Source organism: Synechococcus sp. BS55D (assembly GCF_004332415.1).
Taxonomy (GTDB): Bacteria; Cyanobacteriota; Cyanobacteriia; order PCC-6307; family Cyanobiaceae; genus Synechococcus_C.
Genome location: NZ_PHQT01000001.1, coordinates 450760 through 507323 on the forward strand (window position 1 = coordinate 450760; position 56564 = coordinate 507323).

Annotated in this window: 52 protein-coding genes (2 of these 52 only partly in view); 29 read left to right on the plus strand and 23 right to left on the minus strand. The window is 61.3% G+C overall.

Annotated elements, in window-relative coordinates:
- Both CWE16_RS02180 and CWE16_RS02185 read left to right on the plus strand, forming a co-directional pair.
- On the plus strand, window positions 1-200 hold the final stretch of the coding sequence (locus CWE16_RS02180; RefSeq protein ID WP_131592574.1) for a peptidase domain-containing ABC transporter. It extends 2791 nt beyond the left edge of the window; 200 of the gene's 2991 nt are visible here — the last part of the coding sequence; the start codon falls outside the window, past its left edge; the stop codon is at window positions 198-200.
- Window positions 193-1449, plus strand: coding sequence for an HlyD family secretion protein (locus CWE16_RS02185; protein WP_236629512.1), 1257 nt, complete (start codon window positions 193-195; stop codon window positions 1447-1449). The genes CWE16_RS02180 and CWE16_RS02185 overlap by 8 nt, the downstream gene beginning before the upstream one ends.
- 25 nt (window positions 1450-1474) lie before the next feature.
- Here CWE16_RS02185 and CWE16_RS02190 read toward each other — a convergent pair whose 3' ends face one another.
- Window positions 1475-2242 (minus strand): glycosyltransferase family 25 protein, encoded by a 768-nt coding sequence (locus tag CWE16_RS02190; protein ID WP_161567563.1) that lies wholly within the window; start codon window positions 2240-2242, stop codon window positions 1475-1477.
- 13 nt (window positions 2243-2255) lie between these two features.
- Window positions 2256-3209, minus strand: a complete 954-nt coding sequence (locus tag CWE16_RS02195; RefSeq protein WP_236629513.1) for a glycosyltransferase — start codon at window positions 3207-3209, stop codon at window positions 2256-2258.
- 6 nt (window positions 3210-3215) lie between these two features.
- On the opposite strand from CWE16_RS02195, the gene CWE16_RS12225 reads away from it, so the two are divergent.
- Together CWE16_RS12225 and CWE16_RS02200 are read left to right on the plus strand one after the other, a co-directional pair.
- A complete protein-coding gene (locus CWE16_RS12225; RefSeq protein WP_236629514.1) occupies window positions 3216-3455 on the plus strand; it encodes a hypothetical protein in 240 nt (79 codons plus the stop codon).
- An 18-nt stretch (window positions 3456-3473) separates the two neighbouring features.
- Window positions 3474-5057 (plus strand): tetratricopeptide repeat-containing glycosyltransferase family protein, encoded by a 1584-nt coding sequence (locus CWE16_RS02200; protein WP_131592579.1) that lies wholly within the window; start codon window positions 3474-3476, stop codon window positions 5055-5057.
- Here CWE16_RS02200 and CWE16_RS02205 read toward each other — a convergent pair.
- Window positions 5034-6098, minus strand: a complete 1065-nt coding sequence (locus tag CWE16_RS02205) for a hypothetical protein (protein WP_131592581.1) — start codon at window positions 6096-6098, stop codon at window positions 5034-5036. The genes CWE16_RS02200 and CWE16_RS02205 overlap by 24 nt on opposite strands.
- 23 nt (window positions 6099-6121) lie before the next feature.
- Here CWE16_RS02205 and CWE16_RS02210 point away from each other — a divergent pair, with 23 nt between their 5' ends.
- On the plus strand, window positions 6122-7252 hold the full coding sequence (locus CWE16_RS02210) for a glycosyltransferase family 9 protein (RefSeq protein WP_236629515.1): 1131 nt from the start codon (window positions 6122-6124) through the stop codon (window positions 7250-7252).
- On the opposite strand, the gene CWE16_RS02215 is transcribed toward CWE16_RS02210, so the two are convergent.
- Genes CWE16_RS02215 through CWE16_RS02225 form a run of 3 tightly spaced genes read right to left on the minus strand, consistent with a single transcriptional unit; the run spans window position 7240 to window position 9804 of the window.
- Window positions 7240-8166 (minus strand): DUF5672 family protein, encoded by a 927-nt coding sequence (locus CWE16_RS02215; protein WP_131592583.1) that lies wholly within the window; start codon window positions 8164-8166, stop codon window positions 7240-7242. The genes CWE16_RS02210 and CWE16_RS02215 overlap by 13 nt on opposite strands.
- On the minus strand, window positions 8163-9047 hold the full coding sequence (locus CWE16_RS02220; RefSeq protein ID WP_131592585.1) for a hypothetical protein: 885 nt from the start codon (window positions 9045-9047) through the stop codon (window positions 8163-8165). Before CWE16_RS02220 ends, CWE16_RS02215 begins: the two co-directional genes overlap by 4 nt.
- A 4-nt stretch (window positions 9048-9051) precedes the next feature.
- Window positions 9052-9804, minus strand: coding sequence for a sulfotransferase domain-containing protein (locus tag CWE16_RS02225; protein ID WP_131592587.1), 753 nt, complete (start codon window positions 9802-9804; stop codon window positions 9052-9054).
- Between the two features lie 83 nt (window positions 9805-9887).
- On the opposite strand from CWE16_RS02225, the gene CWE16_RS02230 reads away from it, so the two are divergent.
- Genes CWE16_RS02230 through CWE16_RS02250 form a run of 5 tightly spaced genes read left to right on the plus strand, consistent with a single transcriptional unit; the run spans window position 9888 to window position 15072 of the window.
- Window positions 9888-10982: a hypothetical protein gene (locus CWE16_RS02230; protein WP_131592589.1), complete on the plus strand. Its 1095-nt coding sequence runs from the start codon at window positions 9888-9890 to the stop codon at window positions 10980-10982.
- Window positions 10979-12079, plus strand: coding sequence for a glycosyltransferase family 4 protein (locus tag CWE16_RS02235; RefSeq protein WP_131592591.1), 1101 nt, complete (start codon window positions 10979-10981; stop codon window positions 12077-12079). Before CWE16_RS02230 ends, CWE16_RS02235 begins: the two co-directional genes overlap by 4 nt.
- On the plus strand, window positions 12072-13424 hold the full coding sequence (locus tag CWE16_RS02240) for a glycosyltransferase (protein WP_131592593.1): 1353 nt from the start codon (window positions 12072-12074) through the stop codon (window positions 13422-13424). Before CWE16_RS02235 ends, CWE16_RS02240 begins: the two co-directional genes overlap by 8 nt.
- Window positions 13424-14260 carry an ABC transporter ATP-binding protein gene (locus CWE16_RS02245; protein ID WP_131592595.1) on the plus strand — a complete coding sequence of 279 codons (837 nt, stop codon included), beginning with the start codon at window positions 13424-13426 and terminating at the stop codon, window positions 14258-14260. The genes CWE16_RS02240 and CWE16_RS02245 overlap by 1 nt, the downstream gene beginning before the upstream one ends.
- Entirely contained in the window at window positions 14260-15072 is an 813-nt protein-coding gene (locus CWE16_RS02250; protein ID WP_131592597.1) for an ABC transporter permease, read from the plus strand. The genes CWE16_RS02245 and CWE16_RS02250 overlap by 1 nt, the downstream gene beginning before the upstream one ends.
- A 1-nt stretch (window position 15073) precedes the next feature.
- Here CWE16_RS02250 and CWE16_RS02255 read toward each other — a convergent pair whose 3' ends face one another.
- A complete protein-coding gene (locus CWE16_RS02255; RefSeq protein ID WP_131592599.1) occupies window positions 15074-16576 on the minus strand; it encodes a glycosyltransferase in 1503 nt (500 codons plus the stop codon).
- Window positions 16577-16581: 5 nt separating this feature from the next.
- Complete coding sequence (locus CWE16_RS02260) at window positions 16582-17613, minus strand: glycosyltransferase (protein WP_131592601.1); 1032 nt, start codon at window positions 17611-17613, stop codon at window positions 16582-16584.
- A gap of 77 nt (window positions 17614-17690) precedes the next feature.
- Here CWE16_RS02260 and secA point away from each other — a divergent pair, with 77 nt between their 5' ends.
- From secA to CWE16_RS02275, 3 genes are all read left to right on the plus strand, one after another.
- Complete coding sequence (gene secA / locus CWE16_RS02265) at window positions 17691-20552, plus strand: preprotein translocase subunit SecA (RefSeq protein WP_131592603.1); 2862 nt, start codon at window positions 17691-17693, stop codon at window positions 20550-20552.
- A 22-nt stretch (window positions 20553-20574) separates the two neighbouring features.
- Window positions 20575-21306: a hypothetical protein gene (locus tag CWE16_RS02270; RefSeq protein ID WP_131592605.1), complete on the plus strand. Its 732-nt coding sequence runs from the start codon at window positions 20575-20577 to the stop codon at window positions 21304-21306.
- Window positions 21307-21393: 87 nt separating this feature from the next.
- Window positions 21394-22785 carry a hypothetical protein gene (locus tag CWE16_RS02275; protein ID WP_131592607.1) on the plus strand — a complete coding sequence of 464 codons (1392 nt, stop codon included), beginning with the start codon at window positions 21394-21396 and terminating at the stop codon, window positions 22783-22785.
- A 103-nt stretch (window positions 22786-22888) separates the two neighbouring features.
- On the opposite strand, the gene cysE is transcribed toward CWE16_RS02275, so the two are convergent.
- Together cysE and CWE16_RS02285 are read right to left on the minus strand one after the other, a co-directional pair.
- Window positions 22889-23629 carry a serine O-acetyltransferase gene (gene cysE / locus CWE16_RS02280; RefSeq protein ID WP_131592609.1) on the minus strand — a complete coding sequence of 247 codons (741 nt, stop codon included), beginning with the start codon at window positions 23627-23629 and terminating at the stop codon, window positions 22889-22891.
- A 3-nt stretch (window positions 23630-23632) separates the two neighbouring features.
- The gene (locus CWE16_RS02285) at window positions 23633-24592 is read right to left on the minus strand and encodes a GntR family transcriptional regulator (protein ID WP_236629539.1); all 960 of its coding nucleotides are present in this window, start codon (window positions 24590-24592) and stop codon (window positions 23633-23635) included.
- Between CWE16_RS02285 and CWE16_RS12230 the strand changes: the two genes are divergently transcribed.
- Both CWE16_RS12230 and CWE16_RS02290 read left to right on the plus strand, forming a co-directional pair.
- Window positions 24476-24817 carry a hypothetical protein gene (locus CWE16_RS12230; RefSeq protein WP_236629549.1) on the plus strand — a complete coding sequence of 114 codons (342 nt, stop codon included), beginning with the start codon at window positions 24476-24478 and terminating at the stop codon, window positions 24815-24817. The genes CWE16_RS02285 and CWE16_RS12230 overlap by 117 nt on opposite strands.
- Window positions 24702-25493 (plus strand): dienelactone hydrolase family protein, encoded by a 792-nt coding sequence (locus tag CWE16_RS02290; RefSeq protein WP_131592611.1) that lies wholly within the window; start codon window positions 24702-24704, stop codon window positions 25491-25493. Before CWE16_RS12230 ends, CWE16_RS02290 begins: the two co-directional genes overlap by 116 nt.
- Before the next feature lie 30 nt (window positions 25494-25523).
- On the opposite strand, the gene infC is transcribed toward CWE16_RS02290, so the two are convergent.
- Complete coding sequence (infC, locus tag CWE16_RS02295) at window positions 25524-26192, minus strand: translation initiation factor IF-3 (RefSeq protein WP_131592613.1); 669 nt, start codon at window positions 26190-26192, stop codon at window positions 25524-25526.
- Between the two features lie 66 nt (window positions 26193-26258).
- Window positions 26259-27176 (minus strand): tRNA (adenosine(37)-N6)-dimethylallyltransferase MiaA, encoded by a 918-nt coding sequence (gene miaA / locus CWE16_RS02300; protein WP_131593009.1) that lies wholly within the window; start codon window positions 27174-27176, stop codon window positions 26259-26261.
- 146 nt (window positions 27177-27322) lie between these two features.
- Between miaA and gyrB the strand changes: the two genes are divergently transcribed.
- Genes gyrB through CWE16_RS02320 form a run of 4 tightly spaced genes read left to right on the plus strand, consistent with a single transcriptional unit; the run spans window position 27323 to window position 30438 of the window.
- Window positions 27323-29290, plus strand: coding sequence for a DNA topoisomerase (ATP-hydrolyzing) subunit B (gyrB, locus tag CWE16_RS02305; protein ID WP_131592615.1), 1968 nt, complete (start codon window positions 27323-27325; stop codon window positions 29288-29290).
- Window positions 29290-29625, plus strand: a complete 336-nt coding sequence (locus CWE16_RS02310; RefSeq protein WP_131592617.1) for an SH3 domain-containing protein — start codon at window positions 29290-29292, stop codon at window positions 29623-29625. The genes gyrB and CWE16_RS02310 overlap by 1 nt, the downstream gene beginning before the upstream one ends.
- A complete protein-coding gene (locus CWE16_RS02315; protein ID WP_131592619.1) occupies window positions 29618-30034 on the plus strand; it encodes a FluC/FEX family fluoride channel in 417 nt (138 codons plus the stop codon). The genes CWE16_RS02310 and CWE16_RS02315 overlap by 8 nt, the downstream gene beginning before the upstream one ends.
- The gene (locus CWE16_RS02320) at window positions 30034-30438 is read left to right on the plus strand and encodes a FluC/FEX family fluoride channel (protein WP_131592621.1); all 405 of its coding nucleotides are present in this window, start codon (window positions 30034-30036) and stop codon (window positions 30436-30438) included. Before CWE16_RS02315 ends, CWE16_RS02320 begins: the two co-directional genes overlap by 1 nt.
- A gap of 20 nt (window positions 30439-30458) precedes the next feature.
- Here the strand turns inward: CWE16_RS02320 and CWE16_RS02325 are convergent, their stop codons facing one another.
- Window positions 30459-30938 (minus strand): glutathione peroxidase, encoded by a 480-nt coding sequence (locus CWE16_RS02325; protein WP_131455182.1) that lies wholly within the window; start codon window positions 30936-30938, stop codon window positions 30459-30461.
- 53 nt (window positions 30939-30991) lie between these two features.
- Here CWE16_RS02325 and mgtE point away from each other — a divergent pair, with 53 nt between their 5' ends.
- Together mgtE and CWE16_RS02335 are read left to right on the plus strand one after the other, a co-directional pair.
- Complete coding sequence (gene mgtE, locus CWE16_RS02330) at window positions 30992-32389, plus strand: magnesium transporter (RefSeq protein WP_201737957.1); 1398 nt, start codon at window positions 30992-30994, stop codon at window positions 32387-32389.
- Window positions 32390-32513: 124 nt separating this feature from the next.
- Complete coding sequence (locus CWE16_RS02335; RefSeq protein ID WP_131592625.1) at window positions 32514-33515, plus strand: RpoD/SigA family RNA polymerase sigma factor; 1002 nt, start codon at window positions 32514-32516, stop codon at window positions 33513-33515.
- Here CWE16_RS02335 and CWE16_RS02340 read toward each other — a convergent pair.
- From CWE16_RS02340 to CWE16_RS02360, 5 genes are all read right to left on the minus strand, one after another.
- Window positions 33481-34491, minus strand: a complete 1011-nt coding sequence (locus CWE16_RS02340; RefSeq protein ID WP_131592627.1) for an alpha/beta fold hydrolase — start codon at window positions 34489-34491, stop codon at window positions 33481-33483. The two genes, CWE16_RS02335 and CWE16_RS02340, sit on opposite strands and share 35 nt — an antisense overlap.
- Window positions 34481-37771, minus strand: coding sequence for an efflux RND transporter permease subunit (locus tag CWE16_RS02345; RefSeq protein WP_131592629.1), 3291 nt, complete (start codon window positions 37769-37771; stop codon window positions 34481-34483). Before CWE16_RS02345 ends, CWE16_RS02340 begins: the two co-directional genes overlap by 11 nt.
- A gap of 5 nt (window positions 37772-37776) precedes the next feature.
- Window positions 37777-38922: an efflux RND transporter periplasmic adaptor subunit gene (locus tag CWE16_RS02350; RefSeq protein WP_131592631.1), complete on the minus strand. Its 1146-nt coding sequence runs from the start codon at window positions 38920-38922 to the stop codon at window positions 37777-37779.
- A 63-nt stretch (window positions 38923-38985) separates the two neighbouring features.
- The gene (gene bioA / locus CWE16_RS02355; protein WP_131592633.1) at window positions 38986-40287 is read right to left on the minus strand and encodes an adenosylmethionine--8-amino-7-oxononanoate transaminase; all 1302 of its coding nucleotides are present in this window, start codon (window positions 40285-40287) and stop codon (window positions 38986-38988) included.
- Between the two features lie 10 nt (window positions 40288-40297).
- A complete protein-coding gene (locus CWE16_RS02360) occupies window positions 40298-41437 on the minus strand; it encodes a glycosyltransferase family 4 protein (RefSeq protein ID WP_236629516.1) in 1140 nt (379 codons plus the stop codon).
- A gap of 102 nt (window positions 41438-41539) precedes the next feature.
- Here CWE16_RS02360 and CWE16_RS02365 point away from each other — a divergent pair, with 102 nt between their 5' ends.
- Together CWE16_RS02365 and CWE16_RS02370 are read left to right on the plus strand one after the other, a co-directional pair.
- Window positions 41540-41734 carry a hypothetical protein gene (locus CWE16_RS02365; protein ID WP_131592635.1) on the plus strand — a complete coding sequence of 65 codons (195 nt, stop codon included), beginning with the start codon at window positions 41540-41542 and terminating at the stop codon, window positions 41732-41734.
- Window positions 41735-41768: 34 nt separating this feature from the next.
- Entirely contained in the window at window positions 41769-43628 is a 1860-nt protein-coding gene (locus CWE16_RS02370) for a recombinase family protein (protein WP_006853923.1), read from the plus strand.
- 155 nt (window positions 43629-43783) lie between these two features.
- On the opposite strand, the gene CWE16_RS02375 is transcribed toward CWE16_RS02370, so the two are convergent.
- Window positions 43784-46495, minus strand: coding sequence for a DUF3854 domain-containing protein (locus CWE16_RS02375; RefSeq protein WP_006853922.1), 2712 nt, complete (start codon window positions 46493-46495; stop codon window positions 43784-43786).
- 539 nt (window positions 46496-47034) lie between these two features.
- Here CWE16_RS02375 and CWE16_RS02380 point away from each other — a divergent pair.
- A complete protein-coding gene (locus tag CWE16_RS02380; protein WP_006853920.1) occupies window positions 47035-47520 on the plus strand; it encodes a hypothetical protein in 486 nt (161 codons plus the stop codon).
- 192 nt (window positions 47521-47712) lie between these two features.
- Here CWE16_RS02380 and CWE16_RS02385 read toward each other — a convergent pair whose 3' ends face one another.
- Genes CWE16_RS02385 through CWE16_RS02400 form a run of 4 tightly spaced genes read right to left on the minus strand, consistent with a single transcriptional unit; the run spans window position 47713 to window position 52812 of the window.
- Complete coding sequence (locus CWE16_RS02385) at window positions 47713-47919, minus strand: hypothetical protein (protein ID WP_131592637.1); 207 nt, start codon at window positions 47917-47919, stop codon at window positions 47713-47715.
- A gap of 27 nt (window positions 47920-47946) precedes the next feature.
- Window positions 47947-49116: an efflux RND transporter periplasmic adaptor subunit gene (locus CWE16_RS02390; protein WP_131592640.1), complete on the minus strand. Its 1170-nt coding sequence runs from the start codon at window positions 49114-49116 to the stop codon at window positions 47947-47949.
- On the minus strand, window positions 49113-52244 hold the full coding sequence (locus CWE16_RS02395) for an efflux RND transporter permease subunit (protein WP_131592642.1): 3132 nt from the start codon (window positions 52242-52244) through the stop codon (window positions 49113-49115). The genes CWE16_RS02390 and CWE16_RS02395 overlap by 4 nt, the downstream gene beginning before the upstream one ends.
- Window positions 52237-52812, minus strand: coding sequence for a hypothetical protein (locus CWE16_RS02400; RefSeq protein WP_236629517.1), 576 nt, complete (start codon window positions 52810-52812; stop codon window positions 52237-52239). Before CWE16_RS02400 ends, CWE16_RS02395 begins: the two co-directional genes overlap by 8 nt.
- 113 nt (window positions 52813-52925) lie before the next feature.
- Here CWE16_RS02400 and rppA point away from each other — a divergent pair, with 113 nt between their 5' ends.
- The 5 genes in view from rppA to CWE16_RS02425 are tightly spaced (at most 60 nt apart) and all read left to right on the plus strand, a layout consistent with a single transcriptional unit that may run on beyond the window.
- A complete protein-coding gene (rppA, locus tag CWE16_RS02405) occupies window positions 52926-53630 on the plus strand; it encodes a two-component system response regulator RppA (protein ID WP_115070524.1) in 705 nt (234 codons plus the stop codon).
- Window positions 53630-54997 carry a two-component system sensor histidine kinase RppB gene (rppB, locus tag CWE16_RS02410; protein WP_131592644.1) on the plus strand — a complete coding sequence of 456 codons (1368 nt, stop codon included), beginning with the start codon at window positions 53630-53632 and terminating at the stop codon, window positions 54995-54997. The genes rppA and rppB overlap by 1 nt, the downstream gene beginning before the upstream one ends.
- A 60-nt stretch (window positions 54998-55057) precedes the next feature.
- The gene (locus CWE16_RS02415) at window positions 55058-55468 is read left to right on the plus strand and encodes a DUF411 domain-containing protein (protein WP_115070381.1); all 411 of its coding nucleotides are present in this window, start codon (window positions 55058-55060) and stop codon (window positions 55466-55468) included.
- Window positions 55461-56216, plus strand: coding sequence for a MauE/DoxX family redox-associated membrane protein (locus tag CWE16_RS02420; protein WP_131592646.1), 756 nt, complete (start codon window positions 55461-55463; stop codon window positions 56214-56216). Before CWE16_RS02415 ends, CWE16_RS02420 begins: the two co-directional genes overlap by 8 nt.
- On the plus strand, window positions 56213-56564 hold the beginning of the coding sequence (locus CWE16_RS02425) for a multicopper oxidase family protein (protein WP_330848514.1). 1106 nt of this gene lie beyond the right edge of the window; only the first 352 of its 1458 coding nucleotides appear in the window; the start codon lies at window positions 56213-56215; the stop codon falls past the right edge of the window. Before CWE16_RS02420 ends, CWE16_RS02425 begins: the two co-directional genes overlap by 4 nt.

A 56564-nucleotide genomic window follows, 5' to 3' on the forward strand; every position in this document is an offset into this window, starting at 1 on the left:
TCTGCCTCAACCTCAAGAAGGCTTTTGAAGGCTCTACTGTTTTCTTCATCACGCACCGCCTCAGCACGATTCGCTCGGCGGATCGGATCCTGATGATGGATTCCGGCTCCCTTGTGGAGGAGGGCACCCATCAGGAGTTGATCCAGCAACAGGGCCGCTACTACGCCCTCTATTCCCAGCAGGAGGCAGACCTTGACTGATCTTCCGCAGCAAGACACCAAGCCGCTTCCCCCTCAGATCAAGATCTGGGAGGGTAGCTCCGCCTATGTGGAGCAGGGTCGCCATTGGTCATCGGCTTTGATCTGGCTCTGCGCGATTTTGTTTGGCGGCACCCTGATCTGGGCCTTCACCGCGAAAATTGATCAGACAGTGACCGTCAGGGGTCGCTTGGAGCCATCGGGTTCCGTGCGCGAGGTGGATTCCCCCAGCGCCGGTGTGGTGAGCAAGGTGTTTGTGAAGGATGGCGAGCTGGTGAGCCAGGGCCAAGCCCTCTTCGATGTGGAAGCGAAGGGCCTGGCCAGTCGCCGCAAAGCGTTGGAAAGCACCCTCACCTTGTTTGAGCTTCAGGCCCGCACCCTCAAAAGCATCCTGCGGAGTGGTGGGGATCCCAGCCGCTTTGAGCCTCTTCCGCCGATTCCTGCTGTGGCCGATCCCCTGCTCAATGCTCAGCTGGTCACTGCCCGTCAGCAGAGTCAGCAATTCCGCTCACAGCTCGAGCAGCTCGCCTCCCGTCTTGGTAGTCGACGTGAAACCCTGCGTTTGCAAGAAAAGATCGCCTCAGACCTCAAGCCCCTCTATGAGGGCGGCGGCATGGCACGCAACCAATACCTCACCCAGCTCAATCAGGTCCAGGAGACCCGGGCTGAGGTGTCCACCCTTGAAGAGGAGCGCTCTAGGGTGATCGGTGGCGTGGCGGCCCAGCTCAACCAGATCGATCGTCAGATGATCCAGATTCGCGCCGAGCTCGTGGGTCTCAAGGAAACGATCAGCTACCGCACAGTGCGTGCACCAATCGATGGCAGGGTGTTTGATGCCAAGGTGTCACCCCAGACGGTCGTGAATGCCGATCAGACCGTACTCAAGCTGGTGCCTGCGAATCGTCTTCAGGCCAAGGTGGAGATCAGTGATTCTGATATCGGCTTTGTGAAGGTGGGCTTGCCTGTGAACGTGTCTGTCGATTCCTTCCCGTCTGGTGAATTCGGTTACATCAAGGGCACGCTCACAAAACTTGGTTCCGATGCCCTGCCGCCGGATCAGCGCTCGCAGCAGTATCGCTTTCCGGCCACCGTCACCTTGAAAGAGCAGTCGGTGGAGGCGGGAGATCAGCAGCTCAACCTTCAGAGCGGTATGGGAATTTCCGCCAATATCAAGCTCCGTTCCCGGCCCGTGATTACGATCATTAGCGACTTGTTCACCAAGCAGATGGATGGTGTCAAGCGGTTCCGATGAAAACTTTTTCTGCTTGCGTTTTTGCTTATCCCATAAAGTTTTGAGCTGTTTTTTGTTTGCGTGTCAGCGATTCGCTCTGAACGTTTAGCGCAAGAGCTAATGGGGGGATCACAATGCTCGCATCGATTGCCTCGTATTCATTATTGAGAAGCCCATCAAGTGTTTCGCTGTAGTGGGTGGGGATTCCGCGTCCCATCTCGATCCGCTGGGCTACTATGGGATTGAATTTCTCGATCAGAATTGTTGCAATGTCTGGTGTGATTCGATAGGCGGGCAAGCCAAAGCAGCGTTTTAGCTTGCGATTCTTCCTTGGTTCTGAGCTGTTGACGAGCTGTCCAAGGGCGGTTTCATCTGGATAAGCAGGTTCGAACAGGCTAATAAGCTCCAGCCCTTCAAGGATCTCTGCCTGAAGGAGTGAATCTAGGTTCCAGCCCAGTAGCAAAAATCCGGAGGTGGTTTCATTCCTATTGAGGATCACTGCGAGCTCTTGCTTCAGATTCCTGGCCAGGATGGCATCGTCTTCCGCGACAACAATTGGTTCTCCAAGTTGGATGCATCGCCGCCAGCTGAGCATGTGACTGAGAGCTGAGCCAATCGCCCCTGCAGTCCAGCCATTTACGACGTTTTGGCTGATCAGTCTGGATTGATTGAACAGGTCCTGATGCATGGATCCATCCACGCCTTCCAAGACGTGAACACTCCAATCCTGAAGGGCTTCGGCATTGCGACGTAAAAATGCTTCGAGGCGGTGAGGGGTGCGTTTCAGGCTGATCACGTACAGGTGATCGGTCATGTCGAACTGCGGTTCATGCCCTGGTCTTGAGAACCCGTTGATAAAGCTTTTCCGTGGCATCCACGGTGCGCTCCCAATTAAAGCGTTCAAGAACCTTGCGCTTCATCGCAATCGGTCGTGGGTGTTGTCGGCCGGCTTGCCAAGCAGAGACCACTGCTTTTAACAGGCTTGCAGGATCGCCAGGATCGCCGTACCAGGCATCTCCTTCGAGGTATTCCAGTTCGTGTCCAAAGGTGCTGCCCACCAGGGGCGTACCGGCGAGCGCGGCTTCGAGGCTGACGAGGCCGCATGTTTCCATCCAGCTCGGCAAGACATGCACGGCGGCTGCCGCATAAGCCGATGCCAGCAGGGGTTGAGGTAGGTGATCGATGATGCGCAGTCGATCGCCGCTGATGCTTCGGCAGAGATCGGCATAGGCAGGCCAGTGACTCGAGCCGCCTATCAGCACAATCGGAAGATTGGTGTCCCTCAAAGCCCAGCAGAGCATGGCCTGGTTCTTCGCTGGTTCGATTCGACCGGCCTGAAGGACGAAGGGGCCTTGAATGCCTGTAGCTCGACGGAATGGCTCCGGATCAGGATCCAGAAATAGCCCAGGATCAACCCCGTAATGGGCTACGTCGAAGCTCTCGCCGTGCCATTGCAAGTCATTGCGTACGGCTTGTAATTCAAGCCAGCTGTTTGGGAGAAGACCATCGACCTGTTGAAGGAGGTCTTTGATCAGACTCCGGTTGACTGGCCAGCTTTCTGGTCCATGCCCCTCAGCGTTAACCGGTCCCTTCGGCAATCGGACGACCAGATCACGGCTGCGCAGTTTGTCGAGCAGTGAGTCCACTGCTGCGGGCGATGCGCCATCGACAGCTTGCTGAAGCACGCTCATGGTGCCGCGACTACCCCACAAAGCTCTCGCGAGTGAAATCCAGATTGGCGACACCACAACAGGCACACCACTCTGTTTGCAGGTGGTCATTTGCTGATGAAACGAGCACTCCACCCTGCAGTTGAAGAGATGCACCAGGTCGAAGCCCTTAGCGTTGGGTTGGTCAGCGTTAACCGCCTCGACCTGATGACCGCGTTGAACAAGGCGCTTGGCAGTTTCACGGATCTGAACACCGTCTCCGCCTCCCCATTCTCCTGCGGTGCCGTGATTGACCAGAAGGATTCGCATGCAGGTGAGTGTCTCATGGCAACTTGGGATGCGCCGTTAAGGCTTTGACAGTCATGGGTTCGGATCATGCTGCCCCGCTCAGAACTCGATCGCCTCGAAGAGACCGGCCAATGGCCTCAAGCTCTCGCAATGCTCAAGCACCAGCTTGAGGCTGGTGTGGTGATGGATGCCGATCACTGGCATCGCCTCGGCCGTCTCTATCAGCGCCTCGGGTTGTTGCCAAAGGCTGAACGGGCCTACCTCTCCAGTCTTCGGATGGATCCTTCCCGTCCGCTCACTTGCAACAATCTCGCCCTGCTCTTTCTTAATCGTCTGCTGCCAGCGGAGGCAGACCAGTGGCTAATGAAGGGTCTGGCTTCCGCCAGAACGCCCCAGGAACGAGATCTGTTGCACGCTACCGGCTGTGCTCTTCGGCTCTTTCAGCTTCGCCACGCGGATGCGTTGGCTTTTGCAGACCGTCAGCTCTCTATTGAGGAGACCGTGATGGCCAGATCCAATCGCGCCAGCTGTCTGCATCGCCTCGGCCGCCTCGAGGAGGCAGCACGCGATCAGGAACGTGCGATTCGGCTTCATTTGAAAAAGCATGCTCCTCAATGGCAGAGCGCTTGCTTGCCATCACTGGTTGGTGTGGCCATTGCGGATCTTCAAGAGCGATGCATTCTGCAGGTCATGTTGATGACCCACGGAATCTTCCAGCTGTGTCTGCAACCTGGGGATCCTGAAGGGACCCAGCTGTTGTTGGCAGGGCAGGCAGCGGATCCAGCTTATTGGCTCAACCCAGCTCGATCCGGAACTCGCTGGGATGGATCAGAGACCCCTGAATTGTTGGTCTGGGATGACCAGGGCTTTGGAGACACATTGCAAAACTTGGCCTGGATTCCCCAACTCGCAGACCGGGTTAAACGTCTGCGCTTGTGGCTGCGCCCTGCGCTGATTCCTTTGGTGGCAAAGCGTTTCCCCCTGCCTGATCACTGCGTGGTTGAGCCCATGGGCTCCGAATCCGAACCCTGGGCTCAAGGGGTTCCCCAGGTGGGCACGTATTACCTGCCGATCGTGATGAAGGCCTGGTCTCAACAAGCACGCGATGGTGGCCTGGCCTTTCTTCAACGCCACCAGTCTCTGCAGCATCGTGCAGCACCGCGGATTGGATTGGTGTGGAGTGCCGGTCGCCACAAGGCTCCTCAGCCCGAGCGCAGTGCCCGGGTCAGAGATGTGCCACTCCAAGCCTTCTTCCTGTTGGCTGAGCAATGGCGGCAACGCCATCAGGCCAGGTTGCTCAGTTTGCAGCTGGAAGGCCATGCTGATGAGCCCGTCCAGGGGTTGATCCAGAAAGGAGTGCTCGAGCAGCCGTTGCGTTCTCCTGATTGGCTTGAAACAGCAGAAGTTCTTGAAACACTGGATCTTTTGGTGACTGTCGACACCTCAGTGGCTCATTTGGCTGGGGCCCTGGGCGTACCCACTGTGCTGCTTTTGAGCTGTCCAGCCGACTGGCGTTGGGGGCAGCATGGTGAGCACACGTTTCTTTATCGCTGCATGCATCTGGCGCGTTGTGCGGTGCCTGGCGATTGGTCGCAGGCTCTCAGTCAGGCCGACCATCACGTTGGTGCACTGTGTCGTGCGATGGGCTTAGACGGCGAATGGGCCGGGTAGATCCAATCGCGTTCCAGCGAAGCGTTGCTGGGTTTTTCGATCGATCACTTGGCGTTTTTGCCAGAGACAGCGGTAATGCCAGAGCCGATAGCCGAGATGCTTGTCTAACGCCATCTCATGCTTCACCCAGTGGTGGGCCCGTTGCACTAATGCTTGCCGCGCTGCTGGATCTTCGGCAAGTTTGCGTGCCTGGTTCACAACTGTTTCAGGGGATTGAGCAAGGACGCTCAGACCTCTGACTGCTTGAGGGCCATACAGTTCTGGCCCTCCCACGGTGGCAACTGATTCAGCGGCGCATTCCATCAACTTGATCGGGGTCTTGCACGAATGTCCCAGGGACTGACTCAGAGGAAGCAGGGCGAGTTGGCATTGCGCCATCAATTCGCGGTAGTGCCGATAGGACAGCAGGCGAGCATCCATTACTCGCTCACGAGGCAGTCTTGACGCCAGCTGGGGATCTGCAACGATCACCAGTTCCAGATGAGAATCTTCTGCCAGCCAGCGCTGCAGACCTGCCGTCATTCTTGCCTGATCTGTGAAGCGATTCTGATTACCGATGAACACCCGCAGCCGGCGTTGGCCATGTTTTGCCAGGTTCAGCTCGGGAATCTGAGCAATGGCATTCTCCATCACCACTGCGAGTGGATTGAGCTGGCGAAGGGCCTGAGCCAGCGACGTGCAGGATGTGTGGAGTCCATGGCACAGCCTCAGCGGCGCCAGATCCTGACTGGCAAGGTGTCGGCGCAGATGGCTTGGAAAGAGATCGGGATGGTCATCCCACTCCGTTAGCAGCAGGCAGCCCCGTTTCCGCAGCCATTGCAGGTGTTCCCATTGCCGTTGTTGGCTTTCCGGCAACGGGCGCTGCCAGATCACCAGGCTGTGGGGACGGATGCAGTTGTTGAATCGGAAGGGTCGCTCATGGATCTGGCAGTCCACACCTAAAGCCTGAAGCGCAGCGAACGGTTCTCGCACTCGCACTTGGTCGTGTGGGCCGGGGCTGTTCACCAGCACCTCGATCTGCAGCGGTCGATCGGTCAACATGGCGTGCCGAAGCGAGTTTCACCATGGCCGGAATGCAGCGATATGGCGGGGAACCCTTGGGCTCTAGGCCTCACATTGTCGTTCTCGGCTCCTGCAAGGTTGGTAATTTCGTCGTGAGCACACCGGTGCTGCGCGGGCTTCGCTCCCGTTTCCCCGATGCCACGATCGGTTTTATCGGCAGTGAAGTCACCGCCGACTTTGAGCAGGCTCTGCCTGCGCTCAATTGGCGCTGCAGTTGGGATGACCAACGCCCCGATTCTGGTCTTGTCCTGCAGCAGACCCTCGCCAAACAACGTGAGCGCCATGGGCCTGTGCAGTTGGCCCTCAACCTTGACGGGTTCAACCCGCTCACCTGCAGCCTGGTTCCCTTCCTGGAGCCGCGTTACGTGGCCGGTGGCAGCCTGACTGCTAACCGGCGCCGTTCTCTTCCTTGGGGGGACCACCCACGTCAGCGCTTCCTTGCAGATTCTGACTGGGACAGCCCTGCGTTTCGGCAGCGTTATGCCGATGTGTTCAACACCAATTACATCGCCGAACTGTTTTGCCAACTCGCTTGGGTGCAGGACTACGTTGACCCTACGGCGATCGAATTGCCCACTGCCGAGCCGGCTTTTGCAGTCCCGGATGTGTTGATCCACTGCACAACGGCGCGGGCTGCCAAGGTCTGGCCCTTCCACTACTGGAGGCAAGTTCTCGAGCAAGCCGACGACCGTGGCTGGTCTGTGGGTCTTGTGGGCAGCCCGCCCGCGGCTCAGAAAGAGTCTTACAACGCAGGAGATGGTGAAGACAGTCTTCTGCAAACCACTCGACTGATCGATCTGCGCGGCCAAACCACATTGATGGAACTAGCCGGTGCTTGTCGGCAGGCCAAAGCAGTGATCAGTGTTGATGCCGGTCCTCTTCACATTGCCGCTGCCGTCGGAACCCCCACGTACGCTTTGGTGGGTAATGATGTCAACGGTGTTGGGGCTAGTCCGGTACGTCTATGGATGCCCCGCTGCAGCAATGTCGTGCGCAGTATTTCCACCGCAACTTGTTCTGCGTGTTGCGATAACCGCTTCCGCAATGACGATTGTCTTGTGGAGGGTCACCCTTGCATGTCAGCGATTCAGCCATCCGAAGTGATCGCCTGGCTAGAGGCTCAGCTCTGCTGACGCAGGGCATTAGCCATGGAAGACGCATGACGCAGGTGCTGGCAAAAATGGTCGGCAAGATCGCTGCTGCTTAAGAATTTCCAGCAGGCGTGACTTCCAACAGCCATGGAATTATAAGTTGTTTCTGTGGCAAATGCTTGGGCAATCTCCAGTGGAGGAAGTGGCTTGATTTTTGAGATGTGTCGACTGAAGAAAACATCCTCGGCCTCGGTTTCTGGACTGCTATGACCCCAGTTGTTGCACGCTTCAATCATCATGCTGCGATGGCGAATCGAAAGCCCGCCGTTGCCGTGGAGGTGTGGATAGGTGTCTGGGTGAGGCGAGCCGTGAATCGGAGTGTCTATCTTGAAAAATCGCTTAATTCGCCCGTCTACTCGTCTTTTCTCAAAGTATTCCGTATGTTGTCTTGGAAGGAATGGAGCGCCTAGATAGCAAAACTGAAAGAAGAAAGGATCTAGCGGTTTGGCCAGTAGTGCGTCTGTCTGGATGACGAGCAGCTGTTCATGCGGTAGCCGTTTCCAAAAGCTTGAGGTTTTCATCATGCGATTAAAGCTTCCGTAATCGCTTAGATTCGTTTCAGGGGAAAGGTCTTCGATGCATTTGAAATTTGCCTTGATCCCAGGAGCGGCCTGTTTAAGTTGATTCTTTGCCTGATCTAGATTCTGTTGGTCTGTGATTAAGATAAGTTCTGTGTCGGCTGGGCACATTAGCCAGCTGTTTAAGACCGTAAAAAGCCATTGCTGGTTGATGCGATTCTCAATTAATACAAGTGCTCTTTTGTATGGAGACTCAGGCTTCGAGTTTCCGCCATTGCATAAGGGAAGTAAGACTCTATTCAGTACAAATTTGCAATGCTCTTGCCATTGTCGCTCGCGGTGATCGAGGATGAGTTGGAGCTCGTTCAGATCGTTCATTTTCGGCCAGAGGGGGGCGCTGGAGCTTCCTCGAAGGCATGCCTCTGCCAGAGCTGATCTTGGTGTTGAACTGTCAGGAAGCGGTAATGGGAGGGGATCGGCTTCATGATCTTCATGATGGGAAGCAGCATTCCGCTACCTGCCTGCTCGAGCGGGCCTGAAAGCTGGAATGGGGCCATCCATTGGCGCTGATGCCAATAGTCACGCACCGTCAGCGCCTGCCGCCGCGCCAGGAAATAGCAACCGGAATGCGGATTGGTGGCCCGATAGAAGCGCCGCTCCCCAAGGGGCCAGGGGATGCTGATCTCCTCGCCCGTGTCCCAGAACAGGTCGGGCCGCCCCCCATCGGGATCTCCTGAGAGGATTACATCGCCCCGGCCGGGGATGTGTTCACAGCGATGGGGGAGGAACGCGTAGCGCCCATCGCTGCAACGGTCGAGATAAAGGAGCTTGGCGAAGAACTCCGGATCGCTGATCAGCAGATCGTCCTCCAGGTAGCCCACCAGGTCGTAGGCCTCCGCCTGCTCCAGCAGGTGCCGGGAGGCGATCAGCGGCACTTGCGTGAGGTCCTCCACCTGCGGATCCAGCCGCTGCAGATCCGGGTCTTCGGGCAGCCCGTCCGCCAGGCTGGCCTGGGGCGGGGTGAACAACTGAATCGTTAGCTCGACCCCTGTGTCGGTTTGCAGCTCCCTGTTCACCACTTTCTGGCCCTTGCCCAGGGAGGCATGGATCCAGTGGCGGCGGCGGTGACGGTTGAGATTGCCGATCGTGGCCTTCAGCAGCGCCTCCTGCTTGAGGCCACGCTTCGCCTCCGTCTGGGAGGAGTACAGCGAGCCCTCCTTGGGGGCGAAGACGTGGGGGATGGCCAGCAGTACCTTCATCGCCTCACCACGACTCCCGCAGCCAGGCGCTGCAGTCCCAATCCAACAACGCTTCCAGCTGGCCGATCTCCTGCCAGAACAGCCGTCGCAATCGCTGGCGGGCTGCCTGGCTCATCGGGGCGTTGTAGGTCCCACTGTGGCGCTCAAGGGGGGGGATGGCCTGCTCCAGTTGCTCCACTCCGAGATGCTGCCAGATGGCTGCCAGGCAATCGTCCGGTTGCTGACGCAATTGTTCGTGGCGCAGCACCAGCACCGCGTCCCGCCCGAAGAAGCGCCAGAGCCGTCGCAGCTGGCTGCTGTAGAAGCCACGATCCACGTAGGAATACACCCGGTGCTGCTGAGGCAGCGCCTCTCGGCAGCGTTCCTCTTCCTGAATCAGCGCTTGCTCGAAGCTCAGGCGCTCATCGCCCCGGGCATGCTCCATCGCCCAGTGGGAGTAGGCCCGCTCGATCGGATTGCGTAACACCACGATCAGGCGCATCGCCGGGTTGTAGCGCCAGATCCGTTCTGCGGCCGGATCCCAATACATGCTGATCGGTGTGGCCTCACCCCAGAGCTGATCGGCTTGAGCCCTGGCGAAGTGGCGATGCAGTTTGGTCAAATCCGGCGTGGGCCAGGCCAGGCCCTCGTCATCGAAGAAATGCAACTCCTTCTCGTCGGGGAGAAATAGTTGCGGGTGCTGACGTAGGTAGGCCGCCAGGGCGGTGGTGCCGCTCTTCTGGGCGCCGACCACGAGAAAATGCAGTCGCTGCTTCACGCTCCAGCCTGCCCAGGGGCTGACTGTAGGGCTATCGCTGGCAGCACACCTAGGCTGCTGCCGCACTCCGGCCCCATCCCCTGGTGTTTGTTACCGGTTGCCATCGTTCCGGCACCTCCCTGCTGGCCTCCCTGATGCATGGGCTGGTTTGCGCCGAGGACCCCGCCGCCCGCAGCGGTGATCTGGAGGTGAAGCTGGAAAACCCCCTCGGTTTTTTCGAGAGCCAGCGCCTGGTGGAGGTGAATGAGGAGCTGCTCGCACGGCTGGGGCGCAGCTGGGAGACGCCCCCCCTGCTGCCCGCCCGTTGGGATCAGCCCCCTTTGCTCGATGCGCTGCAGCCCCTGCGCAGCCGCCTGTCGGCCTATGCCCTCGAGCAGGCCTGGGTCGACAAGGATCCGCGCCTCTGCCTCACCTTCCCCGCCTATCTGCATATCCTCCTGCGCCGAGTGCCTCTGGTGGTCGCCCTGCGTGACCCCCTGGCGGTCGCCACCTCCCTCCATGCCCGCAATGGCTTCAGCCTCAATCGTGGCCTGGTGATCTGGCTGCTCTACAACCATCACATTGCCTCTCAGCTCAGCGCTGAGGATCTGCTGGTCCCCTACGAGTCCCTGTTGCGCCTGGCCGATGCTGACCAGGGGCTGGCCCTGCAGGCCGAGATCGATGGCTTCCTGGAGCGCCAAGACCGACCAAGGCCCGAGCCCAACCACTGGCGGGATCTGGTCGATCGCTATTTGCGCCCTGATTACAACCGCGCCGAGGCAGCCCTGTCCCTCGAGAGTCGCGCCCAGGTGAACCCTCTCTTGCTGGAGGCTTGCCATCAGCGCTTCGAGCTGCTGCAAGCGGTTCCAGCTCCCCAACGCCTGGAGGCCTTCCGCGAGCAGTTTGCGGCCCTGCCCAGAGCCGCCCTTGAGGCGATCGGCCGCGAGCGGATGCTCCCTGAGGCGGAGCAGGCCGATCTCAATCCCCGTTGCCAGCAGCTGGAGGCCGAGCTTGAGGGTGCCCAGGCAACCGTCGATGCTCAGGGAGATCAGCTGGCGCAGCAGCAGACCCAGCTGCGCCACCTGCAGACCCAGCTGCTGGACGCCCAGCGCCAGCTCTACGCCCTCCAGGCTTCGCGCAGCTGGCGGCTCACAGCGCCCCTGCGCGCCATCGGGGATCGTTTCAGGGGCGCTGGATGATCCAGCTGCTGCGGGAATGGACGCCCGGATACGGCGGCGTAGAACGCACCGCCCACCAGCTGGCGGTGGCCTGCGGTGGCAGCGTCGCCTGTCTGCGCGCTGGCCCCCATGGCCAGAGCGATCCCCTGCCCGTTCCCTACCGGCGATTCCACCTGCCCAGCCTCGCCCTCGGACGCTTGCTTCTGGTGCTGCCTTCCCCCGCCCTGCTGCGCTTGCTCTGGAGCCGGGAGCCCCTGCTCGCCCATCAGCCCTGCCCCACAGTGCTGGCGATCGCCTGGCTCGCACGGCTGATTCAGCCCCGCCGCTCCCTGCGCTTCCATTGGCATGCCTTCGTGCAGCCACGCAGAGGCGTTGTGGGCCTGCTCGAGGGTCTTTATCTGCGCTTGGCCCTGCGGATGATGGCCTCAGCACGGGTGATCACCACCTCTCCCGCGCTGCGTGAAGCGCTGCTGCAGGCGGGTGTTCCCGCTCGTGCCGTGGATGTTCTGCCCTGCTGCCTGCCGGAGTCGGTCGAAACTCCGTTGCGTTCGCAGCGCTCCCTGCGTGGGCTGACCCCCCACGGCCGCCTGATCTTCATCGGTCGGCTCGACAGCTACAAGCGGGTCGATTGGCTCCTCCAGGCCTTTGCCGCCACTCCTGCCGCCCGGGAGCTGGTCGTGATCGGTGACGGGCCCGACCGTTGCCATCTGGAAGCTCAGGCCGCCAGCTTGAAGTGCCCCACTCAGTCGGTGCGCTTCCTGGGTCGTGTCAGCGAGGCCTGCAAGCGAGAGCGACTGCTCGAGGCTGATCTGCTGGTGCTGCCGTCCAACCGCTGCAATGAGGCGTTTGGAATCGTGCAGCTCGAGGCGATGGCCAGTGGTATTCCTGCTCTGGCCTTTGATCTGCCCTGCTCCGGGATGCACTGGGTCAGCCAGCTGCCCGATCTTCCTTGGACCGGTGCTCCTGCCGATCTGCCCGCGGTGCTCCAGGCCGTGTTGTCTGACCCTGATTTGCATCGGCGCCTCTGCCGGCAGGCCTGTGAGCGCTACGACCGATTGTTTGCTTCACAGGTGTGGCGTCGCGGTCTGGCCCGGGTGCTGGAGGGCTGGTGTGGCTGAGGCTCAGCCCATCCGCTGCTCCGCGTCATTCCCGGATGTTGATGCGGCAGCTGCTGTGCTCAGCGCCTGGCGCCGGGCGGGTCCAGAAGCTGCCCGCCAGGCCCTCAACACTGCCCTCATCGCAGAGCAGGCCGAGGCGACGCCCACGGGTCCCCTCTTGCGGGAATTGCAGGCTCGCTTAGCTGGCGAGCGAGGGCCGCGGCTGCTGATCGATGGGCTCTGGTTCAGCCGGCCCCATGGGGGCATCAGCCGCGTCTGGGAGCAGATCCTCAGCACCTGGCAGCTGACAGGCCTGGTCAGCGAGGCCGCACCGGTGGCGATCATCGATCGCGACAGCCATCTGTCGCTCACGGCTGCCTTCCCCTGCCTCGAAGCCGCCAGCGTCGACCCGCTGGACCCTCAGGCCGTGGCGGCTTTAGCCGCAGAAAACGCTCAGTGCGTGCGCCGTTGGCGGGCTGATGTGTTTTGCTCCAGCTGGATCAGCCACAGCGGTGCCTTGACCAGTGACGCGTCGGCCACAACGTGTCCGGAGCTGGCTCTCGTGCATGACTGCCTGCCGGAGCGCTTTCGCCCGGATCAGCCGGCGTTGATGGCCCTGCGGCGCCGTTGGTGGAGTGGCGCTGCAGGTCACCTCGCCGTCTCCGCTGCCACGGCCGCGGACCTGGCTCAGCTCCTGCACCGACCGGCTGATCAGATCGCCTGGTGTCACCTAGCCCCCGCACCAGTCTTCGTTGAATCGGCTGCTGCCGAGGGAGCGCAACAGCTCTGGGGGCGCCTGCAACGCCAGGCCGCTCTGCCCGAGCGTTTCGTGCTGCTGCCCGCCACCAGTGCGGTTGGCAGCTACAAGAATCCGGAATTGCTGGCTGAGGCGCTTTCAGCGCCATCCCTTGTGGGGCTGCCCCTAGTGCTTTGCGGGATTGCCGCCGAGCAGCGCGCTCAGGAGCTGGAAGCCCGCTACCCACACCTCCGCGGTCGAATTCATGCCGCAGGTTTCACCGATCCAGAGCTGGCCCTTGTTTACCGCCAAGCCCTTGCTGTCGTGATTCCCAGCCGGATTGAAGGCTTCGGCTTGCCGGCCATTGAAGTGATGGCCGCCGGCGGTCTGCCCCTCGTGGCTGATGCCCGTGGCCTCCGCGAGGCCGGCGGCGAGGCGGCTCTGCGTTTCTCTCCCGATCAGCCCCGTGAACTCAGCGCCATGCTGGAGCTTCTGGCGGAGCCCCGTGATCGCGCCTGGTTGCAGCAGCGCTTAAGGGGCAGGATCCAGCGCCGGCTGGCTCGCCTCCATCCCGATCTGATCGGACTCGCCCTGCTGGCTCAGGCCCGCTTCGCCGCCCGGCGCGGATGATGGCGCTTCGCCCTAATCTCCTTCGAACCGAAGCCGGCAGGCTGTCCTTGCGTTTGTTGGATCACTCCACCACCTCCACTTGCCTGCCTCCGGCGGTTCTGGAGCTGGAGGATGTGCGCCTCGACATCCCGGTGTTCACCACTGAAACCCGCTCGTTGAAGGCCTCACTGATGCGCTCGGTCACCGGTGGCCGCCTCAGTCGCCGCGGCGGTGGCGCGGTGATCACGGCCCTCGATCAGATCAACTGCACCGTGCGTGAGGGTGAGCGGGTGGCACTGATCGGTCACAACGGTGCCGGCAAAACCTCCTTTCTGCGTTTGGTGTCGGGCATCTATCAGCACACCGCTGGTCGCATGGAGCGGCATGTGCCCGTGTTTCCGATGATCCACAAGAGCTTCATCACCAGCCCCGAGCTCAGTGGCATGCAGGCGATGAAAGCCCATTACCTGATGGTGAATGGCCGCCTCGAGGGGTTTGAAGCCTTCTGCGACGACGTCATCGGATTTTCTGGGCTTGGTGATTACGTGCATTTGCCGGTGAAGACCTACAGCCAGGGCATGGCAGCGCGCTTGTTGTTTGCCGTGCTCACTGCCGGCAGCCATGACTGCCTGGCCATGGATGAAGGATTTGGCGCCGGAGACAGTCGCTTTTTTGAGCAGGCCCAGGAGCGCCTCGAGCGATTCCTCACGACCGCCGGCACACTGCTGCTTGCCTCCCATTCCGACCCCTTGCTTCAACGCTTCTGCACCCGCGGCCTGGTGTTTCAGGAGGGTGGCATCCGTTTTGACGGGCCTCTGGATGAGGCCCTCGCTTACTACCACCAACACTGCTGCTGATGACGGTCTCCACCACCACAATCAGACCTGCAAGCGTGCGCCAGACCCTCAGGGAGGCCTGGCGGCTGCGCCGCGTGTGGTGGTTCACAGCGACGGCCCGCACCAGGGCCCGGTTTGTGCGCACCTTCCTGGGCAGCTTCTGGCTGGGGCTGTCGAATCTGTTTTCGATTGCTGCTCTGGCAGCGGTGTACGGCACCGTGTTCAAGGTGCAGGATTTCAACACCTATGTGGTGTACCTCGGGATCGGCTTGGTGGTTTGGAACACGATCGCCTCGGCGATCGGTTCAGCGCCGAATTTGTTTGAGCACAACCAGGTGCATGTGCACAACACCAACCTCAATCCGATTTTCTACACGCTGGAAGAGTGGGCTTTTCAGCTGCAAACCTTCCTCCAGTCGTTCCTTTTGGTGCTGCTGGCTCTGAGCTTTTTTCAGCCCTCGATTTTTGGCCATCTGCTGTTGTGCGGCTGGTTGCCCCTGCTCAATCTTGCTCTTTTTGTTTACTGGTTGCCGCTGCTGGTTTGTTTGTTTGGTGCCCGTTATCGCGACCTCTATCAGCTGATACCGATTCTTCTGCAGCTGGTGTTTCTTCTGTCGCCGATTCTCTACAAGAAAGACAATCTCGGCCCCCTGGCCTGGACCGCCAATCTCAACCCTCTCTATCGAATCCTCAGCCCCGTGCGACACAGTCTGATGACTGGACAAGTGCATTGGTCGTCAGACTTGTTGCTGCTGGGTTTGAACGTTTTGGGAATCTGGATCGCCATTCGCCTGCTCAATCGTGAGCGCCCGAATATTCCCTTCCTGATCTGAGTTAGCTGAGCACGCTGCAGAGATCCTCCTCCAGCTGAGCGAAGAAGGTTTGGTGCCATGCCACATAGCGCCCAATCCGGCGCCTGCGTTCAGAGGCAGCTTCTTGCCAGGTGTGTTGATGGCGGCCTGCGATGGCTTGCATGGCGGCGGCCCACTCGCGGCTGTCAAGGGTGTCGAGGCTGAGCACATGCTCGTTGAAGTCATGGAGGGCTTCGATCTCGCGATGGGACTCGCAGTCGCTCGCCAGCGTGGGCATCCCCAGACAGGCGCCATCGAGCACCGGGATGCCGAACCCCTCCACGAGGGAGGGGCTTACAAGCCCCATGGCATTCAAATAGAGATCCAGTTTGGCGCTTTCGTCCACATAGCCAGTGAGCATGATGCCCGGCTCATGGCTCACGATGTCCTCGAGGGAACGGCTGTAGTCATCGCCCTTGAGTTTGCCGGTAACGCAGAGCTTGATGCCCTCGCGGTACAGATCCGACTCGGCGTAGGCCTTGGCCAGAAACAGCAGGTTCTTGCGCTCTTCAACCGAGGAGTTGAACAGGAAATAGCGAAATGGCTGCAGCAGTTTGGTGTCGCTGCCGATGGATGGCCGCAGCAAATGGCAGACCGGCTTCAGGTCTGCCACCTGCTCAGGGTCGGCAGTGAGCCAGGCGGGGAAGCGCAAAGAAGGTGGCTGAACAATGACGCGTTCCTCGGGGTGTCGTGTCGCCAGCGAAGTCCGTCGGTCACCAGGGCTGACCCGGCTGATGTGCGCTTGAAACTTGCGGGCCGTGGAGTGGGAAACGAAGAGGCGGCGCGCTGGCAGGCAGGCTTGGAGCCGATGGCTGAACATCAGCGGATCCTCGTTGTGGGCCACAAACTCCAGCGGGATCAGGTCGTGCACGCTCTGCACGAACACCGGCAGGTTCTTGGGCTTGAGATTGAGCGGGCAGGTCGTCAGCAGGGCATCAAAGCCCTGAAAGTCAATCTCCACGGGCTTCTGGCGGCGCAGCCTTGAAGCCAATTGGGTGGCACTGAACAGTTCCGGAGCGCTCACGATGCCGGTGACGTGCCGCAGGTAGCCCAGTCGTTCCGCCCGCGGATAGGGGCTGTCATAGAGCTCGTCGAGCCTGAAGCTGTGCAGGTGTCGCGCGCGGTAACGTCGCGGTCTGCGGATCAGTTTGTCGGCGACGCCGAAGCGATCCTTCCAGCGTTTGGCCTTCCGCGCTAAGGCCAGCTTGCGTTCCCAGAGCGTGGGTTGACGACCTCGTTGGCCATGGGCGAGATCACTGAGGATCCTGGCGCTGCGGATCATCGAGCGGGTGGCGCGAGGTAGGCCCCTGAGGCCCCGCTCTTTCAGCAGGTCGTAGAACTCAGTGAGCAGCCACACCTCGGCACCGGCTTCATGCAGGCAGCGGATCAGGGCTTTGCTGTAAACGGCGATGCCTCGATGTTCGCTCTGCTCGAGGTCGTAGGCGGTGACGAGGATCTTCTGGCCAAGCAGGGGTTGATGGGACATCCGGATCAAGCCCCCCGGCGGGCATGTTTCAGCTCCTGTTCCAGCTTGAGGCGAGACAGTTGCAGGGCATGGCTCTGTTGTTGCCAGTGCTGTAGCTCTTCGCGGAGTTGTTGCACCAGTAAGCGCTGTTTGGTTTCAATCTCTGCAGTGAGCTCTGCAGGCCGATCCCGTCGCTGTAGCTCGGCCAGCAGTGCACTGATTTGGGCAGATTCCTGGCGACGATGGGCCTCCAGGGAGCGCAGGACGTCGGCCTCAGCCACGCTTGCCTGAAACTCCACCTGGAGCTGCCCCTTGCTGGCGGATTCCAGGAAACGGCAATGCCGTGCGCGCATGCGGCTGAGGTCTTCGCTGTTGCCTTGCTGTCCATCCCGTTGCGAGCGGGTGGTTTCGCCGCCATGCAGTCCGCTGAAGGCCGGAGCCAGCACCACCTCAAGCCCAAAGCGCTCGCGCAGATCAAGGCAAAGTTCCACATCCTCTCCGCACACTCGGTAGTCGGTGGCGAAACGCAGTTGCTGGAAATGCTCACGCCTCAGCAGCATCAGGGCGCCAGTGACGGCGGGCACCGTCCTGGCTGGGCCGAGCACGGCGGCGTGCTCCGAGCCGATCAGGCGATCAAGCTGGTGGTAAGGCGAATGGCGGCGGTCGAACAAGATGCCCGCATGGGTGAGCAGGCCATCGCCATCACGCAGGCGGGCGCCGATCAGTCCGGCGTTCGGGAACGTCTGTAACGCCTCAAGGGCCGCATCGAGGCTGCCGGCATCGAGCTCCACATCGTCATTAATCAGCAGCAGCAGCTCACCGTTGGCCCGCTCCGCCAGGGCATTCATGTTGGCGGCGAAGTGATAAGGCTCCCTCTGAGCGATCAGGAGTTCGTAGCCGGAACGGTTTTCGATCGCCTGTTCATCGGCTTCACTGCCATTCCAGGAGCAGAGAATCTCCAGCTCCGTGTTGTTAAGGCCGGTCGCGCTGGCAAGGCTCGTGAGCATGCGGCTGAGCAACCCCGGTGTGCGGGAAACCACCAGGACGGAGACGCGCATCAGCTCACCTGTGCTGTTGCGGGACTGTATCAACCCTGGCCTCAGTAGGCTGCATCCCTGATGCAACGGCTGATTCCATGCTCAAGCTCCTGCTGGGTGACCCCAATGCCCGCAAGCTGAAGCGCTATCAGCCGATTGTCTCCGACATCAGTCTTCTAGAGGAGGAGATCGCTCCCCTCAGCGACGACGACCTGCGTCGCCGCACGTCTGAGTTCCGCCAGCGCCTGGAGAATGCCGGCGCGCTCGAGAAGCAGCGCCCCCTGCTCGATGAGCTGCTGCCCGAAGCGTTTGCCGTGGTGCGCGAAGCCGGCAAGCGCGTGCTCGGCATGCGTCATTTCGATGTGCAGCTGATTGGCGGCATGGTGCTGCATGAGGGCCAGATCGCCGAGATGAAAACCGGCGAGGGCAAGACCCTCGTGGCCACCCTGCCCAGCTTCCTCAATGCGCTCACGGGCCGCGGCGTGCACGTGGTCACCGTGAATGATTACCTCGCCCGCCGCGATGCCGAGTGGATGGGCCAGGTGCATCGCTTCCTGGGCTTGAGCGTGGGCCTGATCCAGCAGGACATGAGCCCTACGGAGCGGCGCCGCAACTATGGCTGCGACATCACCTACGCCACCAACTCGGAGCTGGGTTTCGATTACCTGCGCGACAACATGGCCACCGACATCAGCGAGGTGGTGCAGCGGGATTTCCAGTACTGCGTGATCGATGAGGTGGATTCGATCCTGATTGATGAGGCCCGCACCCCCTTGATCATTTCCGGTCAGGTGGAGCGACCCCAGGAGAAATATCAGAAGGCGGCCCAGGTGGCGGCCGCGCTGGAGCGGGCGGCGGAGATGGGCAAGGACGGCATCGACCCCGAGGGCGATTACGAGGTGGATGAAAAGCAGCGCAGCTGCACCCTCACCGATGAGGGGTTCGCCAAGGCGGAATCGCTGCTGGGCGTCAGCGATCTCTATGACCCCCAGGACCCCTGGGCTCACTACATCACCAATGCCCTCAAGGCCAAGGAGCTGTTCATCCGCGATGTGAACTACATCGTGCGCGAAGGCGAGGCGGTGATCGTGGATGAATTCACCGGTCGGGTGATGCCTGGCCGCCGCTGGAGCGATGGTCAGCACCAGGCGATCGAAGCCAAGGAGAGCCTGGCGGTGCAGCCGGAAACCCAGACCCTCGCCTCGATCACCTATCAGAACTTCTTCCTGCTCTATCCGCGCCTGGCCGGCATGACCGGCACCGCCAAGACCGAGGAGGTGGAATTCGAGAAGACCTACAAGCTCGAAACCACGATCGTGCCCACCAACAGGCCCCGGGCGCGGCAGGACATGGCCGATCAGGTCTACAAGACCGAAACCGCCAAGTGGCGGGCGGTGGCCAAGGAGACCGCCCAGATCCACCGCGAGGGACGGCCCGTGCTCGTGGGCACCACCAGCGTGGAGAAGAGCGAGCTGCTCAGTGCCCTGCTGGCGGAGGAGGCGATTCCCCACAACCTGCTCAACGCCAAGCCTGAAAACGTGGAGCGGGAGGCGGAAATCGTCGCCCAGGCCGGTCGCTCTGGCGCCGTGACCATCGCCACCAACATGGCCGGCCGCGGCACCGACATCATCCTCGGCGGCAACAGCGACTACATGGCTCGCCTCAAGCTGCGGGAGGTGCTGCTGCCTCGCTTGGTGCGTCCGGAGGAGGGCCACCGCCCGCCGGTGCCCCTGCAGCGCAGCGCTGAAGCCTCAGGCTTCGGTGCCAAGGCTGCCCCTTCCAGCGGTCCCCACGGCCATGCTCCCAGTGAGGCGCGAGCGATCGGCAGCCTGTATCCCTGCCAGCTCAGTGAAGACACCGACCAGGCTCTGGCGGATCTCGCCCGTGATCTGGTCAAGGCTTGGGGGGATCGCGCCCTCTCGGTGATTGAGCTCGAAGATCGGATTGCCACCGCCGCTGAGAAAGCCCCCACCGACGATGCACAGATCGCTGCCTTGCGAGCGGCGATCGCCCGCGTGAAGGCGGAATACGACGTGGTGGTGAAGCAGGAGGAGGCGCGGGTACGCGAGGCCGGTGGCCTTCACGTGATCGGCACCGAACGCCATGAATCCCGCCGGGTGGACAACCAGCTGCGCGGCCGGGCCGGCCGTCAGGGCGACCCCGGCAGCACTCGCTTCTTCCTCTCCCTGGGCGACAACCTGCTGCGCATCTTCGGCGGTGATCGTGTGGCTGGCCTGATGAACGCCTTCCGCGTGGAGGAAGACATGCCGATTGAATCCGGCATGCTCACTCGCTCGTTGGAGGGGGCCCAGAAGAAGGTTGAGACCTACTACTACGACATCCGCAAGCAGGTGTTCGAGTACGACGAGGTGATGAACAACCAGCGCAAGGCGGTGTATTCCGAACGTCGTCGTGTGCTTGAGGGCCGTGAGCTCAAGAAGCAGGTGATCGGTTACGGCGAGCGCACCATGAACGAGATCGTGGAGGCCTATGTGAACCCCGACCTGCCTCCGGAGGAGTGGGATCTCGCCCAGCTGGTGAGCAAGGTGAAGGAGTTTGTGTATCTGCTTGAGGATCTGGAGCCCGAGCAGCTCAAAGGTCTCTCGATGGAGGAGCTCAAGGCTTTCCTCCAGGAGCAGCTGCGTAACGCCTACGACCTCAAAGAGGCCCAGATTGAGCAGCAGCGCCCTGGGCTGATGCGGGAGGCGGAGCGCTTCTTCATCCTGCAGCAGATCGATACCCTCTGGCGTGAACATCTGCAGGCCATGGATGCCCTGCGGGAATCGGTGGGCCTGCGTGGCTATGGTCAGAAAGATCCTTTGATCGAATACAAGAACGAGGGCTACGACATGTTCCTGGAGATGATGACGGGCATGCGCCGCAACGTGATCTACTCGATGTTCATGTTCCAGCCGGCACCTCCGGCCGGCCAGTCGGCGGAGCAGGCCGTCTCGGCCTGAGGCTGGGAAGCTGGATCGCCAGGTGTTGCTTACATCAACGCACCAGAATCGGCCAGCTCTTCCCCGGAAAGAGTTTTGCGTCATTTTTAGGACCTCTTCACGTGCAGGTAAAAATCCATTTATTCCTATTGACAGCGCGTTGACTCTTAAGTCTTTGATGCAAAGCTTTGAGTCTGATGAGATTGTTTGTATCTGCGACAATGTTTCTGATGATCAGTATCAATACTTTGCGGCAGAATTTCCTTGCGTGTATCGAACTCGGCGGGGCAATTGCGGCTCCTTTAGATTGGCATTAAGGATTGCTGAATGTCATCCGGCTTGTATCTATTACTTTGTCGAGGATGATCATCTGCATCTCCCGAATCAGAAAGAGTGGATCAGGGAGGGTTTGAGTCATTTTGACTTTGTTAGTCTTTACGATCATCCGGATAAATATATGGCTCCAATGTACGCTGAATTGCGCCGAAAAGTTGTATTAACGCCACTCGGTTATTTTGCTAGCTCGCCTAGTACTGTCATGACATTTGCATGCAAAGCGCAGACTCTTAAACTGTGTTCTTCGACCATGTTGAGAGAAAGATTTACCGGAACTTCTTTGGCTTGGCCTAATGACCATGATATGTTCTTGGAGCTTGCAGAACGTGGTCATTTTCTAGGTACTCCTATTCCAGGTCGGTCGACTCATTGCGAAGAGGGCTTTTTGTCTCCACTGATTGACTGGACCGCATATGTTCGTTCTCTGCGAAACTGCTGATGGACCCATTGTTGGCCCCTTGTAATTTTCGAGTGTTGTTTGTGACTTCTACAGGGCTTGTCTATCATTGCTGGTCTCTCAGTGGTCATGGTGGATGAATCCCTCGCCTACGCTTTAGAGCGGAAGGGGGATTGGCAAAATCTCTTGGGCTTGATTTCTGTTTGGCCAGAAGTTCCCCAAAAGATTTGGTATCTTGGTAGCTATTATTTATTGGCTAAAGGTGACTATATATCGGCGCTTCAATTGTTTTCTCGCCTCGTGGTGTTGCCTGATTGCCCACTGGAAGCCTATCTCCGGTACGGGAAGGCTTTGCATGGATGTAATCGTGTTATTGAAGCGCTTGATAGTTATCTGAAGATATTGGCTCGACGGCACGAGGTGGCGCCTGGTTGGTTCGATGATGCTCTGATTGCATACGGTTTGGCCTGTCTTGAGCTTGGTTTATATCAGCATTGGCTCCAGGTTATGGCTCGTTTCCATTTAAGAGCTGAGGGTGTTGGGAAGTGCCGATATCTCGCTGCTCAGGCATATTTTTGTCTTGGTGACTGGAGTCGCGGTTGGCAGCTATATCAGTCGAGAAATGAATGGTTTTCACCCGTTCGACTGGTTGGAGCTTTGCCTGCTTGGCGAGAAGAAATGCCACTCACTTCAAGGAAGATTCTCTTGAGTTCTGAGATGGGAATCGGCGACTTCATCTTCTTTTTGCGATTTGTACCGCGCTTGCGTGATCGCTATGATGCAATATGTGTAGCTGTCCCAGAGTGCCTTATGCAACTTGCATCGGCATCTGGTTTTTTTGATTTTGTCTATGACATCGCGGATGATATTAGTGATTTATTTGATTGGCATTTGCCCATTGCATCACTTCCTTATTTTCTTCGACCATTTGAAATTAAGCCTGGTGAAGAGTGCGTTTTCAAGCCTTACTTGTCGCTTAAGTCTTCGCCTCCAAGTGGTTTCGATATGCTCAGTCACGCGGGCAGAATGAGGCCTCTTGTTGCGCTTAATTGGCGGGGCAATCAATCTAGTGAATCGCCAAGTCTCACCGTCAGAGGCAGGTCAGTGCCTTTGGTTTTTTTGGAGCGAGTGGCATCTTTCTGTGAAGTAGATCTTGTTTGGGTTCAGGTGGGAGCAGATGACGAGAAATTGTTTTCGCCACTCATGAAATATCTGCATCCTTTTCAAGAATGTCTTGATAAAAGTCAATGGGATATTTGTGATATTGGATGGGTTTTAGCGAAATGCGATCTTTTGATTACAAATGATACTTCTCTTGCTCATTTGGGCGGCGCTCTTGGGCTGCCAACTTGGGTGATGCTCAAGCAGTTTCCGAGTTGGCAATGGGGGGTCTCGGGGGATTGTCAGTGGTATTCGTCGGTACGATGTTTTAGGCAGGAGCAGGATTTTGATTGGGTTTCTGTTATTCGCAAGGTTGACAAGGCCCTTTTTCGGTATGTCTTGAATTGGAAGAAGGGATAAAACTTGAAGTTGACTTTTCTGGTATCGCGTGTTGTTGTCTCTTCAGTTTTTGCTTGATTGCTGATGAGCTCGTTTCTGATATGCCTCTGCACTCATGGCCTGATCACTCCTCCCCCAGAAACTCCAGGATCTCCCGGTCCTTGAGGTTTTGGGATTCGCCGCGGCAGATCTCGCTCAGGGGTTTGCCGGCGGCCACCGCCTTGAGGCAGGCCTGGAGGGTGCCCACCTGGCTTTCGAGCTGGTCGATCCGCTCCATCAGGTTGCGGATCACATTGGCCTCGGCATCGGGCAGGGCGGAGTGGGCGAGGGGGTTGATGCGCACGCCGCTCTGGTGAATCACCCGGCCGGGGATGCCCACCACCGTGCAGTCGTTCTCCACATCGCGCACCACCACCGAACCGGCGCCGATGCGGGTGTTGGTGCCCACCTGGATCGCCCCCAGCACCTTGGCGCCGGCCCCTACCACCACGTTGCTGGCGAGGGTGGGGTGGCGCTTGCCGTGGTCCTTGCCCGTGCCTCCCAGGGTGACCCCCTGGTAGAGCAGGCAGCGGTCTCCCACTTCAGCGGTTTCGCCGATCACCACGCCCATGCCGTGGTCGATGAATACACCCCGCCCGATCGTGGCGCCGGGATGGATCTCCACACCGGTGATGCTGCGGCCCAGCTGGCTGAGCAGCCTGGCCGCCAGCTTCAGGGGCAGGCGCGAGCGCCAGAGCCGATGGCTGAGTCGATGCAGGGTGATCGCCTGGAAGCCCGGATAGCAGAGCAGGATCTCCAGCGGTCCGCGGGCAGCCGGATCCCGCTCGCGGATGATCGCCAGGTCGGCGCGGATCTGATCAAACATGCCTTAGCCCGCTTGCAGGCCGATCTCCTTGCGCAGCAGCTCGATCGTATCGCCGCTGAGGTAGCTCTCGGCGCAGTGCACCTGGGGCATGCGCATCAGCTGGGAGCGGTTCTGGCGCAGGCTCTGTTCCACCAGCGGCAGGCTCGGACGGTCGCAGAGCACATGGCTGGCGGCCCGCAGCAGCGCCAGCAGGCGGCTGCCCACATCAGGGGTGGCGGTCATCAGCAGCAGCTCGTTGCCGCGCATGCTGTGCAGGATCACCTCGGCGGCGCGCAGGATGCCCGGGCTGATGCTCACCAGGCCCACGCAGCTGCCCGGCCGCAGCTCCTTGAGCATGGCCAGCTCCTCGCGGAAGTCGTTGAGGTCCACCGCCACGGCACGCACCCCGTGGCGTTTGGCCAGGTCCTCCACCGGCTGCAGGAAATAGCGGCTGGTCACCACCGTGCCGTTGCTGGCGCTCTCAAGCACGCTTTCGAGCTCCTCCATCGGCACCACCTCCACGGGCACATCGAGGTTGGGCTCGAGCTCCTCGGCGATCAGCATCGAGGCGCCGATGTCTTCCCTGGGGGTGCTCACGAGGACGCGGGCGCCGCAGCGCAGGCGCCAGTCGATCTCCCGGGTGAGCAGCTCCCGCGTCTGCTGCAGGGTGCAGCCGGCGTTCAGCAGGCCGTCCACGCACTTGCGCACTTCACGATCGAGGTCGGTGATGCCCCGGTTGCGAATGTGCACGGGGGTGCGGATCTCTCGCGGTTTCTGCTGATCGCGCACGTAGATGCCGGAGCCGGCCATCGCCTCCACCACGCCGTCGGTTTCCAGCTGGCGATACACCTTGCTGATCGTGTTGCGATGCAGTCCCGTCTGCATGGCGAGCTGGCGGGTGCTGGGCAGCCGGTGGCCAGGGGGGTAGTGGCGCGCCGCGATCGCGAAGCAGATTTGGTTGTACAGCTGGGTCGACGCCGGGATGTCGCTTTCCTGCTGGATGTGGAATCGCACGCCGGTGGGCCGGATCGGAATGCGGCCACCATAAGGAGCGATCGGCTCGGTGACAATTGCTGCGGTGGTCTGTGTCCCTATGCCAGTTTCGGATTCTCTCCCTATTTCCGCCGGTTGGTGTCGGGTCGAGGGCGGTCCGGTGCCCCTGCGCTGCTGGTGGTCTCCGGCCGTCTCATGGCCAGAGGATGGCTCTGAAAGTAACGAAAATGTTACGGAATTAACACGGCTGCGTGTCGTAATCGTGCTGCCGGAGGTGTTCGGCGTCAATGCTTGGGTACGCAGCGTTGCCGACCGGATTGCCGCCGCCGGCGTGTCCGCCCTGGCGATGCCGCTGTTTGCACGCACGGCCCCAGAGCTGGAGCTGGGCTATGGGCCTGAGCAGCTGGCGGAGGGTCGCCGCCACAAGGGCGCCACCAGCACCGATCAGATCCTGGCCGATCTGGCTGCGGCGATCACCTGGCTGCAGAACACCCTGCAGAGCAACCTGGAGATCACCGTGGTGGGCTTCTGCTTTGGGGGCCATGCCGCCCTGTTGGCCGCCAGCCTGCCCCAGGTGAGCCAGGCCTTTGATTTTTACGGAGCTGGCGTCGTGCAGGGTCGCCCGGGCGGAGGTGCCCCCAGCCTGGAGCTGCTGCCCCAGGTGCCGGGCCAACTCACCTGCCTCTGCGGCAGCGCCGATCCCCTGATCCCCGCTGAAGACCGGGCGGCGATCGCCTCAGCGCTTCTGGCGGCTGATCCCAGTGGGCAGCGGCTGCGCTACCGGGAGTTTGAAGGCGCCGACCACGGCTTCATGTGCGAAGCGCGCGAAAGTTTCAACCCCGCTGCTGCTGAGCAGGGCTGGCAGTTGCTGCTGGAGGCGCTGCGGGATTGAAGCTCGCCAGGTCTGCGGCTTGCGGCTTGATCAGGCCTGGGGCTGGGGCGGCTTGCTCGCGACCTTGGCGGCCGTGGGCCGCGGTGGGGACGGGATCGTGCGCACGGCCTTGGTGGCGGCCTGAGGCTCGTCGTCGTTCTTCTTGGCCAGCGGCGTCTTGCGCGGCGTCAGGAACATGATCATGTTGCGGCCTTCCCGCTTGGGCGCCTGCTGAATCTCCGCCTGCTCCTCCAGGTCATTCGCCATCCGGCGCAGCAGTGTTTCCGCCAGGGCGGTGTGCTGAATCTCGCGGCCCCGGAAGATCACGGTGCACTTCACCTTGTCGCCGGCCTTGAGGAAGCGGGTGGCCTGGCCAATGCGCACGTCGTAGTCGTGCTGGTCGATCTTGTAGCGCATCTTGACCTCCTTCACCTCGGTCTGATGCGACTTCTTCTTGGCCTCCTTGGCCTTCTTTTCTTGTTCGAACTTGTATTTGCCGTAATCCATGATCCGGCAGACCGGCGGGTCCGCCTTCTCGCTCACCAGCACGAGATCGAGCTCTCGTTCCTGAGCCACTTCGAGGGCCTTCTCGCGGTCAATCACCCCAAGCTGCGATCCGTCGGCGTCGACCACCCGCAACTGCGGGTAACTGATGCGGTCGTTGATGTTGGGCAGCTCCCGCACGGGAGCACGACGGTCAAAACGGGGACGTGGTGGCATTCAGGACGTTGAGAGGACAGAGAAGGTCTCGGTGCGATCAATGCGACCGAAACAACACATCAACCTTCACCCTAGACCTCCCTGGATCAGCGTCATCGCTTCGCTCAGCGCATCCTCACCGCTCAGCCAGCAGGGTTGATGCTGGCGGCGGAACCAGGTGCGCTGCCGTTTGGCGAATTGGCGGGTGCGCTGGCTGGTGATCGCGATCGCCTTCTCTCGGCTGAGCCGGCCTGCCAGCAGCTCCAGGGCCTCCCCGTAGCCGATCGTTTGCAGCAGGGGTAGATCGGCCCCGTAACGGTCCCGCAGCTTTGCGGTTTCCTCCACCAGGCCGCCGTCATAGAGCTGACGCGTGCGTTGATCGATCCGCTGGCGCAGGTCGTCTGGGTTCAGGCCCAGCTCCAGCACTCGCCAGGGGGGCGGCACGGCCCCCTGCTGGCTGCTCATCGATTCCCCACTGGCGTAGAGCACCTCGAGGGCCCGCTGGGTGCGGACCGCGTCGGCTGGGGCGATTCGCGCTGCCGCCTCCGGATCGGCCTGCCGCAACAGGGCATGGCACACCCCCTGGCCCATGGCGCTCAGCTGAGCGCGCAGCTCCGGCTGTGGTGGCACCGCCGGTGGCCGTAGGCCGCCGGTGAGTGCTTTGAGGTAGAGGCCACTGCCCCCAGCCAGCAGGGCCATTCCCCGCCGCTGCAGTTGTGCTTCAACGGCGGGCCCGGCGATCGCCTGGAATTCCTGCAGGGTGATCGGCTGGTCGGGAGGTCGTAGATCCAGCAGCTGGTGGGGCACCCGCCGCCGCTGCTCCGGCGTCGGCTTCGCAGTGCCGATGTTCATCTCCTGATACAGCTGACGCGAATCCACGTTCAGCACCTCCAGTTCGAGGCGTTCGGCCAGCTCCAGGGCCAGGGCCGTCTTACCGCTGGCGGTCGGCCCTAAAAGCACCACCACCAGTGGGGTGTTGGCTCCCGGTTCGGCGGGTTCGCCCATGGCTGCTGGCGGAGGGAGGTCGGACATGGTCGCGGCCAAGGGGGTTGCACCCCCTGGGGAAACGGCGTCTCAGAGGCCTCTGCAAGCGCCTCTGGCGCGCCGGTGGTAAATTCAGCCTGACAGGAGGCCCGGCAGACGACGAACGCATGAGCGAAGCCTCAAAGGTTCAGGCCGCCTACGGAGCCGAACAGATCCAGGTCCTGGAAGGCCTGGAGCCCGTGCGCAAGCGCCCGGGCATGTATATCGGCACCACCGGGCCCCGTGGTCTTCACCACCTCGTGTACGAGGTGGTCGACAACTCGGTGGATGAGGCCCTTGCGGGCCATTGCGACGAGATCCAGGTTGTTCTCGCGGAAGACGGCTCCGCATCGATCACCGATAACGGCCGCGGCATCCCGACCGATATTCATCCCCGCACTGGTAAGAGCGCCCTGGAAACGGTGCTCACCGTGCTCCACGCCGGCGGCAAGTTCGGCGCCGGCGGTTACAAGGTGTCCGGCGGCCTTCACGGCGTGGGTGTGTCGGTGGTGAACGCCCTCAGCGAGTGGGTGCAGGTCACCGTGCGCCGTCAGGGCCAGGTGCACCGGCAGCGCTTTGAGCGCGGCGCCCCGATCGGCAGCCTTGCCTCCGAGCTCCAGCCCGCTGACGAGAACGGCCGCACCGGCACCAGCGTCTGCTTCAAGCCAGACATTCAGATCTTCACCGGTGGCATCGTTTTCGATTACGCCACCCTTGCCGCCCGTCTGCGCGAGCTGGCTTATCTCAACGGCGGCGTGCGCATCGTCTTCCGTGATGAACGTGAAAGCGCTCGCAATGCCGACGGTGAGGCCCACGAAGAGATCTATTTCTACGAAGGCGGCATCAAGGAATACGTCGCCTACATGAACGCGGAAAAGGATCCGCTGCATCCCGAGATCATCTATGTGAATGCCGAGAAAGACGGCGTTCAGGTGGAAGCCGCCTTGCAGTGGTGCGTCGATGCCTACTCCGACAGCATCCTTGGCTTTGCCAACAACATCCGCACCGTGGATGGCGGCACCCACATCGAGGGATTGAAAACGGTGCTCACCCGCACCCTCAACACCTTTGCCCGCAAGCGCGGCAAGCGTAAGGAAGCCGACTCCAACCTCGCGGGTGAGAACATCCGCGAGGGTCTCACCGCTGTGCTTTCGGTGAAGGTGCCCGAGCCGGAATTCGAAGGCCAGACCAAAACCAAGCTCGGCAACACCGAGGTTCGCGGCATTGTCGACAGCCTGGTGGGCGAGGCCCTCAGTCAATACCTGGAATTCAACCCCTCGGTGATTGACATGATCCTCGAGAAGGCGATCCAGGCCTTCAATGCCGCTGAGGCCGCCCGCCGCGCCCGCGAGCTGGTGCGCCGCAAGAGCGTGCTGGAGAGCTCAACGCTTCCCGGCAAGCTGGCCGACTGCAGCTCCCGCGATCCCTCCGAATCGGAGATCTACATCGTGGAGGGTGATTCGGCTGGTGGCTCCGCCAAGCAGGGCCGCGATCGGCGCTTCCAGGCGATCCTGCCCCTGCGCGGCAAGATCCTCAATATTGAGAAGACGGACGACGCCCGCATCTACAAGAACACGGAGATTCAGGCTCTGATTACCGCCCTCGGCCTTGGCATCAAGGGTGAGGAGTTCGACTCCAAGAATCTGCGGTACCACCGCGTCGTGATCATGACCGACGCCGACGTGGACGGTGCCCACATCCGCACGCTTCTGCTCACCTTCTTCTATCGCTATCAGAAGGAGCTGGTCGAGGGCGGTTACATTTACATTGCTTGTCCGCCTCTCTACAAGGTGGAGCGCGGTAAGAACCACACCTACTGCTACAACGAGCAGGATCTCCAAAAAACGCTGGCTGGCTTTGGTGAGAAAGCCAACTACAACATCCAGCGCTTCAAGGGTCTCGGTGAAATGATGCCCGCCCAGCTCTGGGAAACCACCATGGATCCCACCACCCGCATGATGAAGCGGGTGGAGATCGAAGATGCCCTCGAAGCCGATCGCATCTTCACGATCCTGATGGGCGACAAAGTGGCCCCCCGGCGCGAGTTCATCGAAACCCACAGCGCCGAACTCGACATGGCCAAGCTCGACATCTGATGCCCGCTGCTGCCGCTGTTTTGCGTTGGAGCTGGTTGCTGGGGGTGGCCTTGATCGCCCCTGCAGCTCTGCCGGCCGGCGGTGCCGAGCGTCGTCAGCCCGAGGTGCGTCGCCGCGATGTGGGTGGCCCTTTCCTGAGTGGCAGTGATGCCCTGCTCCAAGGCAGTCCCCTGGTGGAGGCACCGGCCCTGCGTCATCTCGAGATCGGCACGCCTCTGCAACTCCTGCGCCGTTGGCGCTGCGCTGATGGCCACGAGTGGCTGCAGGTGCAGGTGGCCAGTGGCTCTGCCCTGCCCAGCGACCCCCAGCCCCGTCGCGGCTGGATCCATGGCTGAGCCGTTGTTGCTTCCTGGTCAGGCCCTCTTGGTCGGCCTCGGAGCGATTCCCGGTGCCTGGTTGCGGCTGCGCATCGTCAATCACTTTGAACCGATCGTGCCCCGCAAACATTGGGGCACCTTCACGGTGAATCTGATCGCCGCCTTCGCCCTCGGTCTGGTGCTGGGTTTGCAGACCAGCGGTCGCTGTCAGCCGGCTGCGGCGGGGGCATCGCCTTTGATGCTGCTGATCGCCGTTGGCTTTTTCGGAAGCCTCAGCACCTTCTCCACCTTTGCGGTGGAGTTGTTCACCACCGTGCAGCGGCGCCATTGGGGTGAAGCCCTGTTGCTCGCGCTCGGTTCGGTCCTGGGTGGCCTGCTGGTGGCCGGCCTCGGATACGGGCTTGGTCTGGCGGAGGGGCTGGTCTGATGGCGGATCTCAAGGCATCCAAGGGCCAGCTCACCCTGCGCGCTGAACTGGAGGAGTTGCTGCTGGTGGCGGTCGGCGCCGTGCCCGGAGCCCTGATCCGCTGGCAGGTGGGCGTGCATTTGCACGACAAGGACGTGTTGGTGAATGTGCTGGGCGCCTTGATCCTGGGCTGGCTCGCTGGCCAACCGATTCAGGCGCGACGCCAGCTGCTGGTGGGCATCGGTTTCTGCGGTTCGCTCACCACTTTCAGTAGCTGGATGGTGAACAGCGTCGGCTTGCTTGCCGCCGGGGATTGGGCTTCGGCGCTTGGTTTGATTGGCCTCACCCTGGGGCTGGGACTGGGTGCCGCAGCCCTGGGGTTCGCGCTCGGCCGGGCCCTGAAGGGCTCAGCGCCGAGCGATTGAGTGCCCTTGAAGGCTTTGCGTCAGGCGGCCAGGGCGGCTTCGATTGCAGTCTTAAGTTCGGCGTCTTCGGGGGCCACACCGCTCTTGAAGCGGGCGATCACCATGCCGTCTTTGCCCACCAGGAACTTCTCGAAGTTCCAGGCCACATCACCGGCGGGAGCTGTCTGGTTGAGGGTGGTGTAGGGCTCCGTGGTGCTGCCCGTGGCATGCACCTTGTCGAAGAGTTCGAAGCTGGCGCCGTAGGTGGTGGAACAGAAGCTCTTGATCTCATCCAGCGTGCCGGGCTCCTGGGCGCCGAAGTCGTTACAGGGGAAGCCCAGCACCTGCAGACCTTTGGGGCCGTAGGCGTCCTGCAGGGCCTGGAGGCCGGCGTACTGCTTGGTGAACCCGCAGCGGCTGGCCACGTTCACGATCAGCAGCACCTGGCCGTTGTAGTCGCCGAGGCGCTTCTCGCTGCCGTCGGCACTGCGCACGGTCACGGCGCTCACGTTCACGCTCATGGTCATCCTGTCGGGCGGGCGGCCATACACTAAGCACGCCCTGACGCATGCCGATGGACGAGGCAAACGGTGGGGGGGCAGCAGCCGACAACATCGCAGCTGTGGTAGCCCAGCAGCTCGAATCCATGCTCGCGAGCGGCAACTACGACGCCGTGAAGATGCTGCTGGAGCCGGTGCAGCCGGTGGATATCGCTGAGGCGATCGGCAGCCTTCCGCGCACCCTCCAGGCCCTTGCCTTTCGGCTGCTCAGTAAAGATGAGGCGATTGAGGTCTACGAGTACCTCGACCCGGCCGTGCAGCAGAGCCTGCTGGAGCGGCTCCGATCCGGCGAGGTTCTGGAGCTGGTGGAGGAGATGTCACCCGATGATCGGGTGCGTCTGTTTGATGAGCTGCCCGCCAAGGTGGTGCGTCGCCTGCTGGCGGAACTGAGCCCAGCCGAGCGCCGCGTGACCGCTCAGTTGCTTGGTTATGAACCCGAGACGGCCGGTCGTCTAATGACGACCGAGTTCATCGACCTCAAGGAATTCCACAGTGCTGCCCAGGCGCTCACGATCGTGCGCCGTCTTGCCCGCGACACCGAGACCATCTACAGCTTGTATGTCACCGACGGCGAGCGTCGCCTCACCGGCATCCTCTCCTTAAGAGATCTGGTGACGGCCGACCCTGAGGATCGTATCGGCGATGTGATGACCCGCGATGTGGTGAGCGTGCGCACCGACACCGATCAGGAGGAGGTGGCCCGGGCAATCCAGCGCTACGACTTCCTGGCGGTGCCAGTGGTCGACCGGGAGCAGCGTCTGGTGGGGATCGTCACCGTGGATGACGTCATCGACGTGATCGAACAGGAGGCCACCCGAGACATCTACGCCGCCGGTGCTGTGCAGGCCGGCGATGAAGACGATTACTTCCAGAGCAATCTGTTCACCGTCGCCCGCCGTCGGGTGGTCTGGTTGGCGGTGCTGGTGGTGGCCAATGGCTTCACCACCGAGGTGATCGCCATGAACGATGGGGTGCTCAAGCAGGTGGTGCTGCTGGCGGCCTTCATCCCGCTCTTGATCGGAACCGGCGGCAATGTGGGGGCCCAGAGCTCCACCGTGGTGATCCGTGGTCTGAGCACCCAGCGCATCCAGGCCCTCGGCCCGCTGAAGGCGATCGGCCGTGAAGCGATCGCCGGGGCGTTGCTGGGGCTCTTGATGCTGGTGGTGGTGGTGCCCTTCGCCTGGTGGAGGGGGGAGGGCCCGCTGGTGGGCGCGGCTGTGGGCATCAGCCTGATGGCGATCACCACCCTGGCGGCCACCGCCGGTGCCGCCTTGCCCCTGCTGTTTAACCGCATGGGCCTCGATCCGGCCTTGATGTCGGCCCCGTTCATCACCACGGCGACCGACGTGGCCGGGGTGTTCATCTATTTGCGCACGGCCGCCTGGTTGCTGCAGCGGTTGCAGGTGGGCTGAGCCCTAGCGCTCGGAGGCTTCAAAGCGCCTTAGGTATTTGCACTCAAAAGGGCGGGATTGGTCATTTCTGAGAGGGCTTCACACTTCTTCAGGAGTAGGCTTTACATAACGCAAAGGTGCTGTCATGGCCGTCTCCCCCGCCTCCAAGCCCCCATCGGCGGCCGCATCGCGCCCCATGGGCGGCGACGTGGATCTGGTGCGTTCGTACCTGCGGGACATCGGTCGTGTGCCTCTGTTGAGCCATCAGCAGGAGATCACGCTGGGTCGTCAGGTGCAGGAGCTGATGGAGCTTGAGGCGCTGGAGGCTGAGCTGAGTGAGCAGCGTGGTGGCGAGGTGGTGGCAGCCGAGGAGCTGGCGAAGGCAGCTGGCTTGAGCGGTGTGCAGCTGAAGCGGAAACAGCAGGCGGGCCGTCGTGCGAAGGAGCGGATGGTGGCGGCGAATTTGCGTTTGGTGGTGAGCGTCGCGAAGAAATACACGAAGCGGAATATGGAGCTTCTGGATCTGATCCAGGAGGGAACGATCGGCCTGGTGCGTGGTGTGGAGAAGTTCGATCCAACGCGTGGCTACAAGTTCAGTACGTATGCGTACTGGTGGATCCGTCAGGGGATCACGCGTGCGATTGCGGAGAAGAGCCGGACGATCCGTCTGCCGATCCACATCACGGAGATGCTGAACAAGCTGAAGAAAGGTCAGCGTGAGTTGAGCCAGGAGCTGGGTCGCACACCAACGGTGACGGAGCTGGCGGAGTTTGTGGAACTGCCGGAAGAGGAGGTGAAGGAGCTGATGTGCCGTGCACGTCAGCCCGTGAGCCTGGAGATGAAGGTGGGTGATGGCGATGACACGGAGCTGCTGGAGCTTCTGGCGGGGGATGGAGAGCTACCGAGCGAGCAGGTGGAGGGCGAATGCCTGAAGGGAGATCTGCGCGATCTGCTGGAGCAGCTGCCTGATCTGCAGCGTCGAGTGCTGCGGATGCGGTATGGGATGGACGGGGAGGAGCCGATGAGCCTCACCGGCATCGGCCGGGTGATCGGCATCAGCCGTGATCGGGTGCGCAACCTCGAGCGCGATGGCCTCGCCGGCCTGCGTCGCCTCAGTGATCAGGTGGAGGCCTACGTCGCCTGTTAAGAAGCTGAGTGCCGCCTGCCCGCTCCGCAATCGCGATCAACAGTGGATTGACCTGATCGGGTGCTTCGTCGTGGGGGCAGTGCCCTACCCCTTCGATCACTTGGAGGGAGCGGATGCAGGCAAAGCGTTGCGGCCACACCTTGGCCTCCGCCACCGGCTCCCAGGGATCGGCCTCGCCCCAGATCAGATGTACGGGCAGATCAAGGTCTTGCAGCAGATCGGGAGCCAGGTGGTCATCGAACAGATTGATGAAGCCGCGAAAGGCCTCCGCCGCGCCTGGGCGCTGACTGGGTTGGAGCAGAAGCTGCACCAGCGCCTCATCCACGTTGTGCCCGCTGGGGTAGGCCTGCTTCAGCACCTGGCGGATCACCGCTGGTCTGGCCGCATTGCGGAAGAGGGCAGTGCTCAGCCAGCGCTGGCTGACCAGGGTCTTGAGGAAGGGCCTGATCCAGGCCATCCAGGCGGGTTGCCTGGCGAGCTGTTTGTCGTCCATCAGCCGTTGGGCGCAATCGATCAACACCAGGCCTCGGCAGGGACTCGCGTCCGGATCGGCCTGCAACAGCTGCGCGGCGCGCAGGGCCACCACTCCACCGATGGAGTTGCCCACCAGCAGCACCGGACGTCCCACGATCTCCCGGCAGAACGCCGCCACCTGCGCTCCCCAGAGGTCAAAGCTGTAGTGGATTGAAGCGGTGGGATCGGCGCCGACTTCGGGCCGCTCATGACCCAGGAGGGCTTTGGGTTGGCTGCTGGCGCCAAAGCCGATCAGATCAAGCGCATAGCTGGGCGTGACGCTCCCAAGCACAGGCAGCACATGGCGCCAGTGTTCCTTGCAGGCACCGAAGCCGTGGATGAGCACCACGGCAGGGGTGGCAGGGGTGGATGCCTCAGTTGAGGTTGAACTGCTGCACCAGCCCACTTCGAGCTGGAGAGTCTCCTGCCGCTTCCACAGCCAGAGCTTGGCTTCAGTTTGCACCTGCAGGAGCCTTGGGGTCGCTGAGCTCAGGCTCGCGCTTGCCGAACAGCCGCTCTTCAAGACCCTTGATCACCACATAAAAGGGCGGCACCACGCCCAGCGAGAGGATGGTCGCCACCACCAGGCCACCGAAGATCACCGTGCCGAGCGACTGCTGGCTCTGGGCGCCAGCGCCATTGGCCACCACCAGGGGGAGGAAGCCTGCCAGAGCTGCGATGGCGGTCATCAGGATCGGACGCAGGCGCGACTCGGCCGAAGCGATCACCGCTTCTGTTGCCGTCATGCCTTCCTCGAGGTGCTGTTCGGCCACTTCGACGATCAGGATGCCGTTCTTGGCCGCCAGGCCGATCAGGGTCACCAGACCCACCTGGGCATAGATGTTGAGGTCGATCGAGCGTGCTGCCAGGAAAGCCAGGGCGCCGAGCATCGCCAGGGGCACGGTCATCAGGATGATCACCGGAGTCACATAGCTCTCGTACTGAGCCGACAGCACCAGATACACGATCAGGATGCCCAGCCCGAACACGAGAACACTGGCGCTGCCGGCGGAGAGCTGCAGGGCGGCCAGACCGGTGAAGGCGTAGCCGATGTTGTTGAAATCAAGCTGCTTGAACAGGTTCTGAATCGCCGTCAGGGCCTGACCTGAGCTCTTGCCCAGCGCCTGGGCGCCCTGCACCAGCACCGTCCGATAGAGGTTGTAGTGGCTGATGATTGGAGGGGCACTGTCCAGCTCCGCCTCCGCAAACTGCGACACCTGCACCATCTGGCCATCTCGGCTCTTCACGTAGTAGCTGAGGATGCTGTCGATATCGGCCCTCTGCGCAGCCTCTGACTGCACATACACGTTGCGCACCTGACCATTTTCGTAGGTGAGGCCCGTGTAGCTGCCACCGGAAAGGGTGGCGATCGTGTCCATCGCCTCCTGATAGTCGACGTTGAGGGCACCCATCAGAGCCCGATCCACCTTGAGGCCGAAGGCTGGTGCGCTGGGGATGAACTGGCTGTAGAGCGAGGAGAATTCACCGCTGGCCTTACCGGCTTTGATCAGCTTCTGGGCCTGGTCGTTGAGCTGATTGAAGCTGTAATCACCACTGAGGTCATTGAACTGGAAGTAGAAGCCCCCCTGGGCGGAGAAGCCTGGCACTGCAGGGGGCTGGCCGATGACAGCAAGGCCGCTGCTGAGTTTCGAGAGTTTGGCGTTGAGGCGATCGGCGATTGCAAAGGAGCTGTTGCTCTGGCCGGAGCGCTCGCTTAGCGGTTTGAGACCGACCATGATCGTGCCCTGGTCAGGGCTCGAGCCATTGAAGCCATAGCCGCTGATCACGGCGGCGGAGCTCACATCACTTTCTTGCTTAAGGATCGCGGCGATTTCCTTGCCCATCGACTGGGTCTCGCTCAGGGAGGCGCCGTTCTGCAATTGATAAATGCCAAGGATGTAGCCCTGGTCTTCATCGGGGATGAAGGCGGAGGGCAGGGCCATGAAGGCGAGCACGGTGATCACGATGCCGCTGCCCAGGGCCACCATCACCCAGCGGCGGGCCCGGATCAGCGTCTGAATCAGGCGGGCATAGCCGTTCTGGAGTTTGGCGAAGTTGTTGTTGAACACCCGGAAGATCAGTGGCAGGTTCGCTCCCGCCAGGCCACCGACCACGACACCGAGGATGTAGGTCCACTGCCCGAAAGCGGCGGAGCTGAAGCGCCCGAAGGCCAGACCCACGATCACCCCGGCCACGGGCCAGGTCCAGCCTTTCGGTTCCGCCGTCTCGCCGCCGCGCAGGATCAGGCCGGAGAGCATCGGCGAGAAGGTCAGCGCGTTGAAGGCGGAGATCGCGATTGAGAAAGCGATCGTCAGCGCGAACTGCTGGTAGATGATGCCGATGCTTCCCGGATAGAAGGCCACCGGAACGAACACAGCCATCAACACCAGGGCGGTGGCCACCAGTGCGCCGAACAATTCACCCATGCAGGCGAGTGCTGCCTGGCGCGGCCGCATGCCCGCTTCGATGTTTTTCGACACCGCTTCGATCACCACAATCGCGTCGTCCACCACCAGGCCGGTGGCCAGCACCAGGCCGAGCAGGGTGAGCTGGTTGATGGAGAAGCCGAACACCTTGATGAAGGCGAAGGTGCCGATCAGGGAGATCGGAATCGCCAGGCTGGGCACCACGGTGGCGCGCCAGTTCTGCAGGAAGATGAACAGGATCAGCAGCACCAGCACGATCGCCAGGCCGAGGGCATCGATCACGCCATCCACCGAGGCTTCGATGAACTGACCGATGTTGTACACCTGCGTCACAGTCACACCGGGTGGGACCGTCGCTGCAAACGACTCCATTTCCTTCACCACGGCATCGGCCACATCCAAGGCGTTGCTTTCAGGCGTCTGGAAGACGGCCACCGTGATCGCGTCGTGGTTGTCAGTATTGATCGCTGCCGTTGTGTAGTTGTTGAAGCCGTATTGCACGCTGCCGACATCCTTGAGCAGCAGCAGGTTCCCGGTGGGCGAACGGCCGACGATCAGGTTGTTGAAGTCTTCGATCGACACCAGGTTGCCGTTGTTCTGCACCAGCAACGGGTAGGTGTAGGCCTGATTTCCGGAGGCTGGTGGTCCCCCCACCAGGCCGCCCACCGCCGTGGTGTTTTGCGCCTGTACGGCATCAATCACCTGGCTGGCGGTGAGGTTGTTGGCGGCCAGCTTTCCAGGGTCGACGTTCAGCCAGTAGGCGGGATTGCTGCCACCAAGGATGTTGACGTTGGCAACCCCGTCGATCCGCTCCAATGGGTAGTAGAGCTGCTCATAAATCAGGCCGTTGAGGTAGGCCGAGTCGAACTGGCCGTCGCTGGAGGACACCTGATAGGCCAGCAGAATCGAGGGGGTGCTTTGTTGCACCGACACGCCAGTGGCCGAGACCTGCGAGGGCAACTGGGGCATCGCCAGAGACACGCGGTTCTGCACGTTCACCTGGTCGATATCGATATTCGTGGTCTCGTCGAAGTAGACCTGGATGATGCTCTGCCCCTCCATGTTGCTGGTGGAGGAGATGTAGGAGGCGCCGGGCACGCCATTGATCTGCTGCTCGAGCGGGTTGGTGACCGACTGTTCGGTGACTAGCGAGTTGGCGCCGCTGTAGTTGGCCGTCACCTGGATCAGGGGCGGCGCAATGTTGGGCAGGTTGGCGATCGGCAGGGTGGGGATAGCGATCACCCCCATCAGCACGATCAGGATGCTGCAGACGGTGGTGAGAACCGGCCGCTTGATGAAGTTGTCGGAAAACGCCATGGCCTTCAGTTGCCCCCGGCGCCGTTGGCACTGTTGGAGACCTTCACCGGCAGGCCGTTGCTGAGCAGGGCTGTGTTGCTCACGACGACCGTTTCACCACGGTTCAGTCCGGAGCGCAGCGGGTAGAGGTTGTTCTGAAGCGTGCCAAGCACCACAGGTTTCTGCACCACGATCGGTGTGCTTGCCGGCAGCTTCTCCAGCTTCTGCTTGCTCGCTTCCGGCACGGAGCTGGAGGCCTTGATCTTGGGGAGGGCTTTGCTGAGGGGCACCACCACATACACGAAGGGTTGCTGCGCCTGCATGAACACCGCCTGCACCGGCACCGCCAGAGCCTGTTTCTGATCGATCACGATCTGGCTCTTCACGAACTGGCCGGTTTTGAGCTTGCCGGTGAGGTTCGGGAAGGTGGCCTTCACCATCAGGGTGTTGGGCGACTGCTGGCTGCCGGAAATGCCGAAATAGGGCGAGATGAAGGTCACACTCCCCTGGCCGCTGATCGGTGGGCTGGTCTGGGAGCTCACCGTCACGGTCTGACCGGTTTTGATCTGATCCGCCTGGGTGGCGGGGATCTGCATCAGCGTCCAGAGGGTGGAGTTGTCGACGATGCCCGTGATCGCCTGGCCGGTCTGCACGTAATCGCCGAGCTTCACCGTGTCGAGATCCCCGACGATGCCGTCGATCGGTGAGCGCACGTATTTGTATCCGAGCGTGGCGGCACTGGCGAGGGCCTGATCGCGGGAGGCAATCGCCTGGGTGGCGTATTGGTCTCGGGTTTTGGCCGATGCCGCGCCCTGCTCGTAGAGAAATTCGTAGCGCTCGGCGTTGAGCTTGTCGGTGCGGGCCTGGGCGCGGGCGGCATTGAGAGCGGCGCTCTGCTGCACGTTGTCGAGCACCAGGATCGGCTGGCCGGCCTTCACCATGTCGCCTTCGCTGGCGAGAATCTTCACCACCCGCCCTTCCGTCTCCGGCCGCAGCGCCACATTGGTGGTCGACTCCAGCATGCTGATCGCTTCCACGCTGGGATTGAAGGTGGCCTCACCGATCCGAGCGGTCTGCACGCTGAGGAACTGCTGAGCGGGCTGTTTGGGCTTGCTGCAGGAGGCCAGCAGTGCGGTACTGGCCAGCAGGGAGAGCGTCAGCGTTCGCCGCACTGTCGGAGTGGCAAGAGATGGCCAGAAACTACTGGCGCTTAATGGAAGCGGCAGGTGTTGTGGTCAGTTTGTGACCGCGTCAATCGCAGCGTCGATCGCCTCATAGCAGCGGGCCAATTGCGCATCGCTGATGCAGAGCGGCGGCAGCAGGTAGACGACGTTGCCCAGGGGCCGCAGATACACCCCCCGCTCCAGGCAATGGCGTTGAAGTTGCCGGCCCACGGGGTTGAGGTAGTCGGTGTCACCAACAGCCAGATCGAAGGCGGCCATGGTGCCCAGGCAACGCAGCCGCTGCACGGCCTTTCGCTCTTGCAGGTGCTCTAGATGCTTGCGGTGGCGGGCCTCGAAGCCGCTGAAGGCCTCTGGGTTGGCTTCGAGCAGATCCAGGCTGGCGAGGGCGGCGGCACAACCCAGGGGATTGGCCGTGAAGCTGTGGCCGTGGAAGAAGGTGTGAGTCGGTTCCGTGCTGATGAAGCCCTGATACAGGCGTTCGCTGGCCATCGTGCCCCCCATGGGCAGGAAGCCGCCGGTGAGCCCTTTGGAGAGGGCGATCAGATCCGGCTGGATCCCCGCCAGCTGGGAGGCGAACAGGGCGCCGGTGCGGCCGAAGCCTGTCATCACTTCATCGGCGATCAGCAGGGCGCCGCAGTCACGCAAGCGGGCGGCGACGGCCCTGAGGAATTCAGGACGCACCAGACGCATGCCGGAGGCTCCCTGGATCAGGGGCTCGACGATCAGCGCTGCTGTTGGCGTCGTCAGGGCCTTGTCGAGGGCTGCGAGTGCGACCTGCTCCCGCGCCTCCACCGTGGCATCGCCCCAGTGGGTGTGGGGCCAGGGGATGCGGCAGACGTCGAAGAGCAGGCTGTCGTAGGGGTCGGTGAACACCGAGCGATCACCGAGGGCCATCGCTCCAAAGGTGTCGCCGTGATAGGCCCCTTCAAAAGCGATCAGCTGTCGGCGCACGCTGCCCTGGTTGCGCCACCACTGCCAGGCGATCTTGAGCGCCACTTCGACGGCCGTGGAGCCGTTGTCGGAGAAAAAGAGCCGATCGAGACCGGTGTGGGCGGCGAGGCGGCTGGCGAGCTGTTCGGCGGGCGCGTGGCTGAAGTTGGCGAAGATCACCTGCTCCAGCTGCGTGGCCTGATCGGCAATGGCGGCGGCGATCGTCGGCTCGCCATGGCCGTGCAGGGTGACCCACCAGCTGCTGATGGCGTCGATCAGTTCACGGCTGCTTGAGGGAGAGCCCTCCAGGGGAGTGCTGTCGTCGAGCGTCAGCAGGCAGCCCTTGGCGGAATGCACCCGAAGAGGCTCAGGGTGCAAGGCCACCTGGGTGGTGGGGTGCCAGAGATGGGGATGCCAGGCCATAAACGAGATCTCAGGCGCGGAGGTCGCTGATCAGCTGTTGAATCGCACCAACCTGCTGCTCCACAGATAACGAGTGGGCCAGGTCTCGGCCAGCGCCAGAGAGGTCGCGCCAGCTGGTGGGATCGCGCAGCAGCTGATTGATGGCACCAGCCAGCAAGGTTCCATCGTCGTTCACCGGAAAGAACAGGGATGACCCTTGATGAAATTCCCGATGCACGGGGATGTCGCTGATCAGGGTGGGCAGCCCTTCCGCCTTGGCCTCGAGCACTGGGTAATCGAAGCCCTCCTCCTTCGACGCAGAGATGAGGGCCAGGCTGCCCCGCAAGGTCTGGATCAGTGCCTCCGGCGGAAGCGATGGGATCAGCTCCACCCGTTCGGGTTGAGGCAGGGTCCTCAATCCCCTGCGCAAACGTTGGCTGTCGGGGCCATCTCTGCCGATGATTCGCACCCGGCCTCGCCAGTGGGGGAGCTGCCGTTGCACCCCCGCCAGCGCCCGCAGCAGTGCTGGCAGGTTCTTGTTGGCATCGTGTCGGGCCAGCACCACCAGGTCGGCGCTCTGGGGGGCTGGTAGCACCGGTCGTTGCACTCGGATGCCATTGGCGACCACTCGGATCCGCTCGGCTGGCAGGCCGAAGCTGATCAGTTGATCGGCCACATGCCGGCTGATCGCGATCACCCTGGTGGCACAGCGCAGATGACGCGGCTGCCAAAAGCGGTACTTGAGCCAGGCCTTGCGGCTGTTGGGACAGGTGAGGGGTGTCAGGTCATGGCAGGTGATCAGCTGAGGGAGCTGTGGCCAGCAGAGCAGCGCATCAAAGAAGGGGGAATAGATCAGCTCGGGAAGTTCACCATCGAGCCCACTTCCCTGGAGCAGCGCCGGTAGATCGAGGCCGTGCTGGGTCATGCCATAGCGCTGGAGGAGGCGCATCAGACGACCGGGTGCCTGGGGGGGCGGCTCTGGCTGCCAGGTATCGCGGTCGATCAGGCAGCCCTGCCCGCTCCCATCAAGCTGCAGCCTCCAGCCCTCCAGCCCTGGAACAACCCTCTGGACATAGCTCCCGAAGCCGGAATGGCCGGGCAGCCACGAGAGCAGATTGATCAGCTGAGCCAATCCCTTCAGGGCTGAGTGGGGACACATCCAGCGTCCCATGGGAGTCAGGGAGCCTTGCGTTGCGCGATGGCAACGGCGGAGATTGCCAGCCGATCAGACGGGCACAATCGACCTCCAACTCTTCGCTTCAGATCCGTCGCTGTGGAGCACCAGCACCCCGTCGCTGACCGGCAGCTCGCTGCGGCTCTGCTCCACTGGTGGCAGCAGCACGGTCGGCGTTCGCTGGAGACCAAACCCTGGATGGTCACGGCCGGAGGCTCCTGGCCCTTGCCCGATCAGGCGCTCGATCCCTATGGCATCTGGATTGCCGAGGTGATGCGGTGCTCTGCGGCATAGGTGACTAGCTTGTCTGTGTCGGGCAAGCCTCTCCATGGCGCTGGCTTATTCCTATCGCCGCGTTTCCAGTGGTGGCCAGGCACAAGGCGATAAGTCAGGTCTGCAGCGCCAGGAGGAGGCTCTAAAGGATTGGATGCGCAGGCATCCCGACTTTCGTCTTGCTGAGGAACTTCTCGATCCAGGCGTCAGCGCTTACACCGGCCGGAACCGCACCCAAGGGGCGCTGGGGCGGTTTCTAGAGGCAGCTCGCTCCGGTTCTATCCCGAAGGGGTCCGTGCTGGTCGTTGAGGATCACAGGCGCTTCTCCAGGCAAGAGCCTCTGGATGCACTGGAGTCTCTGATCCGGGATGTCTGGGGGCAGGGGCTTGGGTTTGCGGTCTGCAGCTATCAGGGTGGCTCTCCTTTGTTCAGAGAGACGACTGGGGCCCAAGACCTCGCCATGCTGTCGTTCCTCTTCGCACAGGCTCATGCCGAGAGCGACGAGAAGTCGAAATGGTCTCGTGGTGGGTGGCGCAAGATTTACGAGGCGCAGGATCGTGGTGAGAGGCCGCGGCATCGCAATCCCTACTGGATTGACCGGGATGAGTCGTTGCCTGACAACCCATTTCGCTTAAACGGCTACGCCAAGTCGATCGAGGCCATGTTCAAGATGTGCCTGGCGGGGATGGGCCAGACGCAGATTGCCGATGAGCTGAATACGGAGGGCTATGCAGCCCCTCCTGCATCTAAGGACGGTCGTTGGAACCGTGGTCAAGTGAGTCAACGGTTAAGGGACCCCGCTGTCACCGGCTTGTTGCAGCGCAAAAACAGCCATGAGATACCGGGTTATTACCCCTCTGTTGTTGATCAGGAGACCTTCACAAGAGCCCAACGGGCGAAGGCAACGCGTGATCGGAAGCGTTCAACCACCAAGGCGCGGAAAGTTCACTTCCTGTTCAGTGGTTTGGTCCGTTGCGCGGGTTGTGGGTCTCTGTTGACTTACAGGGCGGCCGGTCGATACGCCAGACCCGGGCATCCCGGTTATGTCACCTGTTCTGACAGTGCTGGTGCGGTCGCAAAGCAGGGTGCGACGCGATGTCGTGAGCAGCTTGGTGCTTGGCGGAAGTCGCCGACCATCAATCTTCCTTTGGATGAGGCCGAGGCGATGCTGATGGCGACCTTGTCGTTGGCCGACTGGCAGAACCTCTTCCCCATCCAGATGGGGCCGGAAGTGGAGGATTTGAGCAGGCAGATCCGTACTGCAAACGATCAGCTTCAGGAGCTCAGTGGAAGGATTCAGCGCGGTGAACATCGTCTTGCTGAAGAGCTGACGAAGGAGCTGCCCAACGAGATTCAGGTCTCTGTTCTGACCGGTGCCATCTCTCAGGCGCGTGAGCAAGTTCTAGAGCTCGAGCGAGAGATTTCTGAGTTGAACTACAGGCTCAGCGAGTTACGCCCTCAGGACCCTGTGCTGAAGGCGCAGGACACAGTCGAGATCGTGTCCCAGTTTCTTCAGCATGGGCTTCAAGAGATTCCCAAACGGATGCAGTTCAACTCTTGGCTTCAGCAGCTCGGTATTTCTTGGGTCATGAGTGGAGACTCGATTCAGCTTCACTACAACCGGCTTGGTCCCAATGGGTTTCCGACGGATTCCTGGGGGACTGCGCTTGGAGAGCTGCATGCCCTGCGAGCGATGGGTTACGAGCGCGGCTTTGCCTTCTTGTTCGCTGGCAAGACTTGGTTCAATCAACTGGTGACAGGACGAGGAGGGGTGATCAAGGAGCCTGGCAAGTTTCCGCGGCCTGTCTTCCCCCCAGAGGTTGTGGCTGGTCTCCAAGAGATTGCTCGCTTCCGTGCATCAGAGCTTGGTTACGAAGTTGATCTTGGAGGCGATAGAAGCGAGGGACGACAATGAAAACAAGCGTGAGCTTCAGCAGTTCCCTGAAGGCGCTCTGTTCGAGTTATCAACAGTCTTCTTTGCTTCGAGCTGAGTGTGGCGACTCTATGGACTGGAAAGATGTTGGACGTTGCCCTGTTTTTGTAGTGGGGTGTGTAGATCTATAGACCCCACTACAAGAATGGGGACAGCTCCAACGCGATCACCTCAAAGCGGTAGGTACGGACGCCATCAACCTGGAGCCTCTGCCTCTGGGTGGTGAACCCCGCCACCTTGAGCAGCGCCTTGGCGAACGTTGCGGGGACGTCGTCGTCTGGTCCAGGAATGGTGACGCGGCCACCGAGGATGTCTCGCAGTTCCCGTGCCTCGTGCTTATTCAGGCTCTGCACCTCTGCTGCCATCGCGCGGAACTCAGCGCTATCGACAGTGAATGACCTTGCAGCGATCAGGTCATGCACCCTGACGCGCAGCATCCACACATAGGCATGGCTGGGGTCTACCGCTGCCAGGTCCACCCAAATGCCGTTCTTGGTCTCCCTACTGGCCTCTGAGTTGGCCTGGTCAATGGTCTTCTGACCAGTCATGACCTCATGGATCAGCTGGGTCCGGCGGCTCAGTTCAGCCTGCTTTTTCTGTTTATCCCGCTGAGCCTTCGGGATAACAACAGCGTTGTCGCTGATCAGCTCGTCAAACGGCCGGAGCGTGTAGCCCTGATCCTTGAGGCGGCATGCCAACACGTGCTCGTTATTGACGGCCTCATAGTTGACCCGAGCTTCGAGGGCGACTGAGTAGCGCACGGTTGCCGGGTCAACGCCTTTCAGGTGGTCTCGGTAGAGCTCCTGCATCTTCGGGTCGATCGCAGTGAACCTGGCACGGCTGACCTCTTCTTGTGATGTCCGCCCAGTTCCGATCTTTGCCATCGGTGCTGAGACAGGCGACAGCATGATCCGCCGATCTGCGCTTCGTGCCCTGGCGACGGCTTGCATGGCGTCTTGGGGGGCCATCGCGAATTGCTGCACACAAGCAGCGATGCCAACGGTTGAGGCCTCATACGAGATGCCAGAGACCACAGATGGGCTGTATCCGACCAAGGTGTACTGACCTGCGACCGCATTGGTGTTGGACATCAGTTCAGCGACCTCCAAGGATGAGGAGTTGTCGCTGTGGATCAGAAAGCTGCGAGAAAAAGGTGCGCTGAATTTCTTCAGTGACTCTGCTTCGCCCATCGAGAGCCAGACCTGCTGGCCTTGATCGATGGTCTGTCCGCACAGCTGCTGGAGCTTGTCGATGTTGTCAGCAGTAGCGGCGCCATAGAACAGGTCGGACTGCCGGCGAAACGTGGTGTTGATGACCTGAGGTTGAACACCAGACAGCGCCTGTAGCCATTCCAGCTCGATGTCGCCTATGCCCGCTTCAGCAGCGATGATGATGAGCTCTGGGTTTCGTATCAACCGTTCAACTGACCGGATCGCCTCACGCCTGCTGTCTCTCATCCCGTCAGTCCCGTCCAGGAGCAGATGCAGGGTTGCTTGGGTGAGCTCGTCAAGGAACAGCACAGCTGGCCTGGGGTTCTCCTCCAGGTCGTGGCTCCATCTCCACATGTCCAACTCGCCGCTGTCCTTCTTGATCGATTCGCAGCAGCAGAACAGACCGTCCCTGCGCTCTCCACGTTCACGCTCAAACGTGCCTCTGGATGAGCTGAGGTCCCTGACACCGAACTCAGCAGCGCCTTTGTGGACCAGCGAGGCACGGTGATACAGACCCAGCACGATGACCTTGTGGCCCAGGGCCTGCTCCATCAGGTCAATGGCACCGACTGAGGCCTTGGTCTTGCCAGTACCCGTGGGGCCCTCCAGGGCGATAATTCGCCCCTGCATCCGCGCCTTGACCAGGTCCTCCGGCTCGAACTCGCGATCGATCGTGGTCGTCCGCCAGTTGCCCTTCAGTCGGGAGTAATGGCCCTTTTGACCCTCGTTCAGGTTGAAGCTGTCGGTTTGATCGGCTGAGCGGTCAAACGTGCCGGCGACCAGTGCCTTGCCCTTCGCCGCGAAGTAGTCGTCCGTCTTGGCCTTGCCTGGATCTGTCCAGGTGAACCAGTTGGCATCAGCTCCAGCTCGATTCAGCTGCCCTGCTACTCGCTGCGCAGCGCGCTCAGAGTTGCTGCCGTTGTCAAACCTGACAATCATCCGACGGCCACCCTTCGCGAGCTTCTGCAGGGGCACACGGAGGCGATCTGATCGGGTCTTTTGCCCTGCTGAGTTGATGCCGTTAATGCCGACGGCGAGCTGACCATGGGAGGTCGCAGACAACGCCTTAAGGGCTGATTCCTCGACCCAGATGGGGACCGCCGGGTTACTGAAGATGAACTGCCATGCCATCTCCGGGGTGTACTCCTCCCGAGTGCAGATGAACCCGTGATGATCCAGCAGATGCAAGGCGTACTCCCACGTCAACGGCGGGAGGTAGACCTTCACCTGGGTGCCGGTGCAGTCGAAGCGAACTTCACCCTTCTCTCGGGTGCGGATGCTGGGGTGCTTGCGTTGGCCTGCAAAGTGCAGTCCGGTCAGAAGCACGCCTTTGTTGGTCATCCCGACGCTGTAGATGTTCCAGTTCTCGGGCGGAGTTTCTCGGAACCTGTAGTCCGTCTTGCGAGTGATGGAGCGCTCTTCCCAGGCGACCTCGTTAGGGCGCAGGTTGAGATTTTCTTTGACCTCCTTGATCTGCTCCTGTGCCTTGCGATTTAACGCCTCACGCCAGCCTTCATCAGCGCCAAGCGTGATCGCTCCGCGGATGTAATCGTCAAGATTAATCAGATGGTCGACAACTAACTCGGCTCTGAGTTGCTCAGTTGTGTGGGGCCTGAGGCCCTGAAAGTTCTTGCGCATTGGGTTTGTGTGTGAGGAAGGTCCGGACCGACCACCTCGCACACACAGGGCCAATGAACCCAAACGAGGTGGCTATCCGGCTCAGGGAGCTACTCCTGAGGTTGTTTAAGTTCGCCACAGAAGTGGCAAGAGAGCAGTTGTTGTTCTCGTTGCAAGTGTTCCGAAGCGGTGGCAACTACCTCGAAATGCCAACCCTTCAAGTTACCTGGGCTTGTTCAGGTTCGTTCGGAATGTCGATAACAACCGGAAGCCTGGAGTAGTTACCTCTCTCTCTTGGCTTCCTTTAGAACCGATCTTGATTCCTTTTACAAGGGCCAACCCAATAGATCCTCAGGATGGATGGAGAGAAGGCGTAGAGCCTTCATCGAGAAGCAGTGGGAGGCGACTGGAGGACGTCCACTTCGCTGGGAATGCTGCCCGCTAGATCACTCTGAGCAGCTACAAAATCACCACCAATCCGAACGGTTTGGCTCTTCCGGATGAAGCTCGATGACGCTGCTTGAAGCCCGTTGGAAGCCTGTTGGAAAGCGCACAAGTCGATGAACTCCTTCCCACAACTCCCTGGTGAGCCCGCAGATGCCTTCGAGCAGCTCCTGCTGCATCGAGACTTTGGCCCCAGTCGTCAGTTCAGTCAGACAGCGGATGTTGTGGGCTGCTCTGAATCAACCCTGCGCCGACGAGCAGAACAGTGGCGCTGGAACGAGCGTCTGGCTGACTACGACTCCGGGATGCTTCAGCAGGCATCAGAGGCACGAACGAAGGAGGACCTTGAGCGCTGCAAATACCAGCTTGAGACGTTCCGACAAGAGCAGCTCGCACGAGCTCGCACCGTTGGAGATCGAGCTGAAGAGCTACTGGCGATGGTCGAGCGCAGCGTCAGGCATCACCTGGAAGCTGGCACCGTTCTCCAAGGGCGTGAGCTTCCTTCCGTAATGGCCGCGGCCTGCAAGGCCTTGGAGGGTGCCATGAACATCGAGGCGACGGCTCTTGGGGTCGCAGGGCTGCTTGAAGATTTTTCGAACTAACGAAGACTTTTGACGGAAAGATGGAGTGAACACAGCATGAGAGCTTCTTGAAGCTGGTCCCCGTCAGCGCCATCTGGCTCCAGAAAACCTCCGGCGTTCAGCTCTAAGGTCTTCCATGCGATGGATTGATGAGGCTGGCCTCGATGCGGCCTTTTGTGCAGCATGTAGAAACCGTCCAAGCGCGCACCCGCTTCAACGACTTTGGAGGGGGCTTTCATCCTGGGTTCGGCCTTTCATCAGCCGAACAATCGCCAGAGCCAGAGTCGCCCCTGCGTAGAGCAACCCGGCAATGCTCAGGGACGAACCGCTGGCCGTGAACGTACTGATCAGTGGGGCGCTGCATCCGAACAGCACGGCCGCAGCGAAGCCAGAGAGTTGACCGCATCTCAAGGATGCCATCGGTTTGATCGGGTTGCTGAACTTCACTCAGTTCTGGCTGCTGTCCTTGGAAGCATCCAGTGCGTTGCGCAACATCTGCGTGTTGCCTCTCAGGAGCACATCACCTTGACGAACACCCTGAAGGATTTCCGCTTGCCCCGCCGTTTGCTGGGCCACCACCACAGCAACCTGTTCCACAGCCCCCCGTTGATAGCGAAAGACCACCGGTGATCCATTGATCAGGGCAATGGAATCCTGCGGAACAATGAACCGTTGCTCGGAGGATGGGATCTGCACAAAGGCCGTGATAGCTGTTCCGATCGGTGGGAGTTGAGCATCAATAGGTTGCGCGCGGAGCAGCATCACGCGCCCGGCGGTTTGCGCATCAGGTGCCACAGCGATCACCCGTGCCTGCAGCGTCTGAGCTCCCGCTCGAACGCGCAGCAGCTGTCCGGTCCTGATGTTCGTGGCGAGTCCCGGTGACACGAGGAAGCGAAGCTCACCCCCTGTGACATCACTGATCTGGGCCACGTCTTCCCCCACAGACAGGACGGCACCGGGTGAGGTGCTCACAGCAGTGACCTGACCGGCAATTGGACTGCGAATCAACAGACGCCCTGAATCATCAGGCTTCCCTAGCGCTGAAGCCTTGGCAGCGGCTGCCCTGGCTGTCGTCGCGGCTGTAACGCTGGCGATGCGGCGGCTTTCCAGCTCCTGGGTCGAGAGTGCACCATGCCGTGCCATGGGTTCGGCAAGGCGGTACAGGTATGCGAGCGAGTGCGCCGTGGCCTGCGCTGCATCGGCATCGGCGCGTACAGCAGCCGCATCAGCGCTTTGGACTTCTGCGATCGGTTCGCCAGCACGAACACGGGTGCCCGGTGACACCATCAGACGTAAAACACGTCCCGCCACAGGCATCCCCACGCTTGAGCGCGACGATGTTGCTGCTTCAACAAAACCAGTGATCGGACGTTCCGTGCCCGAGCTCAGTTCGGGGCGAACAGTGGTCAATCCCAATCGCCGAAGCTGGTCTTCGCTGAGAGCCACGCTGCCATTGGCATCCGCACGGTCCATCGCCGCAACCGATGGCGCAGAGACCGGCCGGCTGCTCTGGCGACCCACACCGATTCCAACCAGCAGAGATGCGGAGATCGCCAGAGGAAGAAGCACGCCGGGTTGGCGCAGGTGATGCGTGAGGTGGTTAAGGCTCAGGTTCATGACGGGAGAGAGGCAAGAGACGACGCCGAACCGTCGCGGGCGGGCAGCAGCCAATGGCCAAAGCGTGCATAGAGCGCCGGGAGCACCAGCAGGGTCAGGGCCGTGGAGGTGATCAATCCACCGAGCACCACCACAGCCAACGGTTGCAGGATTTCATTCCCGGCCCCGAAAGCGAGTGCAAGAGGCAAGGCTCCGAGTGCCGAGGAGAGGGCTGTCATCAGGATGGCGTTGAGGCGCTCCAGGCTTCCCTCACGGATCACCTCGCCCAGGGGTTGCCCTGCGCCGTGGCGGCGGTTGTAGTTGTCCACCAGCAACAACCCATTGCGCACGGCGATGCCAAACAGCGTGATGAAGCCGATCAACGAGGCGATCGATAGCACTCCTCCCGTGAGCAACACCGCCACCACACCTCCGATCAGGGCCAGGGGCAGGTTGAGCATGATCGCCACTGTGGCGGGCACTGATTTCACCGAAATCACCATCAGCACACCGATCACCACTGCGGCAACAGCGCTGTAGAAGACCAGAGACGCGGTTGCCCGCTCTTCTGATTCAAATTGACCGCCATAGCGAATGGTGTAGCCCTGAGGTAAACGCACATCCCGGGTGATGGTGCGCTGAATATCTTTCACCACACTGCCAAGGGGCCGACCGTTGACATTGGCCGAGACCACAATCAAGCGGGAAACATCTTCTCGGTTGACGATGTTGGCCCCCAGACCTTCCTCAACCCAGGCAACACTGCCGAGAGGAACGGTCATGCCATTGCTGAAGGCCACCGGCAACGAGCGGATGGCCTCCAGGTTCTGGCGAGCATTCTCCTGAAGCTGCACGAGCACATCGCTGCGCACACCCCCTTCCACCACGTGGCCCACCACCTTGCCGTTGAGCGCGATCTCCACTGCTTGCGACAGCTCCTCCACCGTGAGCCCGAGCGCCGCCGCGAGCGGGCGGTCGTAGTGGATCTGCACCTGGGGAATCGGCAGCTGCGGTTCCAACTGCAGATCCACCACTCCATCAATGGGTTTGATGGCCTTCTCCACCGCCTCACCGATGCGGCGCAGTTCGCCTAAATCGGTGCCGTAGATCTTGATTGCAATGGCACTGCGCACCCCCGAGAGCACTTCATCCATCCGATGGGAGATGAAGCCGCCGATGTTGGGAGCTACGCCGGGAAGCTTAAGAAAGGTTTGCCGCAGCTCGGCGATGGCAGCGGGCCGATTCGCCATGGCCTTGTCACTCAGTTCCACATCCACATGAGCCAGGTTCACACCAGCTCCATCGGCATCGCCTGGAGCGCGGCCCGTGCGCACCTGCACCCACTCAAACAAAGGGTTGTCTTGCAGGGAACGGGTCAGAGCCAGCCCTGCTCGGTTGGTCATCTCCAACGACACACCTGGATACAACAACATCGAATTCACCAATGACTTTTCGCGGAATTCCGGAAGAAAGACCCGCCCCAAGGCCGGCAAGATCAGGGTGGTTGCCACGATCAGGGCCAGTGCGATCGCCAACACCCGCTGGGGTGAGCGCAGGACTAGATCCAGGATCGGGCGGTAGAGCCGCTCGGCCTGGTTAGCCAGCCAGGTGTTCTCCTCTGGCAGCTCCGCAGGCGCGAGCAGGATCGCGCACAACGCGGGTGACAGGGTCACCGCCACCAATGTGGAGGCCGCGATGGAGAGAAGATAAGCCAGGCCCATCGGCGCAAAGATGCGCCCTTCCACGCCGGTGAGCGAAAAGATCGGCGCAAACACCACCACGATGATCACGGTGGAGAACAGCACGGGCTGGCGCACCTCTACCGAGGTGTCGAACACCACCTGCAGGGGCGATTTGGGCGTGTCGCTGGCCCGGTTGCGGCGCAGCCCCCGATAGCAGTTCTCCATGTCGACGATCGAGTCGTCGACCACCGAACCGATCGCCACCACCAGCCCACCCAGGGTCATGGTGTTGATGCCCAGGCCCAGGCTCTTCATCAACATCAGGCCAATCAGCAGTGACAGCGGAATGGCGATGAGGCTGATCACGGCGGCGCGCCAGTTCATGAGAAACAGCACGATCACCACCGAAACGATCACCACCCCCTGGAGCAGCGACTCGCTCACATTGCGGATGGCACTATCGATGAAATTGCTCTGACGAAATGTGGTCTGGACCTGTACATCGTTAGGCAGCGTGCGGTTCAACTCAGTCAGCCGCTGCTCCACCGCCCGAGTCACGGTGGGTGTATCCACATCGGGCTGCTTGATCACCATCAGCACAACGGCGGGATTTCCGTTGAAACTGGCATCACCGCGTTTGAGCGCCACACCGCGCTTCACCTGGCCCAAGGTGGAGAGCAGTACCGGGCGTCCCTGCTCGCTCTGCACCGCCGCATCGGCGAGATCACTCACCTGCGTAACCTGAGCCAGGGGGCGAATCAACCGCTCCTGGCCACCCCCGATCAGGAAGCCCCCAGGGCTGGTAGCCATCGCCGAGCCAACACCCTCCATCACCGCCTGGAGCGAGACAGCCTGAGCCTGCAGCTCCTGGGGATCAAGCAGCACCTGAAACTGCTGCTCATCGCCGCCGTAGATCGTGACCTGGGCGACGCCGGGCACCGCCAGGATTGACTGGCGGTAAGAGCGCAGGATCAGCTGCTGCAGATCCATGAGCGATGTGGCGCCATCGCCGGTCACCGTGAAGGCAACCTGCAGGATCGTGCCCAGTGGCGAGACCAGTGGGGAGACCTCGGGAGCGTCGGCGTTGGCGGGCAGCTGGGCGCTCACCTGTTGCAGCCGCTCCGCCACGGATTGGCGGGCGCGGTAGATGTCGGCGTTCTGGTTGAACACCACCTGCACCATCGACAAACCCGGCTTGGAGGAGGAGCGCACGGTCTCCACCCCGGCAATGCCATTCACTGCCGATTCGATCGGCAGCGTGATGCGGGTTTCCACTTCTTCCGGTGAGAGCCCAGCGGCGCTGGTTTGCACATCCACCTGCGGCGGCGCGAAGGGGGGAAACACATCCAGGGGCATCTGGCTCACCGCCAGCAGGCCCCAGAGGCTGATGGCGATGGCTGCGGCAACGATCAGCCAGCGGCGAGCGATCGAAAACCGCAGCGTTGTGTTGAGCAACCGCTCAAGCATCCGTCTTCCTGCGGCGGTTCAGCCAGATAGCCCCAGCGGTGAGTACGACAACCGCGCCAGCTGCCAGGGCGGGAATGGGTAGAGCGGACGGGCTCGCCGTCGCGCTGTCCTGTGGCGCAGCGGCTTTGTTATCTGCTGCCGGCTCAGCCTGTGGTGTCTTCTTCGATTCGGCGTACAGCGAGAGGGCGCCAGAGATCACCACCTCGTCGGTGGGATCAAGGCCCTCGGTGATCACAACCCGGTCACCCTGTCTGGAACCCGTCACCACGAGAACAGGGTCGTAGGTGGTCTGGGTTTGCACGAACAGCAGTGGCTTGCCATTCGCATCGACTAGAGCAGTGGAGGGAACCGAGAGCCCATCCGGCCCTTCTTCCGGCGTTGCCGTGGCCACCCCCAACAGGGCATCGGTTTCGGCGTTGCGGCGCACCTGGCGTGCGTCGCCCTGCTGCTGAAACTCATCGCCATGGCCCACATGGGCAAGAGCGAGGGGGGCTGCGATGGGGGAGGCCAGCAGAGCCGTTGCAGCAAGGCTGGCGCTTCCCGCCAGCTGGAGGATTCGTAGAAGCAAAGGCCTGAGGAAGCAGTGGATGGGCGGAGGATGGCGCAACCGGGATGAAAAACAGATGAAACCGGCTGCGCGCACTAGGATCTGAGCCTCGTTGATCCGCCACGCTGATGCCCATGCGGATCCTGTTAGTGGAGGACGAGACGGATCTGGCGGGATCCATCCAGGCCGTTCTGCAGGACCACGGGCATGTGGTGGATCACTGCGTCAGCGGCCAGGACGCCTGGGTGCTGCTTGGCAGTGATCAGGCCCGCTATGAGCTGGGGATTTTCGATTGGATGCTCCCAGACCTCAGCGGCCTCGATCTGTGTAGGCGAGCGCGATCGCGGGGCCTGGAGCTGCCGCTCTTGCTGCTGACGGCACGCGGCGACACAGCCGATCGGGTCGAGGGGCTGGATGCCGGCGCGGACGACTATCTGAGCAAGCCATTTGCGATGGAGGAACTTCTCGCACGGGTACGGGCGTTGCAGCGGCGTCATCCCAGCTATCGCGCACCAGTCCTGGAAGCCGGCTGCTTCCGGCTGGATCTCGCCACGGGGCAACTGGTCGTGACAACAGCCACAGCTGAGATGAGTATTGAGCTGTCCACGAAAGAGCAGCAACTGATGAGCTATCTCATGGATCACCCAGGTCAGGTGATTTCAGGCTCTCGCTTGCGCAACCAACTGTGGAATCTCCAGCAAGATCCCATCAGCAATGTTGTTGCAGCTCAAGTGCGATTGCTGCGGCGCAAGCTTGCTGCTCATGGGCTTGCTTCCCCGATTGAAACCGTCCCGAGTAAGGGGTATCGGCTGAATCCGCACGCTGCGGTGTTGCTGTGATGACCATCCGAACGCCGGCGCATCGCCTGTTGTTTCAAGCTCGATTGAGGCTGGCGGGACTCTCCTTGCTGGTGATGGGTGCACTCCTATACGGCGCGGGTTTCGCGATGGGAAGGCTGTTGCTGCAGAGCCAGGAGAGTGCGATCCGACGTGAACTGCAGGCTCTTGCCGGAACCCTGCACGACAGTCTTAAGCCTGTCCTGCCGCAGAGAGCCCGGCCCACATCCGCACTCGTTGCGGTTCTGCCGGGCCTCTGTATCGCAGGAGAGCCTTGCAAGGCACCAGATTCACTGGTTGAACGCCATGTAATCAGTGCCACTGATCCCGACCGCTACAAGCTGCGTGTTCTCGATCAAAGCGGTGCTCTGATCGCCAGCTCTCCCGGGACTCCGGAGGCTGTATCTCCAGCTGCGGATCAAGGTTGGCAGCTCACGCAAGAAGCATTCGGCCAGCGCTGGCTCACCTATTCCATCCATCTCCACCACTCCAACGGCAGCGGAGAACCGGTGTGGGGCTTCCTCCAGATTTCACGCAGCCTGAACGATCTCGATCGGGAAGCCCAACAGGTGTTGTGGTTGGGTCATGGTGTCTTTCTGAGTGCGCTCTTGGCGATCGGCGCGGCCAGCTGGTGGCTGGCTGGATTGGCGATCGCACCACTGCTAGAGGCCTATCAGCGTCAGGAGCAGTTCAGCGCTGACGTCGCGCACGAATTACGCACGCCTCTTGCCAATCTCTTGGCGTTGGTGGAGGCAGAACGCCCCACACGTTCCATGGTGGCTGAACAGCCGTCAATCCAGAGCTGGGATCGGGTGCTTGTCCAGGGCCGGCGCCTGCAGAACCTGATCGGCGACCTGTTGTTGCTCGCCAGCCTTGAACGACCCTGCGAGCGGGAGCCGGCAACGGTGTGTGATCTCGCCGAGATCACGGCCGATGTGATGGAGGATTTTTCAGAGACAGCTGCGGCTGCTCAGGTGAGCCTGATTCACACGTCATGGATGTCCAGTGCCAAGGTGCTTGGGGCGGAGACAGAACTCAGCCGGCTTGTGATCAATCTGCTGAGCAACGCGATGCAGCACAGCCCAGCAGGTGGCGCGATCGACGTCTCCCTGAAGCACCAGGGTCGCCATTTCCAGCTTTCAATCACCGACAACGGACCTGGCATCGCTGAGGAGATGCAGGGCCGAATCTTTGATCGCTTCACGCGACTGGATCCGTCTCGCTCACGCCTCCAGGGTGGCAGTGGGCTGGGGCTGGCCATCGCGCAAGCCATCGCCGTCCGCCATCGCGCAGCAATCCAGGTGCACTCCAGGACTGGATGCGGCAGCTGCTTCTCCCTGGAGATTCCGGCGGCTGAGCCACCCCATTGACTCTCCACCGACTGGAGTGTTTACGGTGGAAGCAGTCGCCGTCCTCCTGTGCCTCTGTTGATGCCTCCAGTCGCCGCCATACCTGTGCCTGCGGTGGTTTCCGCCTATCGCTCCCCAAGCTGTGGCTGCTGCAAAGGCTGGCTGGACCACCTCAGGCAAGCCGGCTTCACAGTGAAGGACTACGTGACGAGCAACCTTGCGAGCATCAAGCAGCGCTACGGCGTTCCACCTCAGCTGCAGTCCTGTCACACCGCCCGGATTGGGGGTTACACGGTTGAGGGTCATATTCCAGTGTCGGCGATTCAGCGGCTGCTGAAGGAACGCCCACAGGTGGCCGGAATTGCCGTACCCGGTATGCCGCTCGGTTCGCCCGGCATGGAATCACCGTTCAAGACAGAGAGCTACACGGTGTTCACCTTCACCGAATCCGGCCGGACCCAAGCCTTCCAGACGGTGGAGGGTGATGGCTAAGCCGGAACTCAGCGCTGTGCGTCTCTACAGGATGGAGACGCCCGAGCATGCCTGTCCGTGGGGGCAGCGCGCGCTTCAGCTCCTGCGCGCCCAGGGGATTCCGTTTGAGGATCATCCTCTGCGCAGCCAGGCGGAGGTGGAAGCCTTCAAGCATGCCCACGGTGTGACCACCACGCCGCAGGTGTTTGCCGGCGCGGAGCGCATTGGGGGCTACACCGAGCTGGCGAAACGGCTTGGTGACACCGCGGAAACAGCAGAGGTGTCCTACGCACCAGTGATCGCTGTGTTCCTGAGCGCTCTGTTGATCAACCTGGCATTAGGGGGCGAAATCCGGGGCTACATGGGCCTGGCGATCTGCCTGTTGGCGATGCTCAAGCTGATGGATATTGCGGCATTCGCTGCAAGCTTCCGCAAATATGACCTGCTCACGCAGCGTTGGCAGGCCTGGGGAAAACTGTATCCCGCTGTTGAGCTATTGGTGGGACTTGGGATGCTGCAATCGGCCGAGAGTATGGGCCTTGAAGCTGTGATTGGCGTGACAGCAGTGCTTCTCGGTGTGATGGGCATGGTCTCCGTCGGCAAAGCCGTGTTCGTCGATCACCTGGCACTGAACTGTGCCTGCGTGGGCGGCAACTCCCGCACACCGCTGGGGGTGGTGAGCTTCGCTGAGAATCTGATCATGGGGCTGATGGGTTTGGCGATGTTGATTCAGCCAGTGATGGCTCTTGCTTCTGGGGGTGCGTTGTGATCAGCCGGCGCTCCTTTCTCGCCCTGGCAGCCGGTGGCACTGCAGCAGCCTCAGTCGCGGCTCTGCGCCATGGCTGGGACGCAGATCCACGGAGGAGCATCAACGCGGCGGCGACGTCGCCAGTGCGCTCTCAAGCTGGCCTGCTGGAGCTGGATCTGGTAGCGCAGGAAACGTCCATCAGCATCCCTGGCACATCAGGACGGGCACTCACCTACAACGGCTTACTCCCTGGCCCCCAGCTTGAACTGCAGCCTGGTGATGCGGTGCGGATCCAGCTGCACAACCGCCTGACTCAGCCAACGAATCTGCACTACCACGGCCTGCACATTCCACCCAGCGGAGCAGCCG

Bases quoted from the DNA above. Each gene is read 5' to 3' on its own strand.
- CWE16_RS02195 (WP_236629513.1), bottom strand. From the start codon at position 3,209: ATGACCACCTGCAAACAGAGTGGTGTGCCTGTTGTGGTGTCGCCAATC.
- CWE16_RS02310 (WP_131592617.1), top strand. From the start codon at position 29,290: ATGCCCGCTGCTGCCGCTGTTTTGCGTTGGAGCTGGTTGCTGGGGGTG.
- gyrB (WP_131592615.1), top strand. From the start codon at position 27,323: ATGAGCGAAGCCTCAAAGGTTCAGGCCGCCTACGGAGCCGAACAGATC.
- CWE16_RS02370 (WP_006853923.1), top strand. From the start codon at position 41,769: ATGGCGCTGGCTTATTCCTATCGCCGCGTTTCCAGTGGTGGCCAGGCA.
- mgtE (WP_201737957.1), top strand. From the start codon at position 30,992: ATGGACGAGGCAAACGGTGGGGGGGCAGCAGCCGACAACATCGCAGCT.
- CWE16_RS02290 (WP_131592611.1), top strand. From the start codon at position 24,702: ATGCCAGTTTCGGATTCTCTCCCTATTTCCGCCGGTTGGTGTCGGGTC.
- secA (WP_131592603.1), top strand. From the start codon at position 17,691: ATGCTCAAGCTCCTGCTGGGTGACCCCAATGCCCGCAAGCTGAAGCGC.
- CWE16_RS02380 (WP_006853920.1), top strand. From the start codon at position 47,035: ATGAACTCCTTCCCACAACTCCCTGGTGAGCCCGCAGATGCCTTCGAG.
- CWE16_RS02390 (WP_131592640.1), bottom strand. From the start codon at position 49,116: ATGAACCTGAGCCTTAACCACCTCACGCATCACCTGCGCCAACCCGGC.
- CWE16_RS02420 (WP_131592646.1), top strand. From the start codon at position 55,461: ATGGCTAAGCCGGAACTCAGCGCTGTGCGTCTCTACAGGATGGAGACG.
- CWE16_RS02260 (WP_131592601.1), bottom strand. From the start codon at position 17,613: ATGCGCGTCTCCGTCCTGGTGGTTTCCCGCACACCGGGGTTGCTCAGC.
- CWE16_RS02360 (WP_236629516.1), bottom strand. From the start codon at position 41,437: ATGGGACGCTGGATGTGTCCCCACTCAGCCCTGAAGGGATTGGCTCAG.
- CWE16_RS02215 (WP_131592583.1), bottom strand. From the start codon at position 8,166: ATGAACGATCTGAACGAGCTCCAACTCATCCTCGATCACCGCGAGCGA.
- CWE16_RS02375 (WP_006853922.1), bottom strand. From the start codon at position 46,495: ATGCGCAAGAACTTTCAGGGCCTCAGGCCCCACACAACTGAGCAACTC.
- infC (WP_131592613.1), bottom strand. From the start codon at position 26,192: ATGCCACCACGTCCCCGTTTTGACCGTCGTGCTCCCGTGCGGGAGCTG.
- CWE16_RS02335 (WP_131592625.1), top strand. From the start codon at position 32,514: ATGGCCGTCTCCCCCGCCTCCAAGCCCCCATCGGCGGCCGCATCGCGC.
- CWE16_RS02320 (WP_131592621.1), top strand. From the start codon at position 30,034: ATGGCGGATCTCAAGGCATCCAAGGGCCAGCTCACCCTGCGCGCTGAA.
- CWE16_RS02190 (WP_161567563.1), bottom strand. From the start codon at position 2,242: ATGACCGATCACCTGTACGTGATCAGCCTGAAACGCACCCCTCACCGC.
- bioA (WP_131592633.1), bottom strand. From the start codon at position 40,287: ATGGCCTGGCATCCCCATCTCTGGCACCCCACCACCCAGGTGGCCTTG.
- CWE16_RS02205 (WP_131592581.1), bottom strand. From the start codon at position 6,098: ATGTTGACCGATCGACCGCTGCAGATCGAGGTGCTGGTGAACAGCCCC.
- rppB (WP_131592644.1), top strand. From the start codon at position 53,630: ATGACCATCCGAACGCCGGCGCATCGCCTGTTGTTTCAAGCTCGATTG.
- CWE16_RS02415 (WP_115070381.1), top strand. From the start codon at position 55,058: ATGCCTCCAGTCGCCGCCATACCTGTGCCTGCGGTGGTTTCCGCCTAT.
- CWE16_RS02315 (WP_131592619.1), top strand. From the start codon at position 29,618: ATGGCTGAGCCGTTGTTGCTTCCTGGTCAGGCCCTCTTGGTCGGCCTC.
- CWE16_RS02220 (WP_131592585.1), bottom strand. From the start codon at position 9,047: ATGAAGGTACTGCTGGCCATCCCCCACGTCTTCGCCCCCAAGGAGGGC.
- CWE16_RS02385 (WP_131592637.1), bottom strand. From the start codon at position 47,919: ATGGCATCCTTGAGATGCGGTCAACTCTCTGGCTTCGCTGCGGCCGTG.
- miaA (WP_131593009.1), bottom strand. From the start codon at position 27,176: ATGGGCGAACCCGCCGAACCGGGAGCCAACACCCCACTGGTGGTGGTG.
- cysE (WP_131592609.1), bottom strand. From the start codon at position 23,629: ATGTTTGATCAGATCCGCGCCGACCTGGCGATCATCCGCGAGCGGGAT.
- CWE16_RS02275 (WP_131592607.1), top strand. From the start codon at position 21,394: ATGGTGGATGAATCCCTCGCCTACGCTTTAGAGCGGAAGGGGGATTGG.
- CWE16_RS02255 (WP_131592599.1), bottom strand. From the start codon at position 16,576: ATGTCCCATCAACCCCTGCTTGGCCAGAAGATCCTCGTCACCGCCTAC.
- rppA (WP_115070524.1), top strand. From the start codon at position 52,926: ATGCGGATCCTGTTAGTGGAGGACGAGACGGATCTGGCGGGATCCATC.
- CWE16_RS02200 (WP_131592579.1), top strand. From the start codon at position 3,474: ATGCTGCCCCGCTCAGAACTCGATCGCCTCGAAGAGACCGGCCAATGG.
- CWE16_RS02250 (WP_131592597.1), top strand. From the start codon at position 14,260: ATGACGGTCTCCACCACCACAATCAGACCTGCAAGCGTGCGCCAGACC.
- CWE16_RS12230 (WP_236629549.1), top strand. From the start codon at position 24,476: ATGCAGTCCCGTCTGCATGGCGAGCTGGCGGGTGCTGGGCAGCCGGTG.
- CWE16_RS02325 (WP_131455182.1), bottom strand. From the start codon at position 30,938: ATGAGCGTGAACGTGAGCGCCGTGACCGTGCGCAGTGCCGACGGCAGC.
- CWE16_RS02245 (WP_131592595.1), top strand. From the start codon at position 13,424: ATGGCGCTTCGCCCTAATCTCCTTCGAACCGAAGCCGGCAGGCTGTCC.
- CWE16_RS02235 (WP_131592591.1), top strand. From the start codon at position 10,979: ATGATCCAGCTGCTGCGGGAATGGACGCCCGGATACGGCGGCGTAGAA.
- CWE16_RS12225 (WP_236629514.1), top strand. From the start codon at position 3,216: ATGAAACGAGCACTCCACCCTGCAGTTGAAGAGATGCACCAGGTCGAA.
- CWE16_RS02345 (WP_131592629.1), bottom strand. From the start codon at position 37,771: ATGGCGTTTTCCGACAACTTCATCAAGCGGCCGGTTCTCACCACCGTC.
- CWE16_RS02210 (WP_236629515.1), top strand. From the start codon at position 6,122: ATGGCCGGAATGCAGCGATATGGCGGGGAACCCTTGGGCTCTAGGCCT.
- CWE16_RS02395 (WP_131592642.1), bottom strand. From the start codon at position 52,244: ATGCTTGAGCGGTTGCTCAACACAACGCTGCGGTTTTCGATCGCTCGC.